Genomic DNA, 57,671 nt, shown 5'->3' with positions numbered 1-57,671 from the left:
CCCACCCCGGTTGATAAAAACAACCGCCCCGACCTTTCCCCATTAATTAGTGCCAGCCGCGTGGTAGGCAAGGTTTTAAAAAAGGATGATATTGTAGTTTACGAATCTACCGTATACCCCGGAGTAACAGAAGATGAGTGTATGCCTATACTGGAAAAAGTATCGGGCTTAACCTTTAATGTCGACTTTTTTGCTGGTTATTCGCCAGAAAGGATCAATCCTGGCGATAAGCTGCATACCGTGTCAAAAATCAGGAAGATCACTTCCGGTTCAACTCCCGAAGCTGCAGAAACAATTGACAAGCTTTATCAATCGGTTATTACAGCGGGCACCTTCAAGGCTCATTCTATTAAAGTAGCGGAAGCAGCCAAAGTAATTGAAAACGCGCAACGTGACATTAACATTGCCTTCGTTAACGAATTAGCTATGATTTTCAATAAGTTAGGCATCGATACCCATAAGGTATTGGAAGCAGCAGGTACCAAATGGAACTTCCTGAATTTCAGGCCGGGTCTGGTAGGCGGTCACTGCATTGGCGTTGACCCTTATTACCTGGCCCAAAAAGCCCAGGAAGCAGGTTACCATCCCGAAATTATTCTGGCCGGTCGTCGCATTAACGACTCGATGGGAGCTTACGTTGCCGATCAGTTTATTAAACAAATGATTTGCCGGGGCACTTCAGTAACTGATGCCGAAGTGCTGATACTTGGGTTCACCTTTAAAGAAAACTGCCCTGACGTAAGGAATACCCGCGTAATTGATATCGTCAAACGACTGAGAGAGTACAAAGTAAAAGTGCATATCCATGATCCGTGGGCCAACGCAGAGCATGCAAAAAAAGAGTATGGTATCATCTGCGAAAACGGCGAGTCAAAAACCCGTACCTATGATGGTGTTTTACTTGCAGTTGCCCACGATGAGTTTAAAGAACTGGATGTGAAAGCGCTTTGCAAACCAAATGCTGCACTATACGATTTGAAGGCATTTTTACCAGAAAATGTTGCTAACGCCCGGCTTTAAACATCATGGACTACAAACAAAGAGCCGTATCAGGCATAGTATGGGCCTTGTGGCAGCAACTAAGTTCAAAAGTAGTAAGCTTTGGAATATCCATATTCCTTGCCAGGATCCTGGAACCATCACAATTTGGTTTGCTGGCTATGCTGTCGCTTTTCATTTCAGTAGGCAACAGCCTTTTGGATGGTGGCTTAACAGCATCGCTGATCCGCACAACCGATGCCAATCAGCGCGATTATTCAACCGTTTTTTATTTTAACCTCATTGGCAGCAGCATCCTGTATTTATTGCTTTTTTTAACGGCACCGCTTATCGCCGCTTTTTACCATCAGCCGTTGTTAACTTCAGTAGTACGCGTATACACTTTAATTTTAATCATAAACGCGTTTTTTGGGGTACAAAGCACCCTGCTGGTCAAAGATTTGAAGTTTAAAAAACAAACCAACATTCAAATCCCTTCGGCAATTGGCGGCGGCATATTAGGCATTATACTGGCAGAATTAGGCTATGGCGTTTGGAGCTTGGTTTGGATGGGGTTGTGCACCTCCTTTTTATCAACAGCTTTACACTGGATCACTTCAGACTGGCGGCCGGCATTGATATTTGATAAAGCGTGCTTTAAGAAGCATATCCATTTTGGTTACAAAATGACGCTATCGGGTTTAATTGATACTATTTATCAAAACTTATACCTGATCATAATCGGTAAGTTCTTTTCGGCAACCCAGCTTGGCTACTATAGTCGGGCCGACTCGATAAGCCAACTGCCTATCAGCAATATATCGGCAGCTATAAATAAGGTTACTTACCCCATGTTCGCGGAGATATCAAACGATCCGGTACAGTTAAAAAACGTTTATAAACGGCTTATGCAGCAGGTGGTATTCTGGAATGCACCGATACTCATTATGCTGTGTATCATTGCTAAACCACTATTTCACATTTTATTAACAGACAAATGGTTGCCCGCTGTTCCGATTTTCCAGTTATTATGTATAGGAGGCATCATGTACCCGCTGCACTCATACAATTTAAATGTGCTAAAAGTAATGGGGCAAAGCGCGTTGTTTTTAAAATTAGAAGTTGTCAAAAAAGTTTTAAGTGTCATCGGTATCCTGTGCTTTATCCCCTTCGGCATTTATGGGCTGCTGTATTTCCAGCTATTTTTTAATGTGATTGCCTATTACATTAATTCCATTTACAGCGGGCGTTTAATTAATTACCCTGTAACCGAACAGATAAAGGATATTTTGCCTACAGTAGCATTAGCCGGCAGCATAGGCCTATGCTGTTATTTTCTTGATAAGCTCCTGATCAATGATTTTTTCATCCCTACTATGCAAATTGGCATATTACTCATAGTATTTACCGCGGTTTACTATGGAGCCAGTTTATTAATTAAGCTATCTGCTATTAAAGACTTTAACCAATTAATCCTAAAACGATGATTCCTGTAACCAAACCATTTCTCCCTTCAGAAAAGGAATTCAGAGCTTACGTAAAAAGTATCTGGGAAAGACAATGGCTCACCAACAATGGCCCGCTTGTAAACACACTCGAGTTAAAGCTAAAGCAATACCTGGGTGTAAGCCATATGCTGTTTGTTACAAATGGAACAATAGCATTACAGCTGGCTATTAAAGCACTTAACATAAGCGGGGAAATTATCACAACGCCATTTTCATTTGTTGCTACAACAAGCACTATTGTATGGCAAGGCTGCGAGCCGGTATTTGTAGATATTGATCCGGGCACGCTGAACATCGATCCGTCTAAGATCGAAGCGGCAATCACACCAAGAACTACAGCAATATTAGCAACACACGTTTTTGGGAACCCCTGCGATATTACAGCCATACAAGCTATTGCTGATAAGCATAACTTAAAAGTAATATACGATGCTGCACATTGCTTTGGTACATTTTATAAAAACCGCTCGGTGTTTGAATACGGCGATATCAGTGTAACCAGCTTTCACTCAACAAAATTATACCATACTATTGAGGGTGGCGCCGTGTTTACCCAGGATCCGGAATTATTAAGGACCATGGCCCTGATGCGTAACTTCGGTTATTCGGGAGTGGACACCTTCTCTGAGGAAGGGATCAACGCAAAAAACAGCGAATTTCATGCGGCAATGGGCCTGTGCAACCTACGTCATGTTGATGAAATACTTAAGAAAAGGAAATACCTGTATGAGCAATATCTGCAGCGTTTAAGCAACCTGAACGTCCAGTTCCAGAAACTTGAAAATGAGCAGGATTACAACTACGCTTACTTCCCTATTATTTTTGAAAGTGAAGCGCTGATGCACCAAAGCAAAGCAAAGCTTGAACTGGCCCAGATTTATTGCAGGCGGTATTTTTATCCTTCGCTGTCATCATTGCCATACGTAAAGAACCAGCCTATGCCTGTTTGCGATTCCATTGCATCAAGAATAGTTTGTTTGCCCTTATACCATACCCTTTCCCTTTCCGATCTTGATCTTATTTGCAGGTTATTGCTTCGCGCGCAGAATTTTGATAACAACGTTAAACCAAAACATTTTGGCTCCCTGGTTACCGATAAAATTGAATCTGAAATAAACGTGACAGCCGTGAACGTAAATGGATCTGTATGATTGATGAAGAGGTAATGGTGAGTATCTGTTGTATTACTTACAACCACGAGAAATTTATAGCCGAAGCCATCAGAAGCTTCTTGATGCAAAAAACCAACTTTAAGTTTGACATCATCATTGGCGACGATTGCTCATCGGATAAAACACAATCAATAATTAAATTTTATTCAGAAACCTATCCGGGCAGGATCAAGCTGATCTCCACCCCTACCAACTCGGGGCCCCATAAAAATTTAATTAATTGCATTGCACATTGTAAGGGTAAATACGTAGCACTTTGCGAAGGCGACGACTACTGGACAAATGAGTATAAGCTGCAAAAGCAGGTTGATTTTTTAGAGAACAATGCAGACTTTGTTATCTGCTGCCATTATCATAAGGTAATAAACATCAACAATGAAATACTTTATGTACACCCCAATCCCAAACCACTGGTACATACTTATACCGATCTATTGGCCGGGAAACAGGAAGAAACAAAAACAGCAACCGTAGTATACCGGAACACTGCCGAAACCATAAAGCTATTTTCTACACCTTGGTTTTTTGAATGTTACGCCGGCGACAAAATGTTTAAACTATGGGCCACTCAGCGTACCGGCGGCAAAATTTATGTAATACCCGAGGTGATGAGTTGTTATCGTAATCATAAAGGCGGTATTTGGAGCATGATCAATACCAGAGTGCGTATGGAAATGGTGATCAGCGATTTTAACCTGATCATCAAAAATTTCACCTACTCTGCCATCTCCAAAAAAAAACTGTTACTGCTTTATATTAAACGGTATCTGCTTTTTGAATTACAAAACAAACGGTTCCGTAAAGCTTACGATACATTAAAATACCTGTTATAACTGCAAGCGCATTTAACACAAACATGAACATACCAGCCGCCCCCTTATCAAAACCCGTTCTGTTTTTTATTATCCCCTCACTGAAAGGTGGCGGGGCAGAAAGAGTTATAATATCGCTCGCTAATTACTTTAATAGAAACAACTTTCAGTCGGTACTTATTTCGTTGAACAATGATGTTCCGGCATATGAAATCGACAATGATGTTAAGGTATATTATCTAACAGATAGGCAGAAAAGCAGATTTGTAGACCGGGTGTATCATATAACAGAAACTTTTTATAAACTTATAAAACTACTCCGAATCCTAAGACCTGTATGTACTTTATCGTTTATTACATCGGCTAATATCTGGAGCGGGATCACCTGTACATTAACTCGTGTACCTTACATTGTTTCTGAACGTACATCGCCAGACAGGAGTGTTAACAGTTTCACTTATTTGCATAAACATCTGGCTTTATTCCTTTATAAAAGGGCGGCAGCAGTTGTTGTAAGCGCTAAGGGTGTTGAAGAGTGTTTGCTGAAAGACAGGGATTTTAAAAGTCTTAGCAATATTGATCGTATCACAAATTCGGTTACCATTTTTCAACCTGCTTCAGACAAAAAAGTACACAACCGCAGGTTTATTTTAGGCGTTGGTCGTCTGGCTTATGTAAAAGGTTTTGATATCCTTATTGATGCTTATGCAAAAACAGGCCTTGAGGATATTGATCTGATAGTTGTTGGCGACGGCGAAGAACGCGCGACCCTGATAGAACAGATTGCCAAACTTGGTTTGAAGGACCGCGTACTGTTACCAGGCAGCCGGAACAACCTGCAGGACTATTACAGCCAGGCCGAAATATATGTACTGCCATCGCGCAATGAAGGTTACCCTAACGCATTGGTTGAAGCTATGAGTTTTGGTTGCCCCTCTGTTGCTTTTGACTGCAACTTTGGCCCTGCCGAAATTATTGCCAATAACGAAAATGGCATATTGGTGGCAAATGGCTCTATAAAAGGTTTGAGCGATTCTATGTTACGCCTTGCCGGCGATCAGGTTTTAAGGGACGAACTCGGCAGTAAAGCCCGCATTATATCACAAACCAATCATCCCGATAAAATATTGGGCGAATGGGAAGCCCTGATCAAAAAACATGCTGCTACATCGGCCATAACAGCTCAGATCACCAGCAGCCAACCAGCTTTGTAACCCCCTATTACTAAAATATGTTACAATATTTAATTCGTTTAGATGATTTGTGCCCAACAAACAATCTCGCCAAATGGGATCGTTTCTTTAACTTATTTGACAGACATGGCATAAAACCTATTATAGCAGTTATACCCGCCAACAGGGATCCTAAACTCCAGGCCTGCGGTAATTTCAACCCCTATTACTGGCAACTGGTACGCGAGCTTCAGGATAAAAACTATGTGATAGGAATGCACGGCTTTGATCATTACTACATCAATCATAACTCCGGCCTCCTTAAAATGAACAACCGGTCGGAGTTTGCCGGTGTACCTTTAGAAACCCAAAAAGAAAAGATAAGGAAGGCTGCGCAAATCTTCAGGCGCGAAAATGTTCATCCTTCTGTTTTTATAGCCCCGGCGCACACGTTCGATCGCAATACACTGTTGGCTTTACAGGAGTACACTAATATTAAAATAATAAGCGACGGATTGCTCAGATCGCCTTATGTAAGGTTCGGTTTTAATTGGGTGCCCGTTCAATTATCAGAAGTTGAGAAAAAAACAAAATACACCTGGACATTCAATTATCATCCCGAAACCTGTTCGGCCAGGACATTCAATGAGCTTGAAGCTTTTATTGAAAAAAACCATCAGCTTTTTGTATCACTGGATAATTTGGATTTTTCAAACTACACCCTGGCAAATGCCATTTTTGAAAAATACTGCATTTATAAAAGATTAGCACGCGATTATGCTCAAAAAGCACTTGCTTTTATGGAACGCATCCCTGCCGGAAACTAAACCTATTTAAACCCGATATGAAAATTTCATTTGCGCCACCCTACATTGACCAGGCTGTTATAAACGAGGTAATGGATACCCTTACTTCCGGTTGGATAACCACGGGACCGAAAGTAGCCGCTCTTGAACAGCAAATGAAGCAACTTACTGCTTCAGACGCGGCTGTTTGCGTAAACTCCTGGACATCAGGTGCTATACTAATGCTGAAATGGTTTGGAGTAAAAGCGGGCGACGAAGTTATTATTCCTGCTTATACCTATTGCGCTACCGCATTAAGCGTACTGCACTGCGGGGCCACACCCGTTATTGTTGATGTTGATAACGAATGCTGTATTTCGGCAACAGCCGTAGCCAAAGCCATAACCCCAAAAACCAAAGCAATTATCGCGGTTGATATAGCAGGCTGGCCTTGCGACTATGAACAATTACAAGCTATTATCAACACGCCGGAAACTAAAAAACTCTTTGCTCCTGAAAGCCCCAAACAACAACTTTTAGGCAGGATCCTCTTAATTTCGGACGCGGCACACTCTATAGGCGCAACCATAAATGAACTACCGGCTGCCAAGTATAGCGATGTTTCGATTTTTTCCTTTCACGCAGTAAAAAATGTTACTACTGCCGAAGGTGGTTGCATCTGCATTAACCTGCCAGCCAATTTTAATGCGGCTGACGAGTACAAATATTTAAAGCTTTATACGCTTAATGGTCAAACCAAAGATGCTTTTACCAAATCAAACGGCGGCGGCTGGAAATATGATATTCTGTTTATGGGCCTCAAGATCAATATGCCCGACATTTGCGCGGCAATAGGTCTCGGCCAACTCAAAAACTACGACGATAAGCTGCTCCCTATGCGCAAACGTGTAGCTGCAATATATTGCGAAAGCTTTAAAGCCATGGATTGGTTTATTGAACCGGCATTAAAAAATGAGCAAAGAGAATCATCTTATCACCTGTTCGCTCTCCGGATCAAAGGCATAACAGAAGCTCAGCGCGATCAGATCATGGATATGATCATGGCAGAAGGGATCATGGCCAACGTGCACTTTACCCCGCTGCCCATGCTAACACTATTTAAAGATCTGGGATATGAGATTTCTCAATACCCATCAGCATACGCGCTTTATGCCAACGAAATCTCCCTGCCTATTTATCCGCAACTTACCAATGAGCAGATAGATTTCATTATTGCAACCGTCATCAATTCGGTTAATGCTGTATTGGAAGTGTGTAAAGAACCCGTAAAAGTTGAATTATAAATACCATCATGCTTAAACGGCTTTTTGATATCAGCTTTTCATTTTTGGCGCTGATTTTTTTGTCGCCCCTGTTTCTACTGATAGCCATTGCTATTAAAATTAACTCAAGAGGGAGCGCGTTTTATAAACAAGCCAGGGTTGGTAAAGATGGCAATGAGTTTTACCTGTTCAAGTTCAGGACCATGTTTGTAAACTCGGACAGGGCCGGACTGCTAACCATAGGTAGTAAAGATTACCGGATTACCGGCGTAGGCTACTGGCTCAGGAAATATAAACTTGACGAGCTGCCGCAATTGCTAAATGTACTCGTAGGCGATATGAGCTTTGTTGGCCCCCGCCCCGAAGTACGCAAATATGTAAACCTGTATACCCCGGCCCAGTTGCGGGTGCTAAGTGTTAAACCGGGTGTAACGGATTGGGCATCGATCAAGTACTTCGACGAAAATGATATCCTGGCTGGCAGCGAAGATCCCGAAGATATGTATATCAGGGTGATAGTACCGTCAAAAATCAGCAAAAACCTCGAATACATTGACAACCAGGGCATTTTAATGGATGTCAAAATAATACTATCTACCATAAAACGAATTTTCCAATAGTATATCAGTATCATTTTATCATGCTGCTTAAAAAAACGCTCTTTTATAGTTTAATGTTCTTCTATCTGTACACACTTGCTTTTGGCATTTTCATGACAGATAGTTTGAGGATACCTGCGCCTGTAATTTTCTGCATGCTGTTATTCTTCGTGCAAAAGCCACTGTTGGACTTCGGCTATTACAATGAGCTGATACTTATATTGGTAGGAACCTTCCTGTATCAGGTAGTTGGCTTAAGCAATTATATCACCTTTTTTGCCATACAGCTTACCGTAATACCTTGTTCGCTGTACTTTAATTATTTTGTAGGTTCAAACAAAACACGCTACTACTCATCCATATTGATGTTTTTTATCCTGTTGGCAGGTTCTATGGGTATCATGATATTAGATCATAGCATGGCAAGCACCATTGATCCCATCAGGAGCATGTTATTAGGCGAACCAGTAAAACAAAGCCCTGCAGGTTTGGCTGTAACACAGTTTAACTTCGGTTACCAGGTGGTAGCAATCAGCACTTTTGCTTTTATTGCTTCATGCACTACTAACCAATATGTTATAGTAAGATTTTTAGTTTTAGCAGCCGGCATCATTTGCATTTACCTCGGCATGAACCGATCGGCATTTATAAGCTTTGGTGCAGCTGTAACCTTGTTCCTGTTTATTTATTATCGCTATAAAGCGGTTTTCCTGGTTGCAGCCACTGTAATTATATGTTTCGGGCTCTATACTTATGTATTAAAGGACAACATGGATGAGAAAAACAACATCTTATCCAAAAATCAGGCTAAGGAAGCCAATGATTTTAACAGGGCCGATATGGCAGCTGAAAATCTTAAAATATATGCCGACTATCCATTCGGCCTCATATTTTACGGCAAAACCTGGGATGAGGTAACTTATCGCAATCCCTTGTTTACATTCGGCCTGTCATCGCACAACGCTTACCTGATGTTCATTACTGTGCTCGGGCCGTTTTTGGGACTTGGCATACTGTGGGGAGTATATTATAAAACACTCCGGTTGTTTTGGCAAACCATTAAAAACATAAAAAAGAAAAGCAGCGCAATTTATGTGGCGATATTTTTCACTTTTATAGCGCTCTCGTTAAACGCTTTATCGCACAACGGGTGGTTGATGAGCGTGGACGGCCCTACCATATTCATTTATTTCGCTGTATTACATTTCAACAAATTAAAAGATCCGATAAAAAAGACAGAACTGGTGCAGGAGGAATTGGCAATCGCTTAAAACTTGATCCTAATTTTTAGCTTATAATGAGAAAGAAGATTTTCCTCGTCCTTAGTTCACTTGGCGCAGGTGGTTCCGAGCGCGTTTACTGGCTACTATCTCAATATTTCAACAAACCTGATTATGAAGTGGTGGTAGTGCTTCTGAATGGAGATATATGCAGTTTCTCGACAGAAATAGCAGGCATCAGGTTTTTGGACCTGAAAACAGTAAAAGCTTCACGTTCATTTTTTAAACTTCGTAAACTGCTGAAAGATGAAAAACCATACGCGGTTTTCTCTACTACCGATCATATCAATATCCTGGTAGCTTTTGTTTCGATATTTGTAAAAGTACCTCAATTAATAGCCAGGGCATCAAACAACCCACAGCAAATGAGACAGTATTACGGCTTTAAAGCCCGCTTTTACAATTACTTTTCAAGGTTTCTGTTTGTACGCTTTAACACTATAGTTTGCCAGTCGGAAGAGATGAAACAATCTGTCGCCCGGCTCTATAACATCAACCTAAACAGACTTATAGTTATCCATAACCCGGTTATTATAACGAACGTTCTGAAACCCCAAACTCAAATTTCTGATCAGAAAAGGCTTATTGCGGTTAATCGCCTGATCAAAGAAAAAGGGGTATTTCGTTTGCTGGAGGTTATGAAAGCGTTACCTCAAAATTATGTTTTAACTATAGCCGGCGATGGCCCGCTTATGAATACTTTAAAAGAAGAGGTAATAAATAACGGGCTCAACGAACGCGTAACATTTATCGGCGAGATCAAAAACGTTGCTGAAGTTATATCTAAACATGATTTACTGGTTTTAAGCTCCTTTACAGAAGGTTTCCCTAATGTGGTACTTGAAGCTTTATCTGTTGGAGTTCCGGTTGTTACTTTCAGGGTTGGCGGAGTTAATGAACTGATAAGAGAAGGCTTTAACGGATTTATAGCCGAACAAAACGACCTTCGCACATTACAACAACAAATTATCCGCGCGTGCAATCAAACATGGCAACATCCTAATATCAAGGCGGATATCACAGAACGCTTTGGGCTTAACAAAATAGGCCTGGCATACGAAACACTACTTGCTAATTAACAAACTTATTAACCTATTACCTTTTTGTATGTGCGGCATTTATGGATCAACTGCAAGGTATGACGATGGCGTCATATTTCAGAAATTAGCCCGGGCAGATTTCAGAGGGCCCGATTACTCCGGATTTGAGCACAGCGGACCAATTACTTTAGGCCATAACCGTTTGGCTATTGTAGATCTGGATCACCGTTCAGATCAACCATTTACCTACAATCATCTTAAAATTGTTTTTAATGGCGAAATCTACAATTACAAAACCTTAAGGGTAAAACTAACCGCATTAGGTTACAGGTTTACAACCGATTCGGACACCGAAGTAATTACCGCCGCCTTTCTTGAATATGGCGAAAACTGCGTTAATCATTTCAATGGCATGTTTGCCTTTGCAATTTATGATACCAACACCCGTCAGCTTTTTGGCGCGCGTGACAGGCTTGGCAAAAAACCATTTTACTATGCACATTGCGGCCTCGATTTTGAATTTGCCAGTCAGCCATCGCAAATATGTGTAGGCCGCGATGTCACACTTAACGAACAAGCTATTAATGAATACTTTATATGGGGCTATGTACCTGAGCCCAAATCGGCCTGGAACGAAATAAAAAAATTAGAGGCAGGACATTCCTTTTGTTTCGATTGCAATAACGGCACTTTCCGGGTTAAAAAATACTGGGAACTGGATTTAGTGCACGCTGAGCATTATGAAGGTTCATACCAGGAAGCCCAGGCTGATTTAACCCGGCTAATAACCAATGCGGTCGACATCCGCATGCACGCCGATGTACCACTGGGTGTTTATCTTTCGGGCGGTATCGACTCATCATTGGTTGCTTCGCTTGCCGCGAAAAGCTTTAAAAACGTAAAAACATTCTGCATAAAATTCAGGGAAAAAGGTTTCGATGAAAGTGTATTTGCACAAAAAATCGCGGCACACCTGCAAACAGATCATCACACTATAGAATGCAACAAAGAAGAAGGACTTGAACTAATTGAAAGCTTTGGCAGGTATTACGATGAACCTTTTGCCGATTCAAGTGCCATCCCTACTCTGCTGTTAAGCAAATACACCAAAAAACATGTTACTGTAGTTTTAAGCGGGGATGGTGGAGATGAAAGCTTTTTAGGCTACAGTCGTTACAAATGGTTTAGCATGGTTGACCAGCTATTTAAATGCCCGCTGCCAGTGCGTAAAAGACTGGCAGATATCATCAGTATTTCACCTAACTACCGGCATAAACTAATTGCCCTTGGTATTTGCAACCCGGAAATAAAATCACTTTACGGGCTTATGCTCGGCGGGCTTGAATACTCCTGGCTCGAAAACCCAGGCACCGGCCTGCAGGTACCATTCATGGATATCTGGTCGTCAAAATCAACAAGTGTTCTTCAGAAACTATCAGCGTTTGATACCAAGACCTATTTAAACGGCGACATAAACACTAAGGTTGACCGCGGTACGATGGCCTTTTCATTAGAAGCAAGGGCACCACTGATGGACCACCGTGTAGTTTCCTTTGCCCAAAACCTGCCCGATAGCTATAAATTTAAATATGGCGTACAAAAACGGATCCTGAAAGATATTTTATACCAGTACGCACCGGCACAACTATTTGACAGGCCAAAATCGGGTTTCACAATGCCGCTCAACCACTGGTTTAAAAACGAACTGAAAGATCATGTTATGGATAATCTTTCTATAAATGAGTTAAAGAATATCCCGGGCATTAACGTGCAAAAGTCATTTGACATGATAAATGACCACATGAGCGGTAAATGGAACAGGGCCACGCAGATCTGGAAATTGCTTGTGTTTACCCAATGGCTCAAAAATCAAAGTTTAAACCCAATATCAACTTACCAGGTAGCTTAAAATTTACTGACCCTATGATCCAGATTAACAACCGCGCTATGCGGATAGTCCCCTATACAGTTGTATGGTTTGCTGCTAAACCTAATTTATGGGGATGCCTTTTAAAGTATTATAAACAAAGTAAAAGCAATGAAGAAGTTCCGGGGTATCGCAGGGAAGATTTTTACACCAAAGTTATCGACATTAACGAACCTTTACCTGCCATCGAAGCCAACTTTGATAAAAACACTAATTATGAGATACGCCGGGCTGTAAAAGATGGCGTAGCTACCGTAATGGGTACCAGCGTTAAAAAGTTCATTGATTTTTACAACGCTTTCGCTGTTACCAAAGGATTGAAAAACCTTAACAAAAGTTTTTATAAATACAAACCTCACGTATTTATTACTAAGGCCGTTTACCAGGATCAGGACGTTGTTATGCATGCCTACATCCGTGATAATGGCTCTCAACGGGTAAGGCTTTTGCATTCAGCATCGTTGTTCAGAAATGAAAACGATAGCCAGTTGAGGGCGGTTATAGGCAGGGCAAACCGGTTGCTGCATTTTGAAGATATTCGTTTTTTTAAACAGCAGGGCTTTAAAATTTATGATCTGGGCGGTTATGCCTACAACACTTCAGATAATGAGCTTTTAAAAATAAACAAATTCAAAGATAGTTTTGGTGGAAGCCTGCTACAAGAAACCGACTATCTGCCTATATCACTCACACTCCTGTCATTTCTAAAAAAAGTATTCCGACTATGAAAGATCTTCTCTCTGCACTTAATTCTATTATTCATAAATTATTCAGCTATGATAAATGGAACATAGGTTACATCTTACAATCTCCTGAAAACCTAATCCTTACTAAACAGCTAAACGGCAAAATTAACTGGTTGTTAGAAGACAAGGCAGATTATGCCGCCGATCCTTTCACAGCAAATATAAACGGCCGTGTGCACCTCTACTATGAGGAGCTCAATTTCTGGAAAGGACGAGGCGAGATAATGATGACGGACGACATGCATTTTAAGAACAAGAAAAAAGTAAATGGTATCATGAAAGATGATATTCACCTCTCATACCCTTATATGTTCACAGACGCCGACCAGCTGTATTGCATCCCGGAAACAGCAACAGCCAAACAGGTCTCGTTGTATCAAATTGATATGAATAACCCATATAAATTTGAAAAAATAAGGGTGCTGTTAGAAGGCCAGGCATTTGTTGACAGCTCTATCATACGTTACAACGACAAATACTGGCTTTTTACCAGCGTGTCGGGGCAACACGGCGTACTGTACTTGTTTTATGCAGATAAGCTTGACGCGCCGTTTAAAGCTCACAAACAAAACCCTATAAGGGTAGCTTCAAATGTAAGTCGTTCTGCCGGCCGCCTGTTTATTGTGGGGCAAAAACTTTATATGCCAAGCCAAAACCCCAAAAGGTGCTATGGCGGGTCGGTAATGATCAATGAGATAACCACCATCACCGAATCTGATTTTCAATACCGCACTGCATTTGAATTGCTACCTCAGGCCCCTTATGATGAAGGCTTGCACACCATAAATTTTGAAGACGGTTTATTGGTTGTTGACGGAAAACGCAAAGTATTTAGCGCCATGGGGCCGTTTAAAAAAGTGTTCAGAAAAATCAAAAACCTTAGTAAGCATAACTAATGTCAGAGATGAAGCCAAAATTGCTTTTTGTTTCAATAACCGATCAGGCAAATGGGGCCGAAAATATACTATTACAAGCGGCCAGTGCCAGCAATGCCGGTTTGCTGTTTTTAAAAAAAGCAGATAGCGGAGGTTTAAGCATTCCTGATGACCTGCAAGCCGAATATGTAAGTACAGGCAGCATATTAAGCGGCTTTTCGGGGTTGATCAAAAGCTTAAGCCCCTACCGTACAGATCATATTGTTTTTAGTACTCACCCTTATTTAAACGCCTATCTTGGTTTTTTAAAGCGAATTGGGTATTTAAAATCAAAACTCATAGTAAGAGAATGTTCATCTGTTTTAACCCGGTACAGTGGCATAAAAAAATGGAGCTACAAAGTAGCATACTGGTTTGGCTATCCAGGTGTAAACCTGGTAGTATGCCAGACCACCAACATGCGGGATACATTTGTTGAGCATCTTCCATACATTGATAAAGACAGGGTAATCATTCAGAAAAACCCAATAGATATTGAGCAAAATTTAATAAAAGCCAAAGTAGCGCTCCCCGCAGCAGATGCAAAAGCCGAATTCATTTGCGCGGCCGGCCGGCTCATCCCCGAAAAGGGCTTTGATATATTGATTATGGCTTTTGATGAAATTAAGGCAGCCCGCCCAAATCTGAAACTATTCATATTTGGTGAAGGCCCGGAACAAAGCACTCTCGAAAACCTGATCGGTGAATTAAAATTAACAGACCGAGTTATATTGAAAGGCTGGGTAGCTAACCCGATGCCTTATTTTAAACAGGCCAAAGCCTGTGTGGTATCATCAATAAAAGAAGGTTTCCCGAATGTATTATTACAAATGATGATCCTGAACCCTGTAGTGATAAGCACCAACTGCGCAGGGGGCATTGATGAAATTCCTGGTATTTACCTTGCCGAAGCCGATAATGTTAACTCGTTAACTACAGCTATTAACACCGCCCTAAATACTAAAAAGCACAATAAAGACCTAATAATGCAATATGTAGAAGATCGTACCCCCGAAGTTTTTATCAAGTCAATACTTAATGCTCTGGTATAACCTCCCCCACCTATACAAGTAGCGCAACAACTTTAACTAACTAAATAAAATTAATATGAAAACAATTATCAAATCCATCCGAAATGTTGTGTTGCCTATAATAACAACTGTAGCCATCGCGGCTTTTACCACCAGCTGTAAAAAAGGAGCGCAGCCAATGCCAACGGTACCTACAACTACCAATGTTGCACCACAAGATGAATCTATTAAAACGATAAGTTTAATAGGATTAAGAGTAGACAGTGGTTTTTGCTACAAAATCGGTTACGACCTGACAGAAATTGGTGATTCCAATACCTCGCCAACAGTATCAAAACTCAGGCTTTTTGAAAATGGCGTTGAGCTTGGGCCGGCCCACTCCAACCATAACGACATTCGTAATTTTGGTTTGGGACAATTTAGCCACTGGGGCAACACATTGTATTTCTCGACTTCAGACAATAGCGATCCGCTAAAAAACGGAAGGAAATACACGTATTCTATGAAGTAAGATTTATCTGTTCACATTTAAAACTCTCGCAATTTGGTACATTTTTTACTCAGATAAATCTAATTGCATCTACCTATCATTTTCCTTATTCTTTTATGCAGGCATCTACCTGAAACCTGCTTAAGCGTTCGCGCTACTATTAACCAGTAATCAATCGCCTTTTCTCACAAGGCTTCATTTAAACCTAATTTCACTCATTTATGAAAATTTTAATCACCGGCACAGCGGGGTTTATTGGCTATCATTTAACCCAAAAATTGCTTAAGCGTGGCGATACCGTTGTTGGTATCGACAGCATTAACGATTATTATGATGTAAATCTAAAACACGCCCGCTTGCAGGATGCCGGTATCAAAGTATCTGATATTGTTTATAACAAACCGGTTGTAAGCACCAGCTATCCTAATTACACATTCGTAAAACTGGATATAACCGACAAGGAAAACCTTGAACAACAATTTCGGGATCATAAGTTTGACGCGGTTTGCAACCTGGCAGCCCAGGCAGGGGTACGCTACAGCCTTACCAATCCAGAGGTTTACATAGACTCGAATATCAAAGGCTTCCTGAACATACTGGAGTGCTGCAGGCATTTCAGCATTGATCACCTTGTTTACGCCAGTTCGTCAAGTGTGTACGGTTTAAACAAAAAAATGCCATTCAGCGAGCATGAAATTGCCGATCATCCGGTTTCACTATACGCGGCATCAAAAAAAGCCAATGAAATGATGGCGCATACTTACAGCCATTTGTTTAATCTGCGCACCACAGGATTACGCTTTTTTACAGTTTACGGGCCATGGGGCCGGCCGGATATGGCTTTGTTCATTTTTACCAAAGCAATTTTGGAAGGTAAACCTATCCAGGTATTTAACAACGGTAATATGCTGCGCGATTTCACCTATGTAGATGATATCGTTAACGGTATTATTCATACCATTGATCAACCGGCAGAACGCAATTACCTCTGGAATGCTCAAAAACCGGATCCGGCTACTTCATCTGCTCCGTTCCGGGTATTCAACATTGGCAGGGGTGCGCCCGTAAATCTGCTTGACTTTGTTACCGAAATTGAGAAACAGGTAAATAAAAAAGCAATCAAAACATTAATGCCAATGCAGGATGGCGATGTTGCCGAAACCTGTGCTGATGTTTCAAATTTAGATGAAATGCTTGGTTACAAACCTGAAGTTTCTGTACCTACCGGGGTAGAGCGATTTATAGCGTGGTATAAAACGTACTATAACATCCAGCCCGAACCCGTTCTTGTACACTAAGAATGCCGCTTTTGCTTAGTGCATGATCACTTGAGCAGCATTAACCTTATCTCAATTAAATCATTGCTTATTATACTGTTATGACAAGCAAAAAAGTGCTGATAGCCTGCGATTCAGCAAAGTCGCTTATTGATTTCAGGGGCAAATTAGTTGAACTGATGCGAAAAGAACATACAGTGTATGTTTTTACTCCTACCATACCGGCCGATCAACGTGCAAAACTTGAATTACTAAACATTATTGTATTTGAAAACAAGCTAAACGGCAGTAATGTATCTGTTTTATCCGATTTGCAATATGCATACAGGCTTTACAAGCTCATTAAAAAGCTAAAACCGGATGTTTTTTTCCCTTACACGCTTAAGCCCGTTATTTACGGAACGCTTGCGGCAAAACTGGCCGGCGTACAAAAAATAACCCCTATGCTTTCGGGCCTGGGTTACAACTTTGTAGCCGGAAACACAACTGCCATAAGCAAAATTACCCGTACGCTGCTTAAGCTAAGTCTCAGAAACAGACCCGGCTTGTCTGTCATATTTCAGAATAAAGATGATGTTCAAACCCTGCTTGATTCCAAAATAATAACTGCAAAGCATCAAACCAGTGTTGTTAACGGCTCGGGGGTTGATTTAAACCACTACACCCCTACTCAGCCGGATATTAATAACATAAGTTTTATCATGGTATCCAGGCTCATCAACGCTAAAGGGATCCAAGAGTATTTTGAAGCCGCACAAATCGTGTATTTAAAATACCCACAGGTAACCTTCAAGCTTATAGGCCCTTATGATGACAATGTTGATGCCATTCACCCCGATTTATTTGAAGAGATAAAGCACAGAAGTGTGATCGATTACCTGGGAGCCGTTGATGATGTAAGGCCGTATTTAAGTAGTTCATCGGTTGTTGTGTTGCCTTCATATTACCGCGAGGGCATTCCCCGCTGTTTGCTTGAAGCCATGGCTATGGCCCGCGCCATTATAACCTGCGATTCGGTTGGATGCCGGGAAACGGTAGAAACATCTGCTAATGCCAACGGCTTTTTAATCCCCGTTAAAAACACAACCGAGCTGGTACGCAAAATGGAGCACTTCATAACCAACAATCAGGATATTAGCAGTTTCGGACTTAACGGACTGGCATTGGCCAGGGAAAAGTTTGACGTGCATAAGGTAAACGCCAGGATGATGCAAATTATGGAGTTAAACTAATTTACTGGAAATCAATAATACGATACATGAGAAATAGAGTCAATTACGGAGACAGGCATTTCGAAGATTTCCGCGTCGCGATACGTGATTACGGATGGGTAATTTTTGAGAATGTGTTAGACAGCGATTTTGTTGCACAAATTAATGAGGATCTGAAAGAAGCATATGTTAAACGACGGGCCATACAGGAAAAAAACGGCATTGGTTCAAACATGGCAGGTACGCTTCATCACCTTGTTGAAAAAGACAATTTCAGCCTGCCTTTTATGGAAAAAATGTATTGCGCCGATGAGATAGCTCATTTTTTAGGCGGTAACTATATACTAAATGGCTTTAATGCTGTAATGCATGCACAGCAGCAGCATCCCTATGTAAGCAACATGCACCGCGATGTACGCACTTTTATGGGCGATACCAAACTACTGGTGCAGATGATAGTTACCCTTGATGATTTTACTGAAGAAAACGGGGCTACCTATTTTTTATCGGGATCCCATAAAACAGACATCAAGCCTAACGAAACATATTTTTACCAGGCTGCAGAGAGGGCAGTAACCCCCAAGGGGAGCATCATTCTCTTTGATTCTAACATATGGCATGCCGCGGGCGAAAATAAAACCATCAAACAGCGCCGGGCATTAACACTGGGCTTTACACGTCCGTTTATTAAACCGCAAATAGATTACCCAAGGATGTTAGGTTATGATTTTATTGATAAGCTTAGTGCCGATCAGCGGCAGGTATTGGGGTACAATTCACGAATTCCTGAAAACCTTGATGAATACTACCAGCCGGTCCATTTAAGGATGTATAAAAGCGACCAGGGATAACAACTTTATTTTTCAAAATCAATTTACCGTCATGCAAAAAAATAAGGCCGCTGTAAAACCCATAGGTGGGTATTTAGAGCTGGAATTGCCCAAAGGGAACGAATATTACCCCGATTTGGTTCATTTAAACACAGGGCGTAACGCGTTAGAGTACATACTGCTGCAAAAAAAATATCACAAAATTTATATTCCCTATTTTACATGCGACGTTATACTGGAGCCCATTGTAAAATTAGATATTCAATATCAGTTTTATCACGTTGACAAACAGTTAGATCCCATCATTGATTTTGAAATTGAACCGGATGCGAGCTTCCTTTACACCAACTACTTCGGGATAAAGCAGGAAAAAATAGTGGAGCTTAGCCATAAAATCAAAAATCTTATAATTGACAATTCGCAGGCTTTTTTTTCAGAACCACTTCCTGGTGTTGATACGTTTTATTCCTGTCGTAAGTTTTTTGGTGTTCCTGATGGCGCTTATTTGAGCATTAAAAGAAAGCTTGCCAAAAAACTTCCGGTTGATAATTCGGCACACAGGTTTTCGCACCTGATAAAAAGCATTGATTCGGGCATAGAATCAGGCTACTCCGACTACGTTAACAACAATAAGGACCTGGAGAATAACGAGATCCGATCAATGTCGTTATTGACCCGTAAAATGCTTTCAAGTATCAATTACAATGAGTGCGTATTTGTACGGCAACGAAATTTCAACTTTTTGCACAAGCACCTTGCCGAATACAACCTGCTTAAGTTTGATGCTACTGATGAACATACGGTACCAATGGTTTATCCCTTTTTAACAAACGATAAGCATCTGAAAGTTCACCTGATACAAAAAAGAATCTACGTTGCTACATATTGGCCTAATGTATTTAAATGGACTAAAAAAAACACTACCGAAAATTTTCTCGCGCAGTGTCTCGTGCCACTCCCAATTGACCAACGTTATGACCTCCAGGATATGTTCAATATGTTAAATATTCTAAGACTTTTTTTATGACCATTTCAGTTTACATACGCCCCCTTGTAATAGAAGATGCGTCCACATCTTACGCCTGGCGCAACGACCCGCTAATATGGGTTTATACAGGTTATAAACCAACTCATTACATCAGTTCAGAAATAGAGACAGCCTGGCTGCGCGAAAAACTGACCAGGCCTGATCAGCTCAGGTTTGCAATTTGTGTTAAAGAGCTTAATACCTATATAGGTAATATCCAGCTATTAGACATAGCCGATGGCCACGCAGAACTGCACCTGTTTATCGGCAATAAGCTTTACTGGGGTAAAGGAATCGGTTACCAGGCAACCGTACAAATGATTAAGTATGGTTTTTTAAATAAGGAGCTGGATGAGATTTATTTAAAGGTGCACCCGGCCAATATTGCAGCAATATCAGTTTACGAAAAAGCTGGGTTTGAAATTACAGGTAAAGTAAACGACCTGATTACCATGAATATCACTAAAAGCAAATTTGTACATCTTCAAAATCAAGAGGCCTAATATCACCATCCTAAACTTTAATTCAAATGATCAAGATGCTTACCCTCCTCAACAAAGAGGAATGGATTTATTACGTGGGCAATTCGGCCGAATACGATTTTTATCATACATGGCATTACCATTCGCTGGAAACTGCAGGTGATCCGGTTCTTTTTGTATATGAAGAGGCAGATACCTATATAGGCTTCCCGTTGCTGCAGCGAAGGATTCCCGGATCTGATTACAGTGACCTTACCTGCGTATATGGGTTTTCCGGCCCGTTCTCAAATCAAAAAATCGATGAGATTGATGAGGCACTGATGGAAAACTTTAAAACTGCTTTTAGCAATTTCCTTGTAAATGAAAAGTATGTATCTGTTTTTGTAAGGTTGCACCCTTTTTATAAGCAACAAAAACTGCTTGACAAATTTGGAGGCGTTCATGAAAACGGCAAAACCGTTGTATTTGACCTTTCACTCAGCCTTGAAGAGCAGCGTAAAAAGTATAGGCAATCAACCATGGATGCCATTAAACATGCGTGGAAAAGAGGTTTCAGAGTTGAGGATGAAACCAACGCCGCCGGAGTAAGCACCTTTGTTGAAATTTATACCGAAAACATGAAACGGGTAGGCGCCAGTAACTACTACCTGTTTAATGAAAAATACTTTTCGGAAATATTAAACACCTCCGAATATGAAGCCCGTTTATTAACGGTTTACTATAACGAGATCCCCATTGCAAGTACAATTATCGCATTTACCAATGGCATTATACAGGCTCACCTGGTAGGTACCCGCGCAGAATATCTGCACCATAGTCCAACCAAATTCCTGGCCGATTCGATAACCCAGATAGGAAGGGAAAAGGGTATGAAATATTACAACCTGGGTGGCGGTCTTGGTTTTAAAAACGACAAGCTTTTTGATTGGAAATGTGCTTTCTCCGATCTCCATTTTGACTTTCAAACCTGGAGATATATTGCCAACCCAGAAGTATACAAAAAGCTTTTACAGGATAAAGGTATCGAAGAAACCACCGAGGTGGATTTTTTCCCACTATACAGATACGCTTAAATGATAATACCTAAATAAACCAGTTATGATATACCTCAAAAATTTACTGTTCCAGGAAAAATTCCATTCAAGATGGCTGATCCTGGTAATTGACCTAATGGTGGTTTTGTTATCATTATGGACATCCTTATATTTTAAAAACCGGCTTCAGTTTGATCCCATCAGCCTTTATTACATGATGTTTTACTGCGCCACAGCGGTGATGGTTTTTATGATCATGAGAATTCATACATGTATTATCAGGTATTCCAATACCCGCGATATGATGAGGATTTTGATAACAGTGATGGCAAGCAATATTACATTCCTCGTTTTCTATCATGCGTTCTTCTCCTTCTACCTTAAAATAGATGTGAAAGGACTGATTGATGTATTGCTGATCAACTTTTTTATAACCTCATCCATGCTGATGTGCATGCGTATTATTATCAAGGATGTGTTTAAATTTATTGAAGCCACAAGCTACAAAGTTGAGAAAGAAAACGTGCTGATCTATGGTTCAAATGAACCGTCTATCCTGATCAAAAATACCCTTGAAGCTCAAAAAGGTTTTATGTTGAATGTTCAGGGATTTATTGACAATGGTGTTGACCGGGTATCAAAAATTATTGAACAAAAGCGGGTTTATCCAATCAAATCAATTGAAAGCCTAAAAAAACGCTTTGATATTAAATCGTTATTGATAACCTCCGAAGACATAAAAGTCGACGGAAAAAGAGTAGCAGTTGAAAAATGTATTGAATTAGGTATAAAGGTTATTGTTGTACCTTCATCAGATCAATGGATTAACGGAAAACCTAATTTAAACCAGTTTCAGGATCTAAAAATTGAAGACCTGCTTGAGCGAAAGCCAATAAAGATCTGTAACGAGCACATATTAGGCGAAATAAAGGGTAAGCGCATCCTGATTACCGGTGCTGCCGGTTCAATAGGATCAGAACTGGTAAGACAGGTTTTAATGTACAACCCGGAGTTTGTAGTATTATGCGATAGGGCCGAAACCCCGCTGCACGATATACAAATGGAAATTGAAGATGGTCTTTACGGTAACCGCACACGGATTTTTGTTGCCGATATTCAAAATACAGGGCGGATAAAAACACTGTTTACTACATACAGGCCTCAAATAGTTTTTCATGCGGCGGCTTATAAACATGTACCCATGATGGAAAACAATCCTACCGAGGCTATCTTAACCAACGTGTGGGGCACAAAAAACTTGGCCGACATCTCTATCGAATATCAGGTTGAAAAATTTGTAATGATATCAACTGATAAAGCGGTACGCCCAACCAATATCATGGGAGCTTCAAAACGTATTGCCGAAATGTATATCCAATCGTTAAACAACCTATTGTTTGAGGACCATTTTTTCAATACCGACCCTGCAAAAGGCAATCAAACCAGGTTTATAACAACCCGTTTTGGTAATGTTCTCGGCTCCAACGGTTCTGTTATCCCTCGTTTTAAAGCTCAAATTGAAAAGGGAGGGCCTGTTACCGTTACCCATCCCGATATCACAAGGTATTTTATGACAATACCCGAAGCTGTACAACTGGTACTTGAGGCAGAGGTAATGGGTAAAGGCGGCGAAATATTCTTGTTTGATATGGGCGAACCAGTGAAAATTGCCGATCTGGCGGCCAATATGATCAAGATGGCCGGCCTTGTACCGGGAAAAGACATACAAATTGTTTATACTGGTCTTCGCCCCGGTGAAAAGCTATATGAAGAACTATTGAATGCCGAGGAAGAGGTTATACCTACATATAATAAGGATATTAAGATCTCAAAAAATATCCCCGTTAGTTACACTAAAATCAACAATTTAATAAAAGACCTGTTGGAGCTTAACCTGCATAACGAGGTTGATCTGATGGTTTCGAAAATGAAAACGATACTGCCAGACTATATCAGCAATAATTCGCAGTACGAAAAGCTCGATATAAAACTGATCGATAAACACATGGTCAACTGATTTTTGTAATTTTTATATTACCAATATCTAATGTTATCAATAATAATTTGCAGATTTAAGCAAATTATAACCTAAAGACTCATCTGCCTAAAAGATGGGCAAAGCCGATGAGTAATATTTTTCAAGAGGGAATCTTATGTCCTTTGACCTGAATTCTGATTTTTTTGAGATTGCATTCAACGTGTCGGAGCACACAGAGGCTATGCTTGCCTATTGGGATAAAAACCTGATTTGCCGGTATGCCAATAAAGCTACGGCCGATTGGTTTGGCATTACACCAGACCATATGATCAATAAATCGCACCTTTCAGAAATTTTAGGGAGTTTATTTGATGCACAAACGCCATACATCAATGCGGCATTGGATGGTAAAATACAGGTTTTTGACCAGGTGATCCACCTCTATTCAGGTAAAGCCAAAAACGTGCGGGTAACTTACCACCCCGACTATGTGGATGGCAAAGTAAAAGGGTTTTACGCGCATATGGCTGATATCAGCCCGTTAAACAACCACCATGCCGATGAAGAAACAGCAATTGAGCTACCGGAATTTTTAACGCAAAATGATCAACTACTCGAAAATGTTGCTAAAACATTAAATGAAAACCTGTTTACCGGCTTTCCAAGCATATCAGCCCTCGCAAAAAAACATTTTGTATCCGAGTCAAAACTAAAACGGGATTTTAAGCAGAGTTTCGGAAGAACAATTTTTTCTTATTACCGGTACCTCCAAATGGAGATAGCCGATAGGTATATCCGGGAAAAGCGCTGCAATAAAAACCAGATGGCAGTAATGCTTAACTTCTCCAACCCGTCAAATTTTTCGGCATGCTATCATAAATATCAGGAAGAAAAATTAGCAGATCAGGAAATTCATGAGCCTAAAAAAGAAAACATTAACCATTATACAACGCTGATTGATGATGCTCCGATAACGATTGCTATGTTTGATACGGAGATGCAATTTATAGCTGCTTCAAAAAGCTGGGTTGCTGAATACAATCTTCAGGATATAAATTTCATAGGAAAAAGTATTTATGAAATATTACCCGACACAAAAAAGAAATGCGAAAAGCAACATCTTCATTGTTTAAAGGGTAATATTTATCAGTGCGATGGCTTGTTACTGAAAAAGAATAATGGTGTTCGCAGCTGGTTAAAGTGGAATATTTATCCGTGGTTCAATCAATCTGGGGCGGTTAGCGGTTTATGTGTACATACCGAAGATATTTCAAAAGTTAAGGCTATTGAAAAAGAAAATGAACGAGCCGCGAAACTTTTAAAAAGGGCTGATACCTTTTCGAAAATAGGCACCTGGACCAGGGACATGATTACGCATACCACCCAGTGGGATAAGGTCATACAAAACATTCTTGAACTACCCGATCATTTTGTACCCGATATAAAAGCAGCCTGGAGATTTGTAAAAAAAGGTAAAAGCCAAATTTTGATTAAAACAGCTTTAAAAAATTCATTAAGGTATGGAACTCCTTTCGACATTGAGGTTGAAATGATAACCGCCTGCGGTAATTCAAGACGAGTTAGGATTATAGGATATCCCGAGCTTCAAAATAACAAGTGCAAAAAGTTATCAGGGATACTTTTTGACGTTACTCCAGTTTGACTATAAAAACCAATCATTATTTAATACAATTCTTTGAGTACGAGTGCTTAATTATTCGCTATTCATTGCCCTATAAAAAACTTTTTAGCTATTTGGTGAATCTTACGAATTAATGGGCTTTTGCAATTGCACAATCAGTATTTTATCTTATTTTGAAATTACTTACACCTTAAAGAAATACGGATAAAGTATGAATATATTCGATCTGTAACAGTTTAATAACTTAACTATCACTCACAAAAAAAATGCACAAAATGGATAGACGAAAGACACTTTATAGCTGTTAGGTATTAAAAACCACCGATCAGCGCCTTTTACAGGTATAATTTGACCTTTTATAGGTTGAAATAAGAATGGAAGTATACATATTTTTATTACGTAAACATCAAATCAAAAGTTTCAAAAAAAATTACAATTTGTTTACCGGGGTAGAAAAGTAGGGAAAGAAATATTAAACCAATGGACAACCTAAACATATATCATGACTCGAAAAGACCAAACTGGATATTTATGGCCATAAATATCAGCAAGTAACCCTGCAATTTAATATAACCTAAATTACATATGCTAACCAACTAAAAATTGACAACCTAATCGAATCCAATCTTATGCACAGCAAAGTTTATTACCCAGTTAGCTCATATATCAATAATGATCAAAGATCTATTGGTATTAATGACACTCAAGATTTACATTTTGGTAAAATTGTAGAGCGAATTGTGAGGCGTGACCACATGGGAATAAGTGAAATCGCCCGGAAACTGAATGTTAGCCGCCGAACCCTGTATAATTGGTTTAACACCAAGAGGCTAAGCTTTGATATCATTTGCCAGATAGGCATTGTTATAGAGCATGATTTTTCAAAAGAATTTCCGAATGAATTTGCCATGAGGTTTAATTCACAAAGTGCCGAAAAAGATATTGAAACTCATGAGGCAAAAGATGCCCCTCTTGATGCAATATACTACTGGATGGACAAATATATCAAGCTACTTGAAAAATTCAACGAAGCTTTACGCAATGAAAACACAGTAAAACTTGATTGATAATCACCTGCTTTTAATCATTTAAATATTGATAAAAACATACTTTCTCTTTTAACGCAGCAATAAGTTAGCCGCTATAAAAAGCAGCCAGCTTATTGCTGCTTTCGTTAATACATCTACCCCCTCCTGCTCCCTACCTCTGTATCTGCAGACTTTTCTTAAACACCCCTTTTAGCTGATCCAATAACTTCATGTACCATGCTTTTCAATTCATTTGGGTTCGGAATATTTCTGATCGTAGTATTCGCGCTTTATTGGTTTGTATTTAACCGGAAATTGCAACAGCAAAACTTGTTGCTGATGGCGGCAAGCTATTTCTTTTACGCTTGCTGGGATTGGCGCTTTTTGTTTTTGCTCATATTTTCAACCCTGCTGGATTATTTTACAGGGCTAAAAATGTATCAGGCAAAAAGCCAGAAGCTCAAAACCTTTTGGCTTTGGTTAAGCATAACAATAAATCTGGGTTTTTTGGGCGTTTTTAAATATTATAACTTCTTCGCAGCTTCACTTGCCGCCTTGTGCGCGGATATCGGAATTCATTTAAACCCGCTTACGCTGAATGTTATCCTGCCCGTCGGAATCTCCTTTTATACCTTCCACGGCTTATCATATGTAATTGACGTTTATAAAGGCCGCATTAAAGCCGAGCGAAACTTTATCGACTATTCGTTATTTGTAAGCTTTTTCCCGCTTTTAGTAGCTGGCCCTATTGAACGCGCCACCCACCTATTGCCCCAGGTAAAAGCACCAAGAAAATTTGATTACCAGGAAGCCATTAACGGCCTGAGACAGATACTTTGGGGCCTGTTTAAAAAAGCAGTCATAGCCGATCAGTGCGCCGACTATGCCAACCTGATATTTGCAAACAGCGCCCACTACCCGGGGAGTACGCTGGTTTTAGGCGCTATATTTTTTGCGTTTCAGATCTATTGCGATTTTTCGGGCTATTCGGATATGGCACTGGGTATTGCCAAGCTTTTTGGTTTCGAACTGCTAAGAAACTTTGCATTCCCTTATTTTTCGCGCGATATGGCCGAGTTTTGGCGCCGGTGGCATATCTCGTTATCATCATGGTTCAGAGATTATCTTTACATCCCCCTCGGAGGCAGCAAAACCGGAACCTGGCTCAAGGTGCGCAATACCTTAATAATTTTCCTGGTGAGCGGCTTTTGGCACGGTGCCAATTGGACGTTTATTATCTGGGGGCTTTTAAACGCCTTATTTATCCTCCCTTCTATTCTGTTAAGAACCAACCGCAATCACCTCGAAATTGTGGCCAAGGGCAAGGCTCTGCCAACACCACGCGAGTTTATGCAAATGGTGCTTACGTTTATACAGGTCATTTTTGCATGGATCTTTTTCAGGGCAGACAGTGTTACGCAAGCGTTTAAATACATTGGCGGCATCTTTTCAAAATCACTTTTTTCGGTTCCTCAATTGGATGTTAACAAAGAGCAATTGCTTGAAGTAGTTCTCCTTATTATCACTTTTATAATTGTAGAGTGGCAAGGCCGGGAAAACCAATACGCCATAGAAAAATTAACCTGGTTAAGGAAACGAGGCTACAGATTAGCATTTTATTACACCCTGATCATCGTGATATTTTTATTTACAGGTAAAGAGCAGCAGTTTATTTATTTTCAGTTTTAAGCCATGCACCGCTTTTTAATTAAAACCGTAACATTTGCCTTTGCAGGCTGCTTGCTCGTATTGGCTATTGCCTTAATTCCGGGCTTCATGGTAAGTAAGTTCTCAAAATTCAGTATAAAAAAAGACAACACCATTGTAATCTTCGGCCATTCGCATTCTGAGTGTGCTTACGATGATACGCTTATACCCAAGCTTACCAATCTTTCGCATTCGGCCGAATCTTATTTTTACACCTTTCAAAAGGTAAAAAAGTATCTGTCGCAAAACCCGCAGATCACAACCGTTTTAGTTGAGTTTTCAAATAACCAGATTGCTCCTAAAATGGATGAGTGGACATGGGGATATACCTATATGTCAAATATGTTTCCGCAATACGCCTCGTTTATGGGAGTATCGGATTTTAAATTGCTGGCCCAACATAATTCAAAATACTTTATGAATTGTATAGGCATAGCCGCCCGTAACAACCTCATTAAGGCTGTTTCATTTAACTATAATTATACCGGAAAAACGGGAGGCTATTTCAAAATAGAAGGTACCAAACCCTTACCCTCAACTAATCCTGCAGGCCTACATGTTAAAGCCTCACCAAACGAAAGCACCATTTCAACAACTAATATTCAATACCTGAGGAAAATAGTAGATTATTGCAATAGCATGCACAAAAACGTTTTCCTGATCAGAAGCCCCCAGCACCCATTGTATGAATACAGAAGTAATGAGGCTGAATTTTCATTGATTCGCCAACGCTATTTCGGCGATATAAAGTTTCTTGACTTCAATAATTTCCCACTAAAAAATGATGAATTTGCCGATTTTGGGCATCTGAATTATAAAGGAGCTATCAAATATTCGACATACATAAAGCAACAGATCATGGACGGAATGCTTGCCCCTCCCCCAACGCATTCCCAAAAATCATTTGAAAGTAAGCAGTTGGTAACCTTTAATCACTAATAATCAACAACAAACAACTAAACTATATTGACGAGCCCGGTACAATTTGCATCGGGCTTTTTTGTACTCCCATCCATCATTACTATAACATCTATTATCAAATACAGCTTTTGTGGCCTTTACAAAAAGTAAATCCGTAGGCTAATTAGTAATAATCGGTTGTAAATTTTAATTTTAAACCAACCCTAAATAATCACCCTTTCATAAATTAAACCAAAATGAGGCTAATTAAAATATACAATCGCCCCTTGGTATTGGGTATATTATTTTGCACGATATGGAGTGTAAACCCAACCATAGCCCAAATACCAATCCGTGACCCGCATACCCGGGGATATGTTACAGCTACGGAATTACCCGATGGAACCAATCCCTCACCAAATGCAAACGGGAATTTTATTATCGGGCCCACACATCCCTCGGCAACAGAATCAATGGTACAACCCAACGTGCCGCAGGGCACGATATACCGGTTTACCATGAATTCGAAGGAAAGTAAAATTTATCCGGGTATAGCAAGAGAGCCTAATACATTTGGTACGCCAGATCCGGTTAATCCGGTCAAACTTATTGTTACCACAAGCCACCCCGCCCCTTATACCCGCCAGGTAGCAGTATATGTTCCAAAACAATATGTCGCCGGTACTGAGGCTCCATTCATCATTAGTACCGACGGGCCGGACGATTTGCTCTTTACCGTCCTGAACAATCTCATTGCCGAAGGAAAGTTGCCGCCTATGATTGCCATATCAATCGGCAACGGTGGCGGTGACGCTCAAGGAAGCCAACGGGGCCTTGAATATGATACTATGAACGGCAGGTATGCAGAATTTGTTGAAAGCGAAGTACTGCCGCTTGTGGAAAATAAATGCCAGGTAAAATTAACCAAAGACCCGGATGGCCGTGCTACAACGGGCGGCAGCTCCGGCGGATCATGCGCCCTCATAATGGCTTGGTTCCATCAGGAATGGTATCACCGGGTACTTACCTATTCGGGAACTTATATTAATCAGCAATGGCCCTATAATCCCGAAACGCCACATGGCGCCTGGGAATTTCATCAGCACCTGATTGCCAGAAGCCGGCCAAAACCATTAAGGATCTGGCTGGAAGTGGGCGATCAGGACCTTCTTAATCCAAATGTAATGCGAGATGGCATGCATGATTGGGTGCTTGCAAACGAAAATATGGCCAAAGAACTCGCGGCTAAAAACTACCAATACCAATTTGTTTTTGCGCGCAACGCCCACCACGTAGATAATAACGTCAGAAAACAAACACTTCCGGAAGCATTGGAATGGCTTTGGAGAGATTATCACTCGGTAAACGCGGCTAAATTATAACTGAACTGATTCGTTTATAAAGTCTTATAAAACAAAAAAGCTCTGACTTTCGTCAAAGCTTTTTTGTTTACCGGTAGTCGGGATGGCAGGATTCGAACCTGCGGCCTCCACATCCCAAATGTGGCGCGATACCGGGCTACGCTACATCCCGTTTGGCTTTCGCCGGGTATTATGATTCTTCCAATCAGAAAATAAAACCCTCTAAACTTTCAATTTAGAGGGTTTTTGACACTTGGTATCGCTTTTGTCGGGATGGCAGGATTCGAACCTGCGGCCTCCACATCCCAAATGTGGCGCGATACCGGGCTACGCTACATCCCGTTTGGCTTTCGCCGGGTATTATGATTCTTCCAATCAGAAAATAAAACCCTCTAAACTTTCAATTTAGAGGGTTTTTGACACTTGGTATCGCTTTTGTCGGGATGGCAGGATTCGAACCTGCGGCCTCCACATCCCAAATGTGGCGCGATACCGGGCTACGCTACATCCCGTCTCCCTGATTGGGTGTGCAAAAGTAGGATTTTAAATCAAGTTGCAAAATTTTTTTTGAAAGATTTTTCAAGTATTCATATAATCTACTCATTAACAAAATATTGCCCTAAAATAAATTTTGTGTGATTTTTCAGGCGCAATGAAAGCCCTCCTTCTATCATATAATTATTCATGAATTTTGGTTGATTTTCATTATTGCAATGAAAGGGCCATTGCGCGCAATAACCAAATAAAAGCCGATATTTATATTCAGATGATTGAACAACTACCCAAAATATATCTTTACCGCAGACTTGTGCAGGCCAAGTTGTTCATCGATAAAAATTATCATGAAGCCATCGATCTCAACGACATTGCCGATGAGGCATATTTTTCCAAATTTCATTTCATCAGGCAGTTTAAAAACATCTACGGCAAAACGCCGCATCAGTATCTCATTAAAGTAAGGATTGAAAATGCCCGCTTACTTTTAAAAAAGAATATCCCGGTTGCTGATGTTTGTTACGCAGTGGGTTTTGACAGTATTACCTCCTTTTCAGCCTTGTTTAAAAAGCTTACCTCCCGTTCACCGGCAAATTATCAGCAGGCTGAGTTAAAAAGGCAAAATGAAATGCAGCAAAGTCCTCTCAAATTCATACCGGCCTGTTTTGCCGGTGAAAAAGAATGGCTGCAAAAACGCAATTTTCAATAAGCCTCATTCTTTTACTATATCGATTTTTGGTTATCAAAACAAGACACAAATGATAACCAAAATGAACCACGTGAGCGTATTTGTACTTAACCAGGACAGCGCTTATGACTTTTACGTAAACAAACTGGGCTTTAAAGTAAACACAGACGCAGCCATGGGCCCCGGAATGCGCTGGCTTACTGTTTGCCCTCCGGAGCAACCCGAGCTTGAAATATCGCTCATGGCAATTAGTGAAGGTATGATGTTCGATTCATTGGCAACACAGCAAATGCGTGAATTAGTACAACGCGGCACCTTCGGATTTGGCGTTTTTGAATGCGATGACCTGATAGCTACTTATGAAGAGTTAAAAGCTAAAGGTGTTGAATTTACAAAAGCTCCCACCAAAGAGTTTTATGGTTTTGAAGCTTTGTTTAAAGACGACTCGGGCAACTGGTTTTCATTGGGCGAAAAGAAAAGTTAGACATCCACTTTCGTCATGGCGCAAAACCACCCCAATTATGGCACAAACGCCAAGGTTCAAACTTTGATTTTGGGCAGAGATTTGTATCAACCAATCTTTAAAACGTCATGGAAAATCAAACCACCAACCGTCAAACCGATGCCCGTATTAATTTGCTGGCAGTATTTGAAGATACTGCCAGTAACCTGTTATCAACTATTGCATTATTCAATGAGCAGCAAATAAACATAGCGCTTTCGTCGGATAGCTGGACAGCCGGACAAATAGCGGAGCACGTTTTTAAGTCTGCCTCGCAACTTATTCCTGTACTTGATGGCGCTGGTAAGCCAGCAGACAGAGACCCTGCCGAAAAGGTAAAAATGATTAAAGACCTGTTTCTTGATTTTGAAGCTAAATTCAAATCTGCTCCAGGCATATGGCCATCGGACGGGCCCCATCAAAAATCCGCGGTGATAGATTTATTACAAACAGCTATCACCCAGATTAGAGAAGTAATTAACACCAAAGATCTTTATGCGATCAGCACAGAACTGGTGGTTCCTTTCTTCGGTGAACTTACCCGGTTGGAGTGGCTGTACCTGATTTGTTATCATACGCAAAAACATATCCACCAGTTAAAAAACATCAGGCAGGCTTTGTGATTTTGGCAAAGTTACAGGCATGCTCCTAACTTTTACCTTCATAAGGTATATAGCAAGCCACAGCAAACCTATCAGCGCGTATACGCAAAGAATAATAAGCGATAAACCACTTACTGAAGCGCTTTCGTTGCCTTGTTGCATAAACAGCGTAAGTATTGACAAGCCAACGCCTGCACCTAAAAAGTAAGTAGTAGTACCCAGACTTGAGGCCAAACCATAATGTTGCTTCGGGATATTTTTTACAGCGAGCACAGATAAACTTGTAAAACAGATAGTCATGCCCAAACCAGATATAAAAGCGGCAGACAACAGCAGCAAAGGGAGCGAATAACCTGCCAATACCGCGCAAACTAAAACCAGTCCGCCGGTTAGCATGCAGCACATCCCCAATAAGGCGGTTTGTTCGGTTGTGAGGCGTTTCATAATGCCCGGCAGCATAAATTTAGCTACAAATGCCGACAATAAGCTAAAGGGAACCAGCAGCAAGCCAGACTTTGCCGCGTTATAATGCATATCCTTTTGCAATAACTGGGATATGATAAACAGGTACCCGGTAAAAAAGGCACCTAGTAAAATAAATACGCCATTGGCTGTTATAACCGATGGTGCCTTAAAAACAGAAAGATCAATAAGCGGATTCGCACGACGGGTTAAACGGACGTAAAGCAACCTTGTACTAACTATTACACCCAAAGCGCAAAGCAAGATCATGCTAAGTTCTTGTTTAATATCGCCCAGCTGATGTACGCCATAGCTTAGCATCAACAAGCTAATTACCAATAAAACGCCCGAAAACAAATCGGGAGAAGGTTGTTTTTGTTCAGGAGTATCATTGGCCAGGTAAAACCAACCTACAATGATAATAACGGCCAGCACAGGCACATTGATCAGGAACACCCAATGCCATCCCATGTAGGTACTGATAATTCCGCCTACCGAGAGGCCAATACCCGAGCCAACTGCCGCGAACGAGCTAAAGATTCCAATTGCTTTGCTCCGTTCACGCTCTTCGGTAAAAGTGTGCGTTATGATAGAAAAGGCTGACGGCATGATCAGTGCTGCCGCCAGGCCCTGCATCGCCCTTGATAAACTAAGAAACACAAAGGTACCGGCTAAGCCTGCGCCCAGGGATGTTAACAGAAACAGGGCGGCACCTGTTATGAAGATCTTTTTGGGCCCTACTACATCAGATAGTTTGCCACCAATGATCAGGAAGCCGCCATACAGCAAAACATAAAGCGTTTGCAGCCATTGAACCTGGTCATTAGTTACCAAAAACTGCTTTTGAATAGCCGGAATGGTGAGGTTGATAATAGCGATATCAAGCGCTTCAACAAATATGGCCAAAGAGGCGATGATGAGGATCTTGTTCTTTTGCACCGACATAATATTATATTTTGTCCTTTCAAAATTATATTAATGGGAATTAATAACATTATTTATTATAATTTTGGAACACAACAGAAAATACGAGCACATCAAAAGAACAAACATACCATTAACCCTTCCATATGGCCTATCAAACAGAACAAGAAAAAGCCGGTATCCAACTCGATGAAAAGGATTATGAAATATTACGATTGGTTGAACGGAATGCCAAACTTACTGTACGGGAGATTGCAGTAAAAATTAACCTTAGCCCCACTCCCACCCATGAACGCATTAAGCGCCTTGAAAAAGCCGGAGTAATTAAAAACTACACCGCCATTTTAGATAAACGACTTTTAAATAAGCGTATTATGGTAATTTGCATGGTAACCCTGCGCGAGCACAGCCGAAAAGCAGGCGCAGATTTCATTAACGCCGTACTTGAATTTGACGAAGTGATAGAGTGTTACAATATCTCCGGCGATTTTGATTTTATGCTCAAGATCGTATCCGAAAGCATGGATAGCTATCACTCTTTTTTTGTAAATAAACTAAGCGAGGTAAAAGGAATTGGCCATTCAAAAAGCACTTTTGTAATGGATATCATCAAAGAAACCAACCATTTACTTTAGTTGCAAACAATAGCGATACGCTCTAATCCGTTTATATGTCCGGATAATTAATCGGTTCAGGATTATGTTTTATCGATTCATTGGCGGGCTTCTCAGATCATTATCATAATTTTAAGCCAACTAAAATTGCTATTTTATCGTATTTATTACCAACCGGGTTTATAACGGATATATATGACTACAAAACATTTACTGCTTACATCCAAAATTATAGGTTGCATATTAATAACTACTGCTTTTTTCTCATGTAAAAAAGACAAAACAGTAGTTCAGCCACAAATAACGCCTGTTACTTTGGGTTTATATGAATATGCCAGCGGGATAAACAAACGGATATTTTTACCTATTACACTGGTTGGAACCAAGGCTGTAACCTACTATACAGTATTTGATACCGGTTCATCTGGCATGACACTTGATGCAACCGACATCATACCAGCTACTATGATCACTTCATCGGGCTTCCAATTTACCGGAGACTCTACTGTAGTAAACGGAATTACAATAACCAGTACCAAAGGCACAATTAGCTTTGGCGATCAGTTAAGTTCAACTAAAGAATATGGCAACTTAGCCTACGCCAACATTACCATAGGTGATGCGCAGGGCAATCTTGCGCTAAAAAGGGTACCGTTCTTTTTATATTATAAAATAGTTGATGAAACAGGAGCTAAACTACCTGCTCACGCCAGCGATGTTTTTGGCGTTGGCCCTGGTAACAGCTATATAACCAGCGAAATTCAAAGCCCCTTAAGATATTTCAATACCGGCACCAGTCTTACCAGTGGATTTAAACTGGCAACATTAAACAAAAGTTTATTTTCAACCAGTGGCACTTATGTAAGCAACCTGTTAACAATCGGATTAAGTAACAGCGATCTTTCTTCTTCTGGATTTATTATGCACACGCTCAATTTGTCAAACGGTGGCGGATACTCCCCTAATATCCCTGCTACTATAGCATACAATGGCAAAACCATCTCAGGACAAATTCTCTTTGATACCGGTACGCCATCAACTACCGTTATCGAAGATAGTGACGCTAAACTGGCAAGCAACGCAATTGGAAGTCTGCCTGCAAATTCTACAGTAACTATAACTACAAATAAAGGTTTTGTTTATACCTATACAACATCAAGTACAGGCAACCTTACAGAAGTACAAAACCCTAATAATACCGGTGATTACCGCACAATTTTCAGTCTCGACTTTTTCATTAGCAATGAATATTTAACTGATTACAGCAATCACCAAATCGGGTTAAAAAACAACTAAGCATTAATTATTAAACGGCAGGCGATATTATCTTTTAAAAAGCCTGCCTTTTAAAACCTTATCCATCACCTCTTCATAAAAACTTTGCCCAACAGTAATTTTAGTGCCATTAAGATTAAGCATATTGCCTTCAATGTTACTGATCATGGTTGCATTAACTATATAACTTTTGTGCACCTGGATGAACTTATCAGCCGGAAGCTTTTCCTGCAAACCTTTAATGGTGAGGTATGCTATCAACTTTTTATGAAGGGTGTAAAGTAACACGTAATTAGCCATGGCTTCAATGTAAACCAGTTCATCATATAGCACCCGCTCAATTTTGCCATCGCACTTAACATAAAAGTAATCGGCTTCACCTTTTTCGGGCGATGATTTCTGCTTTAATATATGTAGTTCGAGCGCCTTTTGAGCCCCCTTCAGAAAACGTTCGAGCGAGAATGGCTTCACAAGATAATCAACCACAGCCATTTCAAATCCCTCAAGCGCATATTCCCCGTAAGCCGTTGTCATGATCACCATGGGCAATTTCACCGCCGACCTAAGAAATTGAAAACCATTCATCTTAGGCATGTTCACATCAAGAAAAATCAGATCGATATCCAATTTATTAATTAGGCCAGTTGCTTTAAGCGGATTTTCGGCCGTGCCCGACAACACTAAAAAGTCGGTTTCTTCAATATACTCCTGCAGCAACTTACGTGCTATTGGCTCGTCATCTATAATCAGGCATTTAAGTATCATATATTCAGCAGTACTAAATTTATTTCAAAACTATCGCCACTATCGGTTATATCAAGCTTGTGTTTTTCAGGGTACAAGATCTCGAGCCGCCGTTTTGTATTGGCTATCCCGAGGCCCGATGGATGTTTATCCCTGCCCGCAAAACTATCTTTAGTATTATACACGTTAAAAATCAGCTTTCCTCCTTCCTGCTTCAGGCTTATATCCACCTTATTTATTCTCCCTTCATTAAACCCCACGTATTTAAAGGCATTCTCCACAAACGTTATAAATAACAAAGGCGCTACGTAAGCCTGTCCGTTAATATTATCTGCGTAAAAATTCACCTTTACCTCTTCATCAATCCTCCCTTTTTGAATAGCTATATAATTACGGATATAGTTGATTTCACGACTCAGGTCTATTTGCTCTACATTACATTCGTACAATTGGTAGCGTAACATTTCTGAAAACACCAGCAACATATCCCGCGCATCTTTATTTGATTTATCTATATGGGCGTAAATGGAGTTAATAGAGTTAAAAAGAAAATGAGGATTAAACTGCGCCCTTAAAAAATTAAGTTCATTAGTGGCTTTCTCCTTTTCAATCTGCTCAATATAAACCTGCGACCGCATTCTTTCAATCACCATCTGAGCTCCCAGGATACAAAGCACCCAAAAAAGGATATTAATAAATGAATCGGCAAAAACAGAAACAGCATTGAACCGGGTGTTTGCATTAAATAAGTGTATCGTAACCCATGCTGATACCGGGACCCTCAGGAGCGCTGTGATCAATATCCCCGTTAAAAAAACAAGACAGAACTTTATGTATTGTTTTTTATTGAGCAAATACGGAATTGCATAAAGTGTGTTGAGGTAATAATTGGCCGAAATAAATACCAGATAACAAAACTGAATGGTTATAGCATGAGTTAACACCAGCGTACCGTTCCTGAAAATAAAGATCCAGAAAAGGTACGCCAGCAGCCAAAATGCGATGTGATATACTACTTTGTTGAATTTCAATTTTTCAAGGTGATTTAATCCGTTTATTACACATTGCTTTACAAAGCAATTTACAATTAATTATTGCCCGCGGCGCCATCAGGAAATGGCTGCCCTTTATGACAAGTGATACATGAAACTACCAGTGCTTGGTTGCCTATCTTTGGGTGTTTTAGCTTAAAATATTTTTTGTTGATACCGATGGTCATGCGCATCATTTGCCGGGCAATTTCCTTTTCGGGCTTCGCGTCGCTTACAAAGTCCAAACCATGGCCATCTTTAGCGTTGGCATGACAAAAACCACAGGTAACACCAAGCCCATCCTCAAAATCATCGGCCATGATGCTTTGCAAATCGTGCGAGCTGATATCCTTTGGCAATACTTTCAGATTTTCATATTGTACCGGCTCGGGTTTGTTAGCTATTGCCGCGGTACAGGTCACCGAAGCACTTAATACCATAATAACGCAAAGCTTTCTATTTATTTTTACGTTCATAACTTCTTTAACCTTTCTTTGCAATTACACTGATATCCACCTCAAGTTCATCGGCAATGGTACTTACTCCGCCTATCCTAAAATCTTTCCTGTTTATTTTAAATCCTCCTTTAAAAACATAACCATCGGCAGCAGGTGTGGCCGAAAAAGGGAATGATACCTGCTTTGCCTTACCTTTTATAGTTAGTACTCCCGTTAGCTGGTACATTCCACTTTTATTTAATACGGCCACTTTTCCCGAAACCAACCTGATTTTGGGAAAATTCTTCACATCGAAATAACTTTCACCGCGCAGGTGCTCATCGCGCAAGCTGTTATCGGTATTTACTGATGAGGCATTGATACTTACATCAAAACTGCTGTTAGCTATGTTTTGAGGATCAAAATTAATATTACCATCAAACCCGCTAAAAGCGCCATCAACATCAAATCCCAGGTTTTTAATGGTAAATTTCAAACCTGAACCCTGCTCAATAGGCTTATACTGAGCTTTACTCTCTGTTGCTAAGCCGATCATCAGTAACAGCAACAACAAATTCCTTTTCATCCTATACTTTTTCGTTATTTCTGTTCAGTCGTTTTTTCAGCATCAATCAATGGGATATCAGTGATCGCAAGCGAATGATCATGCTCTACGTAGTTTACACTGGTCAATCCTAAAAAGCTACGAAGCTTCTCGGCCGGTACCTTCATAGGGCCGGGTGATGGCGCACTGCCCGGAGCAGGCTGGGGAAATGCCGTTGAATTGGCCGTATGGAAAGTAATATTACCTTCAACCTTCTGAATAGTTTGGTGGATATGACCATTCAATACTGATACCGATCCAAAGCGTTTAAGTAAGCCCAGCGCCTGCGCACTATCATCGGTGCCCCATCCCCATTGCGGGTAAACAGCCCAGAGCGGGATATGTGCAAATACCACTATTGGCGTACTGTTGGATAAAGGTTTCAGATCATTCTCCAGCCATTTTAATTGAGCTGGGCCAATGTAACCCAAGCCTCCGTCAACATGATTGGTTACGTTTACCAGGCCAATAAAATGCACACCATGCGAATCAAAACTATACCAGCCATCACCTAAAGTACCTTTACCATAGCGTTCAAGATATAGCTTCCCGTTATCGGTCACATCATGTTCGCCTGGTACGTAAAATATTTTTTCGGCTTTAACGCTCTTCAATGATTGTTCAAGGGTATCAAATTCATCTGCCTGTGCCAGGTGCGACAGATCTCCGGTGTGCAATACGAATGAAGGGGAGCTTGGCATACTGTTGATCTTAGCTATCGTGGCATTCAGCGTACTTACCACATCAGGATTGGCAGCCTTATTAAACCCGATATGACTATCGCTGATCTGCACAAAACTAAAATCAGATTTGGGCACTATTAACCCTTTTTTGAGCCCGCCAGTAGCCCTGTCAATCATCTGGCTCATGCCGTATGATTTTAGCACGCCACCGGTCATCATCCATAATACGCCAGTACCGGCCCAGGCCATACATTCAAGAAAACCACGGCGGTCTATACCATCATTACCGGTATCGTGGTTTGAGTTTTCGTCAGCATGAAAGTGATTTTTCATATAGTTATTTTTGTGTCTTTAATGAATTACAGCACTAAAGAACACAAACAACTCCCCCTGGCACAGTATTTTACATGAACCCGCGCAATTACTTGATGAACAGGATATCATGGCAATATGCGGAAGCTCTACTGCTGCCAATCAATACGTAGGCTGAAGCATTGGGTATTAACAAACAAAAGGCCGCTGCAATGAATGCAGCGGCCTTTTGTTATTTGGTTCAATTTGGAATCAATACTTATTTTTTATTGCAAATTTCGGTAACAGCGGTACGGCGTGTAGCGGTGTAAACTACGCCGTTTACCATTTCGTACCCTGTAGAAACGCTTTGTGAGTAGCGCTTTAAAATAATGCCCGTGTTGTTATCAATAAGTATTGACCCATTGATGCGGCTGTTTAAGCTGCCACCCAAAACTGATGTTTTATACGTAACTACCGTGGTTTGCCCGTTAATGGCATAAACAATATAATTGGTTTCGGCCGATGATGTGGTAGCTTTCCATGAATAGCCTTTTTTTAGTGTAACATTAACCGGAAAATCAACCATAAATTGCAATGTGCTACCTGGCGATAAATGCTCCGGCTGAATCCCCGCAAATGATAAAAGTGTATCATTTGCCGCTACAGGCCTTTTTAAATTAACGATCTCGCCTTTATTATTTACTGAAACTACAGCAGCGCTATTTACAATTTTCTGCAGGCCAACCTGGATGATAGAATTTGGATCGGCTGGCTTACCTGAATGGTATACCAGGTTTTGGTTCATGGCATTAATGGTATCAACAAGCTTATCCGTTGTAATAGTAAAAGACGCACCCTTTTCAGAAGCATCCGTTACCTTATAAGTTTTAGCAACTATCGAAACCGAGCCAACATGAAGGTTTTGGCTACCACGTTGCAAAACACAATTTGATTTTGTAATTACCTGCCTCTGAAACTCATCTCCCTGCTTAAACCTCACCTGAGCAAAGGTAAAACCACTCGCAAAGGTCAGTATAGCAGCTAATATATATTTTAACACAATTGGGGTACTTTTCATTTTAGCGTTTTGTTATAATGCCCTTAAATACCTGGCATTACGTCATAACTGTTATTTTTTCCTGTTCGAATGGGATTTGCCTCTTGCTTTATCCTCCTTTGTTCCGGTTGGTAAAGCCAATTTAAAACCGGTATTTTCTGGAATTTGCGGGATAGACCAGGGATTAATATCGCCCGTTGGCTGTAAAACAGGCATTACATCGGTTATCTCCGGCATCACCGGAACCGGACCTTTTATCATATTGATTTTCCCGGATACGGTAGGTTCAACTGAAGCCGGTGGCAATTCAGGCGATTCAGGTACAGGCAGATCTATCACCGACGAAAACTGAAGATCCTGCATAGTCTGCTTCGGCAGATGTGGCGTTTCGGGAGCACCAGGCGAAGGTATTTCCGGCAATCCTATAGCAGCTCCATCAATATTGGGTTGACCCGGAGCGTCAACAACAGGCGGAGTTGTACCAATTGCCGCCAGTACAGGCGCCTGAGTTGTGGAAACAAACGGCTGCGAAACCATAGGAATATCTGTAAGTGTAAGCACAACAGGTTTACCGGTTGAACTACTACCAGGTGTATTTCCCTTAGTTATTGTTCCCGGTGTTAATGGCGGCGGCACATTCCAGTCCGACTGGTTATATCTGCTTTGGGCAGTGGCATGATCCATACTACCCAATACAGCTATAAGTCCAACCCAAACCGATAACAATCTATTTCGCCGCCTATTTTTTTTCTTTTTTTGGACGATGTATAACATTCGCATTTTTTATGTCTTCCTGCAGAAAGCGATCGTTTAAAAACAATCAGTGAGTTTTAATTTTATGAATATTCTTGTTAACTAAATTAAATGTATCTCGATAGCTGATCGGTAAAACCGCAGCAGGCTACCGAGCAGTTTATACGAACAAAGCCACCAATAAAGTTAATCGTTTTTATTAATTCGCGGCATTAAGCGTTCAATATAAGCCTGTCGCATTCCTATTGTAATATCAACAGTAAAACTAAGCTTTATCCTGCTATACCAAAATACCAACTGCTTTGTATTGTGCAAGGTTTGGCAACTCGATAAAATTGTATCATCAAACGCCACAGTAAATTCAGTATCCCCCTAATGGTTTTGATATTAACAATTTTGTATCACCTAAATTAAAAAGATCATGGAAAGCAACTTAAACTACCTTGTGGGCTTTATTTCCTTAACTTTCATGGGACTATCAACCATGTACAAGCTTAAATTAAACAAACTGCAGGGAACAGGCCGAATCCCGAGCATTATCAGCGCCAGGCATCGGCAAATTTTATTTTTTGTATTGTCTGTTGTGTCGGCCCTGATAATCCTTATAGCCTGATTGCTGATCAACATCAAATCGTTATCTTTAACCGGGACCAGCAACCGGTTATGAAATACTTTTTATTCCTTCTGCTTATTTTAACTGTAATTCCGTGTTCCGGTCAAAATATTGATAGTTTAAAAAAGATTGTTTTCAGCAACGCGCCGCAGCAAAAGCGTTTAGCGGCAGCTACTCGATTGGCCTCCTACCCGATTGAGGAAAATCCGGATGAAATTATCGCGGTTGCCAAAGCTGGTTTAAATCTGGCCAATAAGCTGACCAATAAAAAAGCGATTGCCTTACTATCCCAAAGTTTGGGAAAAGCCTATTACCAAACCAGATCGTACGATTCGGCCGCTTATTATTACAATACTGCTGCAATTATGCTCAGTAAAACAAATGAGCAGTATATTTTAACAAATGACTACAGCAGGTTAGCTAAAGCTTATGTTACACTAAAAAACTACGATAAGGCGATTGAATTTTACACGATGACTGTTTCGTACGCGCCCCAAACCGGCAACCGTAACGAGCTAATGCAAGCACTAAACCAGCTTGGAGAGGTATATGAGGCTAAAAATAACTACCGTGAAGCTTTAAACTACTTTAGGCAGTCTTTTGACATTAAAGACTCATTAAATCTTGTAAAACAAACAAACCAAAATACCTCCGAAGCATACAGCCATCAATTTATGGGGGATGTTATGGGGAGTATAAAGCAAAGTCAATCGGTGCATGAGATTCTGAAAACCATCGATATCAAAAAATCATTAAATGATACCCTGGCACTTTCAATAAACTATTTTAACCTGGGTGTGCTTTATAAAAACAAGCAACAATATGAGCAATCTCTTGATGCTTTAAAAAACTGTCTGCTGTTTGCCACCCAAATAAATTATGCCGACATGCAGAAAAGTGCCACGAATGAGCTGGCCGATCTGTACGAACGAATGGGAAATTATGAACAGTCGCTTATTTATTTAAAAAAGCATGCAGCAATTAAACCAATGGGCGGCAGTACTGTTGATGAACTACAGGCAAAATACGAAATAAAGCAAAGGGAAGACCAGGTATTACAACAGCAGTTTGAAATTACAAAACGAAATTACTGGATGACGGGTACAGGAATTTTCATACTGTTGATGCTCTTCTCGGCCTTTTTCTACTACAAACAAAACCAGTTAAAACAACGCAATATCGCGATGCAAGCCATCATTGCAACCGAAGAAAGCGAAAGAAGAAGGATTGCCCAGGATTTACACGATAGCGTGAGCCAAACTATTTCGGCAGCCAAAATTAACCTCGAGGTTATTGGCAGCGAATTGCCTTTTATAAATAACGAACAAAAAATCCGTTTTGAAAAGGTGATCACTCTTGTTGACTACGGATTTAAAGAGGTAAGAACAATATCGCACAATATGATGCCCTGGGCGCTTCATAAAACGGGGCTTGCGCAGGTTATTAAACAATTCATAGAAAACGTCAGGAATGATAATATCGCGATAAACTTTTTCAGCAGCGGTTTTGACTTACCTTATGATGATACCACCGAAATCATCTTATACCGGGTGCTGCAGGAAAGCGTAAACAATGTAATGAAACACGCCCAGGCCGACAGGCTTGACATTTCGTTAATAAGAAACGACGAAAGTATCAGCCTCACCATTGAAGATAATGGCAAAGGCTTTGATACAACCAATCCGGATATTTTTAAGGGAATGGGGTTAAACAATCTGCGGTCGCGGATTAATTTTTTAAATGGCAAGGTTGAATTTGATTCGCAGGTTAACAAGGGAACACTTGTGTCTGTCTATATCCCACTCAATAAAAAAACTTCATAAATTATATTGCATTATAAAGCGGTTAAGCTCAACCGGGTTTTTCAGGTTAAGCTTCTGCATGATATTTTTCCGATGCGTTTCGACGGTATATATACTCAGATGAAGGTGATCTGCCATTTGCTGATTGGTAAAATTTTGTTTTATAAATTGCAAAAGCTCCGTCTCCCTCTTGGTTAGCTGAAATTGTTTCAAAAAAGGGTCCACTTCGTTAAGCGATGAACTAACTACAGGTTGTTTATACGGAAAGCAGAACTGCCCGTTAGCTACTGAACGCATCACGCTTAACAACTCGGCCTTTTCGGCATTTTTAAATAAGTAACCATTAGCCCCCTCTGTTTTCGCTTTTTCAATCAAATGTTCTTCATTATAAGTAGAAAGCATGATTACCTTAATTTTAGGATAATAATCCTTTATCCGCTTAAGTACTTCAAAGCCGTTTATACCGGGCATATTGATATCGAGCAATACAAGGTTGGGCGTATGGGTATGTAACAAGTGTAGCATTTCCTTACCATTAGCCGCAACGTTAATAACTTCAATGTCCGGCTCGCCTTGCAATAACATACATAAACCATTTATGAATAAGGTATGATCATCGGCAATAATTACTGATAGTTTTTCCAAGGTGTTTTCCATCTTTAAATTCAGCATAAATCTATACTTTATCCTGATCCAAAAAAATACCAACTGCTTTGTATTGTGCACAGGTACAGCCATTCTTAAAATTGCTTATATAAAACAAGCCGGAATACATATAGAAACAAGGGCTTGCCAATAGCCAATTACCTTAAACTATTAACCTAAAAAGTAATGCAGTTTTTTATTAGCACATTTATCATAATGCTGATTTGTATAATCGCATTACTAAAGGAAGAATCTTATGACAACGGCACAAGCTTACCAAGATCTTCAAATAAACTTCCAAATCCGGGAAGGCAACGGTTAGCAAAATGCAATAATGCCTCAAATACCGCTTTGAAAATAGCGCCTCAATTAATTATTGACAAAAACGAATCGCAAACCGACGTATTTGCTACACTATTAACAGAAAGGCTCAATAATCCTTTAACCTTGAACAAAACAGCATCAACACCAACAAAAACCAATGCTTATGCCCATTTAAATGGCCAAAAAGATTCCAATCCGGCAAATATCTTCTGCTTTCCATGCGGGTTAAGCCTTTTTGAGCCTACCGATAGTTATTTTAACCAGTATCTTAAGGAGTTTCAACATTAGCCAATGAGAATTTCAGAGCAGCAAGTACCTCATGTTATCAATCACCTGGCTTCTTTCTAAATCCAAATGAATAAAAATTCATTATTTTTTTGATTAAAAACATCCTGATAACAATAATTTAATTATTATTTATCATTTCAAAAATAAAAAATAACAAATAAATAGAGTTTAAACAATATAAAAAATACTAATTAAATAAAACCAAAATACTACAAGTCAATAACTTATTGAAAGATATAATTCATTTAACTATTATAAGATAAAAGGTTTTACCAATAAATTTACAACAAGGGGCCAAGTGTCACATTTTTTTTACCAAAAAATATTATTATTTTTAAAAATCAGAAACACACAATTTTAGCTAACCATTTATTTTATCTTAAATCGTAAAAAAAGGACACATTTTACAACTTATCACCTTAATATTTTTCATAACAAGGCATTTATAAGCAATTTTCTTCTTATTTTTATTTACAACCCCACGCAATAGCTTCAAAAATTAAAATTCACACAAAATTTATATGAATTTTATATGAAGAATTTAAAAAACCACTCATTTTAGTGGTTTTGAAACAACGTTTTATCAAAATTTTTATAAATATTTTAATATACAGGAAGAATATTAAACTTTTTTCAACTTTTTTTTCATTTTATTACAAAAATTGTAGTTTTGGGTATTAACTAAAACTGATTTTTTAACAATGAAAAAACTCCTACTCGCAAGCTGGTGTTTGTTCATGCTATTTATTAGTGTGGTACATGCACAAAACAAAACGGTTACCGGCCGGGTAACTTCAAAAGACGATGGACTACCGCTACCAGGCGTGTCCGTAAGAGTTGTAGGTACCACACTTGGTACACAAACAAATGCAGATGGTAAATTCTCTTTAACTGCTCCCGCATCTGCAAAATCATTAAGCTTCAGCTTTATCGGTTTTACATCAACAACAGTCGAAATTACTTCGGCTCCCTTGGATGTTAAATTATTAAGCAGTGCTAACAAATTATCCGAAGTGGTAATTACCGGTGCGTATGGTACTAAACAATCATCACGTTCGGCTTCATATGCTGCACAGGTTGTAAAGTCAGACGCACTGAACACTATCCGTCAGCCTAACGTTAACAACGCGTTAGCTGGTAAGGTTGCCGGTGTTCAGGTACGCAGCCAATCGGCCGCGGCACTGGGCCGTAACACCAATATCAGGCTACGTGGTGCTACTGGCTTTGGTAGCGGTAACAACCCTTTATACGTTGTTGACGGTACAATTATGCCAAACGCAGACGATTTGAGCAATGACGACATCGACAACATCAGTATCCTGAATGGCCCTGCCGCTTCTGCGCAGTTTGGCTCACAAGGTGCTTATGGTGCTATCGTTATCAGCACTAAAAAAGGTAAAAAATCAAAAGGTGTTGGTGTTGAGCTGAACCTTGGCGCTAACTTCGACAAGGCCTACATCCTTCCAAACTACCAAAACACTTATGGTGGTGGTGCTTCTGCCGATTTCATCCAGTATCACTGGAAAGATGGCGATCCTGAAGGATGGAAAGCATTAGATGGTAAATTCTATCCGGATTACACCGACGACAGCAGCTGGGGCCCTAAAATGGTTGGCCAGGAGTATATTCCATGGTATGCATGGGCTGCAGGCACCAAATACTCTTTCAAAACAGCAAAATGGACGCCTCAACCAGATAACGCTAAAGATTTCTTCCGTACCGGTGTAGCTTTGAACAACAGTGTTGCATTCACTAAAGCCGCAGATGATTATAACATCAGGATGTCATACAATAACCAACACACTACAGGTATAGTACCTGAAACCTGGTTAAATAAAAACAACTTCACCCTGAACGCAAACTTCGATCTTAACAAACACCTTACTGCAGGTGCAAGCATCAACTATTCTGGCACACAACTTCACGGCCAGATCAGCGACGCTTATGCGAGTGCATCAAGTGGTTCATTCAACTCATGGTTCCACCGTGATCTGGATATGGGCATCATGAAAGAGTTACAGGACCTGAAATCTCCTGACGGAACTTATGTGAGCTGGAACCACCAGAACCCTAACTCATACGATCCATCTAACCCAGCCGCGTTTTATGGTGGTAACTACTGGTATAACCCATATTTATGGCAAAAACAGTGGCAAAACCTAAACACCCGCGATCGTTTGTACGGAAACATCTATTTACAGTACAAGATCAACAACGATTTGAGCTTTAAGGTTACCTATCGCCGTAACCAAACCAACACATGGAACGAAAACAAAATTTCGTCAGAAATTCAGGCAAGCGGTACACAAACAGGTCAGAAAGCCACCTACGGTACTTCAAATACTTATTCAAACCGCGAAAACTATGAAACCTTGCTTAACTACGACAAGCAGATCAAAGATTTTCATGTGAATGTTAACGCTGGTAGTGATTTCTATAACTGGAGCTACAAAGACAACAGTGCTAACACTAACAACGGTTTAAGTGTTCCGGATTTATACACTTTAGCAAACTCTGTTGACCCTATCAGCGCAAGCAATGGCAGAACACAGGAGCAATATCGTGCAGTATTTGCAAAAGCTTCTGCCAACTACAAAAGAATTGTTTATGTAGACGCGACTTTACGTAACGATTGGTTCTCAACTATTTCTACTGTAAACGATGCAAACTCGGTATTATCAAAATCATTCGGTGGTTCATTCGTATTCAGCGAAGTATTGCCTGAGTTTAAAGACTGGTTGAGCTATGGTAAAGTAAGGGGATCATGGGGCCAGGTACCATTAGCTTTAGGTACATCAACCGAAACATTTGGTGCTTACAGAAACAATACTCTTTATGGTATTGCCGCAAACAAATGGAATGGCTCTTTATTACAAGGTGGCCCAACTCAATTTGTTGACCCAGCATTACACGGTACTACCACTACTTCAAAAGAGATTGGTTTGGATTTAGGTTTCTTTAACGACCGTTTAACTTTTGGTGCTACTTACTGGGCTGCTGATGATAAAGATATTCCACTGGGCTTAGCAGTTAACGCGGCCAGCGGTGTGTCATCAATTCTTACCAACGTAGGTTTGATCAAAAGAAGAGGTTTAGAGATCACCGCAAGCGGCACACCTATCAGGTTGCCAAACTTTAGCTGGACTATCAACACAAACTTTGCCCAGTTGCTTGACAACACCGTAGTTGAAATCAGCAACAAATACGGTGTTGATCGTGTTCAGGTTGCAGGTGTTTGGGGTACAGATATGCCATACCTGATCAATCAAAAAGGTAAATGGTGGGGCCAGATCTACGGTAACGGTATTAAACGTAACTCAGCCGGTATCCCTATCCTGACTTCATCTGGTGCTTACATCAATGATCCTAACGTATATTTCGGAAGCGCATTACCTAAATACACAGGTGGTTTACAAAACACATTCACTTTGTTTAAAGACTTTGTGTTAAGCGCAAACATCGATTACCAGTTTGGTGGTAAATTCGTTTCATTATCAAACCGTTGGGGTCAGTATAGCGGCTTAACTGCTAACACTGCTGCACTTAACGATAAAGGTATGTCGGTACGTGACCCTGTTGCTGATGGCGGTGGTGTTAAAGTTACCGGTGTTGATGCAGATAACAAACCAGTTACCTATTACGTTGACGCAAAATCATACTACCAGGGCTTAACAAACAATAAAACTTACGACCCTTATGTTTACGACCTTACTTTCATCAAACTTCGTGAGGTTGCTGTAGGCTACAACCTGCCAATCAAAAAATGGGGTTTAGGAAATGTATTCCAATCAGCAAGGATTGATTTAACCGGCCGTAACTTATTGCTGATATACGCTAAATCAAAAGATTTCGACCCATCAGAAATCAGTGCGACAGAAGGTGAAACTGCTCAGTACCCAGGTACAAGAGGTATCGGTTTCAACTTAAAAGTAACATTCTAAGCGATTAAGGATTATTAGATCAACAACAAAATGAAAAAGATATATCTATATACATTAGCAGGCGCGTTTACCTTTTTAGGCGCGGGTTGCAACAAGCTAAAGGATTTTGGCGACGTGAACAACAATCCGGCAGCAACAGTAACGCCAATCCCTTCGGCCTTGTTATCAAATGTTGAAGCAAGCTTAGGTGGCTATGGCTCAACCGGTACCGAAGCAATAAGCGGCGGTCAGTATGCTCAATATTTTACCGAAACACAGTACTCAGGAACATCATTATATAACCTGCCTCAAAACGGCTTTACAGGCAACTATGCTGGTAACCTGAACAACCTGCAACTGGTTATTAACCAAAACCCTAACAAAAACATGGTTAATGTTGCCAAAATATTGCAGCAATACATTTTCTGGATAGTAACCGATTCATGGGGTGATGTTCCTTACAGCGAGGCTTTAAAAGGCTCATCTAACATTTTGCCTAAATACGATACCCAGGAAACTATTTACAAAGGCATACTTACCACTTTAACAGATGCTATCAACTCGTTTGATTCATCGCCAATAAGCGGCGACATCATTTACGGAGGCGATGTAGCATCATGGAAAAGAATGGCAAACTCGCTTAAGTTGCTTGTTGCAGTTCAAATGTCAAATGTAACCGCTTCTTCTTCTGTTGCATCTGCAGCAGCAAGCGAAGCTATTACCTCAGGGGTAATAACCACTAACGCTCAAAACTTCAAGCTTCAGTATCCTGGTGGCAACTATAAAAGTGCATGGTGGAGCCTTTACAATGGCCGTAAGGACTTTGCTGAAGCAAAAACCCTTACTGATGTTACCGCTTCAACTAATGACGCTCGTCAGGCTGCTTTCGGTGGTGAAAGCGAAGTAGCAGGCAATGTTACTACATCAAGCATTGGTGTACCCTACGGTTTAGCACGTTTAACAGTAACCGCCTTTACTGATGCTAACCCTAAATGGGCCCGTGTTTTACGTGGTGATTTCAGGTTAGAGAACGGCTATGTAATGTTGATCAGTGCAGCTGAAACCTGGCTGGCCCGTGCAGAAGCTGCTAACTTAGGCTGGACTTCAGAATCAATTTCTACTAACTACAAATCAGGCGTAACTGCTTCATTTGAACAGTGGGGAGCCGGTACACCGTCAACTGCTTATCTAAACCAGTTCCCGGTTACCGATACAAAAGATGCCGATATTACCCATGCCCAGGTTAAAAACATATCAACCCAAAGGTGGATTTCAAGCTACCCTGACGGACATATGGGATGGAATATCTGGAGAAAAACAGGCTGGCCATCTCTTACCCCTGCTCCCGATGCTACGAACTCATCTAAAAAGATTGTTCGCAGGTTTGTATACGCTACCAGCGAATACAATACAAACGGCGCTAATGTGAACGCTGCAGTTGCAAGACTTAGCGGTGGCGATAGCCAGGATTCACGCGTGTGGTGGGATACAAGGAAAGACAAGGACAACAATTAAAAAATTGAAACAACATGAAAAAGAATATATATATCAAATATTTGCTTGTTGCCGGTATCGCGTCTGTAGCCCTCTTTTCAGGCTGCCGTAAAGAAACCGTAGCCGATAAAGTAAGCGGACAAGCGGCTAATAATGGCAAAACGCTTGTTGGCTTTCCTACAGGAATGGAAAACACAACGTTTTTTGATCCATTCACTAACATTAAAACCATTGATGTTTTTAGCATAAAAAAAGATGCAAAGGATAATGCAGATCTAATGAAGTCTAACAACTTTGTAGTTTCGTTGCTTCCTGACGCAGTTAACGCTTATAACGATCACAACGAAACTGACTACGTGCTGCTGCCTGCCTCTTTTTATACAGTAGTTTCAGCACCTGACCTTGCTATTGCAGGTAACAATTACACTTTTAAGTTTACCAACGGAGATTTTCAAAAAACAATGTCTATTAAATTAGATGGAAGTAAAATGGATCTTTCAAAAACTTACGTATTACCTTATAAGCTTACCAACTCTGATGGTATCGGCATACATGATGCAAGCAAAGACACCTTGTACGCAATTTATGCCATTAAGAATGCCTATGACGGCAAATACACCATAAGCGGGTCAATTTTGAGATATACAGGACCAGGAGGAACAACAGATAATACGTTAGGTGGTACTTACCCCGACGGCGTTACGATACCGTTGGCTACGATAGGCAAATATGCAAACAGTATTTCACTACTGTGGGCTGATGGTAAAACCGGCGTAGGCGGCGTTGATGGATTAAACTTAGTAGTTGACCCAGCAACAAATAAGGTTACTGTTTCGGCCACTGGCAACCCCGCTGTAAAAAATGACCCGGGTTCTGATAATTATTATGACCCAGATGCCAAAACATTCCACCTTAAATTTTCATGGGGTGCCGATGCTGACCACCAACGAAAAGTTGATGCAACTTTAAAATACGCCGGTTCCCGTTAACAAAATACACAAAAAGAGCCGCTTGCATTACACAATGCGGCTCTTTTTATACCCTGTAACATCACAACTACTTAGTAATGATGTACCAACCTTATCTGTAATTAAACAAATCCGTATTGAAACGGGTGTTTTAATAAATTATTTAATTAGACGCCTATACTTTTAACTGCAGCTTCGTTCTTTTAGTTAATAGTTACAATAAAAAACCGTACACAGTAAGCTCGTGTACGGTTTTCTTTTTTTAAAAGATTATTAAAAATTGGGGTCGAAGTTAAAACAGATCGGATTTGATAATCCAACCATATTTCCGCTCAAGGCTGCCGATTGAGGCACCTGTGGGTAAGGTGTAGCCGGCCCTTCAACCGTAACCCTGTAATAGGTACGGCCTTTTATTGCAGGTGTATCAGTAAATTCAACAACAGCAGCTTTTCCATCTATTTTAAGTGTGCTGAACGGGTTGCCGTTTTTTACAACATTAACAGTATAGGTGGTATCCTTAATGCTGTTCCCGGTTAGTTGGACTTTAAATTTTACTGGCTTACCGGTTGCTTTTACATTATCCCCCATCATCATATCCATTTTATCGTCGCCATTTAAATCGGCATAAAACTCAACACGTGGCGCGTACGGGTTTGAACTGATAGACACCCGACCGTTGGTTAAAGCGTCGATAACGGCTTGCTTGGTACGCGCTGTCGCGAATACCCAGGTAGTAGGTGTACCTGCATAATTGGCTTTAGCCTGGTAGGTATTAGGGCCTGGTTTTTCATCACCTACGGGTACGCCATGATGGGCATCGCTCCCTCCCCTTCCGGTCAGTTTTCGACCCGATGAAAGCATATCGTCCCAGATCATAATGGCGTTGGCGTTTTTTGACCAGATGGCAGAATTCCATACTTCGATAGAGTTGACCATATCGTACGAGTATCCAAAATGATCTTTACCGCTGGGGTGATTGGCCGACAAGTGGATCCCCAGGCTATTTTTTATCCGTCCAACTACTGTATCACGCTGATCACGTACATCGTATAGTTTTTGATGATCGTAAGGCTTGGCCGAAAAAGCATTGCCATGGCCCCGGGTAGTTGTCCACTCGGCAGCGTACAACAATAACACCGAATCTGATTTAAATTCCGGATCAACCCAGGTATTGTGTGCTACGTCGCCTTCTACATGGTTATCATGATCGGTAATAGCCAGGAAATCGATACCTACCAGCTTACAAAATGCGATGATCTTGCTGATTGAATTATTTGATGATTCTTTGCTGTGCCTGGAGTGCATATGCAACTCGCCTTTAAGCCAGACCCCATTGCTCAAACTGGCCGGCGGAGGCAATGTACCCAACGGCTTAGCGGCCCAGGGATTTACGTGAGTCGATTGTGCCAATGCTGAGCCGTTGATGAAGCCCGCCGCCATAATCATTAAACCGGTTTTAATTAACAGCCTGAATTTTCTGTTAGTCTTTAGTACCATAAGTAGTTTATTGTCGAATAGTTATTTTGAATTTCGGCGGCGAACTTAGTCCGCTAATGTTAGCTGACCGTTAAGGTGTACAAATGATATAAGAATGTGACAGTGAAAGCAAAAACTGAAACACCGGTTTTATTTTTTGATTGAAAATCATCGACTACATCAGCAAAAACATTAGTAAATTAGAGTTAAACGATTTAACTCAACAAACCACCCATGAGCAATCCAATAATGACACGCTGGCCAAAACTTGACTATCACGACCTGAAAAACACGCTTGCAAGTGTTCATATGTGGACCCAGATTATTGGTAAGGTGAGGCTAAAGCAAATGCCCTGGATCAACCACTCATGGCAGGTAACCTTGTATGTGAGTTCCACCGGTCTTACCACAGGGAGCATGCCTTTTAAAGGCGGCGTATTCCAAATAGATCTTGATTTTATAAGCCATACGCTTAACATATCCACCAGTACCGGCGAAAAACGGTCATTCGGGCTTGGAACAGGTAGCGTAGCCACCTTTTACAAAACGTTGATGGAAAATATCAGCTCGGTTAACGCCGAGGTGGAAATATACGCTGTGCCTAACGAAGTTGATCCGGCTATTCCTTTTGCTGAAAACCACACACCTTGTAGCTATGATGCAGCCATTATGCATGATTACTGGCAGGCGCTGGTCAGGATCCACAATGTTTTTACCGAATTCAGAGCTGGGTTTCAGGGTAAAAACAGCCCGGTACATTTCTTTTGGGGAGGGTTTGATTTGGCTGTCACCCGTTTTTCGGGCAGGCCGGCACCAAAACATCAGGGTAACATGCCTAATATGCCTGCTATAATAATGCAGGAGGCTTATTCGCAGGAAGTAAGCTCATGTGGTTTTTGGCCCGGTTCTGATGCATTCCCTCATCCCGTATTTTATTCTTACTGTTACCCTACTCCGGAGGATTTTGGCACACAACAGGTATCGCCTCCTGAAGCTTTCTACAGTGGCGATATGGGCGAATTTTTATTGACCTATGAAGTTGTTTCCGGCTCCGACAATCCCGAAAAAACACTGCTTCAGTTTTTGCAATCTACCTATGACGCTGCAGCTAAAACAGGCAATTGGGACAAAGACCTGCAATGCGATCTTTCGGCATTAAAAAACGCTTGAAGTAAAAGATAACTTTTGGGTGTTCATGAGCAACACAAATACATATCAGCATTTGCTTTTACGCCAATAATGATTTAACTTTAATTAGCAATAATTATTTGATTATGAGCCAATTTCCAGACCCCGACGAAACACCTACCCCCGACGAGGACGGACAAAATATACCCGATATCTGGGATATTAAAACATCGGGAAAAGGTCGTGTAGGTAGATTAGATACCAACTTTGAAGAGAGTATCGAAGAGAGTTTGCCATGTGCCGATGATAGCGAACCTTATGTAGAAGGAGATTTTGGAACGCCCGATTTATGGGACGGAAATGACCTCTCATCGTCCGATCAGGCAGATTACGCTGAAGCAGAATAATCAGGAAGCTATATTAGCGATACCAAAAGCAATCCCCATAACTATGGGCGAGAAAAATATTGCCCTAAGACAAAGTACGTACATCTTCCAGCGCCTATCATTCTTTTTGGTGTTTTCCTCAATCCGCTCCTTAAAATTGATGATCTCCACCTTATAAAAAGCTAAAAGCCGGTCATCATCCTTCAATTTATCGTTGAAAAACCCAATATTAAAATATGCTTCAGGGTTTGTACCGGGTAAAAAGTATTCGCTTGGTGTCACACTTTCTAAAATAAATATCAGGCCCAGTATCAAAAAGTAAAATATACCTACTATTGCCGTAAACAACAAAGTATCTAAATGAGGGGTATCCTTCCATTTTCCGATAGCATACGCTACCAGACCAATCAAAACACCGGAGACCAGCGTTAACAAACCGTTTGACCGTTCGTAAATTCCCCTTGCCGTTTCCATAGTGTAGTTATATGATTTTTCGGCCTGGTCAAATATGAATTTTGCATCTTCAAGGGTTAATTTGTTGAGCCAGTCTTTCTTTTCCTTCCAGAAGTTTTCCATAAGGGTACTTTTACCCTAATTTAAATTTATTTTGTCGTAATTCATACAATATCAATCAAATACAATCAAGCCTAAATAAAAAAGCCCGGCGCTTTAAGCAACCGGGCCTGCATTTATTTACAAACTGAGATTTTACTTAGTTAGGCATTAATACGGTATTAACCACGTGAATGACACCATTTTTTTGAAATACATCGGCAATGGTGATCCACGATTTACCGCCTTTTTCATCAACAAGGTATAGTTTTTTGCCTTTCGCCATAACGGTAAGTGTACCACCTGCTACTGTTTTTAATTCGGCTTTACCCATACCGGCTTTAACTTTAGCCCACAACTCTGCCGAACTTAAACGCCCTGCTACCACATGGTAAGTAAGGATCTTGGTTAGCATTGCTTTATTTTCCGGTTTCAACAAGGTTGGCACGGTTTCCTTTGGTAGTTTATCAAATGCCTCATTAGTTGGTGCAAAAACGGTAAAGGGGCCGTCGCCTTTCAGTGTTTCTACTAAACCGGCGGCTTTAACAGCAGCAACAAGCGTAGTATGGTCTTTTGAATTTACCGCGTTGTCAATAATATCTTTAGTTGGGTACATAGCAGCGCCACCTACCATTTTGGTTTGAGCGTTGGCTTTAGGGGCTACTGCAAAAGCTACTAATGCAAAGGCCGCGATGATCAGTTTTTTCATAATTTATGTTTTAATTAATTTGGTAAGAACTACGAGGCACTTCGCCAGGCAGATTCGAATTCATTAACAAACAAACACAAATCACTGATTATCAAACAATTAACCACATCCTATTTTAGAGTACGATTAAAGTACAAAACCTGACTGTTTATTACCCTTTTCCCAATCCGAAGCATTTATAATTACGTTTATCAATTAAACCATCCACCCACAAAAAAGAAATGCTTACCGAAAAACTTATAGCCAACAGGATCCGTGCAGTCAGGGAAGAAAAAAATTACACCCAGTTTTACGTTGCTTACAAACTCAACGTATCCCAAAACACATTCAGCAAAATTGAATTGGGCAACGTTAAGCTAACACTCGCCAGGCTTATTGAAATAGCAAAGGTGTTAGAAGTTGACCTGATAGAATTTTTAAGAGAAGAGTCGCTATATATTATTGCAAGATAAGTTATTGATCTGTCCCAGCGGCTTTCAGTTTATTTATAACCGATATTTTTAAATATAAATTTGATCATTAATTTTCGATAAATTCAGCCCGGGTTATAAATCATTCATGAAAACTACAACGCTGATTTGCCGGGTATTGCTCGGTTCGCTTTATCTGATCTTCGGACTCGACTACTTTTTACACTTCATACCTTATCAGCCGTTGCATACCGGTAAAGCGGGCGCTTTTATAGCCGGCTTAAAAGGCACAGGCTACTTTTACCCCATGCAAAAAGTAATACAGATTATAGGTGGCCTATCGCTTATGTTTAACCGCTATGCGCCGTTTTCGGCTGTGGTATTGTTTCCCATCAGTTTAAATGTATTACTGTTTCATACTTTTTTAGTACCATCCGGATGGTTAATGGGCGTTACGCTTGTTGTACCAAACTTGCTGCTGGGCTATGCTTACCGAAAATATTATAGCGGCATGTTTACCATGAAAGCAGTTGGTGAATAGTAGATGTGTAAATACAAGCTTAAATCTTTACTCTCCTTTTAAAATCTGTCCAATCCAAACCGGGATCAGTTTTTTCCTTTCCCTCATCATTGCCTCAAATTCAGCAGCCTCGAAATAACCTGCTTCCAGTTGTTTTGGGCGCGATAGGAACGGAAAAACAATCATACCTGTAATATTCCACATCAGGTTAACCGGGTGAAATTTGATAACACCATCGGCCTGCATTGCGTAAAGCTGTTTAGCAAATACGGAATTAGTTAGCGTTTTAAACTTTTCAACCATGGGCAAATTGGTTTGCCCGGCGAGGACCTCGTTTATCATAAAAAAGGGGAAATCTGGGTTTTCCAGAAGCTGATCAATATAGTAGCCTACGCAAATTTCTATCTTTTGAATAGCCGTGGTTGCTTCGTCATTTAAAACCGGCTCTATTTTATCAAAAAGCTTTTTAATGGTTTCATCCATGATGAACGCGAAAAGGTTTTCCTTACTGCGGAAGTAGTAATTAACCGACGCCACGTTGGTATTAGCCTCTGTAGCTATGTCCCTTACGGTTGTAGCGAGGAATCCTTTTTTGGTAAAGATTGACCTGGCTGCATTCAGTATTTTCTCTTCGGTTGTTGTCTCGGCGGTTATTGTCATGGATGATATATGTTTTCAAATTTAGTCATTCAAAAACATATATCATCCGGAGGATTTAATGTGTATCGGCAACAGCCTTTTGACCTTTCACAATCGGCGCTAAAAATATCAGCGGAATAGCCGCCAGCATCACCCAGCCAACTACGATGTAGGCGTCATTATAACTCAACAATGTACTTTGCCTGTTAACCGTACCGTCGATGGCTGCATAGGCCATTTTTGAAGCGTCAAAGAATGATTTTCCTTTAGCCATAAATCCATGCAACAACGCGTTATACCTATCAGTGAAATAGTTGTTATATGGATTAATATTGGACAACAGGTTATTGCGGTGCGTAGCTACGCGGATATGGATCAGCGTATTTAAACCGGCTATCCCAAACGAGCCACCCAATTG

55 protein-coding genes and 3 tRNA genes (2 of these 58 running past the window's edge) are annotated in these 57,671 nt (G+C 40.5%); 41 read left to right on the top strand and 17 right to left on the bottom strand.

The genetic code is table 11. The annotated features are described in order from the left end of the window. The 27 genes from tviB to DUL71_RS06735 form a co-directional block, all read left to right on the top strand. Positions 1–1,020: the 3' portion of a Vi polysaccharide biosynthesis UDP-N-acetylglucosamine C-6 dehydrogenase TviB gene (gene tviB / locus DUL71_RS06865; protein ID WP_279629786.1), read on the top strand. Its footprint begins 279 nt before the window's first position; only the last 1,020 of its 1,299 coding nucleotides appear in the window; the start codon falls outside the window, past its left edge; the stop codon is at positions 1,018–1,020. Positions 1,021–1,025: 5 nt separating this feature from the next. Beyond that, on the top strand, positions 1,026–2,465 hold the full coding sequence (locus tag DUL71_RS06860) for a lipopolysaccharide biosynthesis protein (RefSeq protein WP_114937319.1): 1,440 nt from the start codon (positions 1,026–1,028) through the stop codon (positions 2,463–2,465). After that, on the top strand, positions 2,462–3,637 hold the full coding sequence (locus tag DUL71_RS06855; RefSeq protein ID WP_114937318.1) for a DegT/DnrJ/EryC1/StrS family aminotransferase: 1,176 nt from the start codon (positions 2,462–2,464) through the stop codon (positions 3,635–3,637). Before DUL71_RS06860 ends, DUL71_RS06855 begins: the two co-directional genes overlap by 4 nt. After that, on the top strand, positions 3,634–4,491 hold the full coding sequence (locus tag DUL71_RS06850; RefSeq protein ID WP_244228708.1) for a glycosyltransferase family 2 protein: 858 nt from the start codon (positions 3,634–3,636) through the stop codon (positions 4,489–4,491). Before DUL71_RS06855 ends, DUL71_RS06850 begins: the two co-directional genes overlap by 4 nt. Positions 4,492–4,514: 23 nt before the next feature. After that, positions 4,515–5,684: a glycosyltransferase family 4 protein gene (locus tag DUL71_RS06845; RefSeq protein WP_114937317.1), complete on the top strand. Its 1,170-nt coding sequence runs from the start codon at positions 4,515–4,517 to the stop codon at positions 5,682–5,684. A gap of 17 nt (positions 5,685–5,701) precedes the next feature. Continuing rightward, positions 5,702–6,469, top strand: coding sequence for a DUF2334 domain-containing protein (locus tag DUL71_RS06840; protein WP_114937316.1), 768 nt, complete (start codon positions 5,702–5,704; stop codon positions 6,467–6,469). A gap of 17 nt (positions 6,470–6,486) precedes the next feature. Then, entirely contained in the window at positions 6,487–7,731 is a 1,245-nt protein-coding gene (locus tag DUL71_RS06835; RefSeq protein WP_114937315.1) for a DegT/DnrJ/EryC1/StrS family aminotransferase, read from the top strand. 8 nt (positions 7,732–7,739) lie between these two features. Further along, the gene (locus DUL71_RS06830; protein WP_114937314.1) at positions 7,740–8,330 is read left to right on the top strand and encodes a sugar transferase; all 591 of its coding nucleotides are present in this window, start codon (positions 7,740–7,742) and stop codon (positions 8,328–8,330) included. 20 nt (positions 8,331–8,350) lie between these two features. Next, positions 8,351–9,580 (top strand): O-antigen ligase family protein, encoded by a 1,230-nt coding sequence (locus tag DUL71_RS06825; RefSeq protein WP_114937313.1) that lies wholly within the window; start codon positions 8,351–8,353, stop codon positions 9,578–9,580. A gap of 26 nt (positions 9,581–9,606) precedes the next feature. Then, entirely contained in the window at positions 9,607–10,668 is a 1,062-nt protein-coding gene (locus tag DUL71_RS06820; protein WP_114937312.1) for a glycosyltransferase, read from the top strand. A gap of 28 nt (positions 10,669–10,696) precedes the next feature. After that, on the top strand, positions 10,697–12,538 hold the full coding sequence (asnB, locus tag DUL71_RS06815) for an asparagine synthase (glutamine-hydrolyzing) (protein WP_114937311.1): 1,842 nt from the start codon (positions 10,697–10,699) through the stop codon (positions 12,536–12,538). 14 nt (positions 12,539–12,552) lie between these two features. Beyond that, the gene (locus tag DUL71_RS06810; RefSeq protein ID WP_154402333.1) at positions 12,553–13,284 is read left to right on the top strand and encodes a hypothetical protein; all 732 of its coding nucleotides are present in this window, start codon (positions 12,553–12,555) and stop codon (positions 13,282–13,284) included. Next, positions 13,281–14,198: a glucosamine inositolphosphorylceramide transferase family protein gene (locus DUL71_RS06805; RefSeq protein ID WP_114937309.1), complete on the top strand. Its 918-nt coding sequence runs from the start codon at positions 13,281–13,283 to the stop codon at positions 14,196–14,198. The genes DUL71_RS06810 and DUL71_RS06805 overlap by 4 nt, the downstream gene beginning before the upstream one ends. 8 nt (positions 14,199–14,206) lie before the next feature. Continuing rightward, positions 14,207–15,268 carry a glycosyltransferase gene (locus DUL71_RS06800; RefSeq protein ID WP_161964387.1) on the top strand — a complete coding sequence of 354 codons (1,062 nt, stop codon included), beginning with the start codon at positions 14,207–14,209 and terminating at the stop codon, positions 15,266–15,268. 55 nt (positions 15,269–15,323) lie between these two features. Continuing rightward, positions 15,324–15,758, top strand: coding sequence for a hypothetical protein (locus tag DUL71_RS06795; protein ID WP_114937307.1), 435 nt, complete (start codon positions 15,324–15,326; stop codon positions 15,756–15,758). A 200-nt stretch (positions 15,759–15,958) separates the two neighbouring features. Further along, positions 15,959–17,035 carry an NAD-dependent epimerase gene (locus tag DUL71_RS06790; RefSeq protein WP_114937306.1) on the top strand — a complete coding sequence of 359 codons (1,077 nt, stop codon included), beginning with the start codon at positions 15,959–15,961 and terminating at the stop codon, positions 17,033–17,035. A gap of 80 nt (positions 17,036–17,115) precedes the next feature. Then, positions 17,116–18,246, top strand: coding sequence for a glycosyltransferase family 4 protein (locus DUL71_RS06785; RefSeq protein WP_114937305.1), 1,131 nt, complete (start codon positions 17,116–17,118; stop codon positions 18,244–18,246). Positions 18,247–18,272: 26 nt separating this feature from the next. After that, positions 18,273–19,076, top strand: a complete 804-nt coding sequence (locus tag DUL71_RS06780) for a phytanoyl-CoA dioxygenase family protein (RefSeq protein ID WP_114937304.1) — start codon at positions 18,273–18,275, stop codon at positions 19,074–19,076. A 31-nt stretch (positions 19,077–19,107) separates the two neighbouring features. Beyond that, on the top strand, positions 19,108–20,082 hold the full coding sequence (locus DUL71_RS06775; protein ID WP_114937303.1) for a hypothetical protein: 975 nt from the start codon (positions 19,108–19,110) through the stop codon (positions 20,080–20,082). Then, positions 20,079–20,585, top strand: coding sequence for a GNAT family N-acetyltransferase (locus DUL71_RS06770; RefSeq protein ID WP_114937302.1), 507 nt, complete (start codon positions 20,079–20,081; stop codon positions 20,583–20,585). The genes DUL71_RS06775 and DUL71_RS06770 overlap by 4 nt, the downstream gene beginning before the upstream one ends. A 26-nt stretch (positions 20,586–20,611) precedes the next feature. Continuing rightward, the gene (locus DUL71_RS06765) at positions 20,612–21,637 is read left to right on the top strand and encodes a GNAT family N-acetyltransferase (RefSeq protein WP_114937301.1); all 1,026 of its coding nucleotides are present in this window, start codon (positions 20,612–20,614) and stop codon (positions 21,635–21,637) included. A gap of 25 nt (positions 21,638–21,662) precedes the next feature. After that, a complete protein-coding gene (locus DUL71_RS06760) occupies positions 21,663–23,615 on the top strand; it encodes a polysaccharide biosynthesis protein (RefSeq protein WP_114937300.1) in 1,953 nt (650 codons plus the stop codon). 181 nt (positions 23,616–23,796) lie between these two features. Then, positions 23,797–25,239, top strand: a complete 1,443-nt coding sequence (locus DUL71_RS06755; protein ID WP_161964386.1) for a PAS domain-containing protein — start codon at positions 23,797–23,799, stop codon at positions 25,237–25,239. Between the two features lie 608 nt (positions 25,240–25,847). Beyond that, positions 25,848–26,285: a helix-turn-helix domain-containing protein gene (locus DUL71_RS06750; protein ID WP_112574304.1), complete on the top strand. Its 438-nt coding sequence runs from the start codon at positions 25,848–25,850 to the stop codon at positions 26,283–26,285. Between the two features lie 198 nt (positions 26,286–26,483). Further along, positions 26,484–27,935, top strand: a complete 1,452-nt coding sequence (locus tag DUL71_RS06745) for an MBOAT family O-acyltransferase (RefSeq protein ID WP_114937298.1) — start codon at positions 26,484–26,486, stop codon at positions 27,933–27,935. A 3-nt stretch (positions 27,936–27,938) separates the two neighbouring features. Then, a complete protein-coding gene (locus DUL71_RS06740; RefSeq protein ID WP_114937297.1) occupies positions 27,939–28,892 on the top strand; it encodes a hypothetical protein in 954 nt (317 codons plus the stop codon). A gap of 218 nt (positions 28,893–29,110) precedes the next feature. After that, entirely contained in the window at positions 29,111–30,235 is a 1,125-nt protein-coding gene (locus tag DUL71_RS06735) for an alpha/beta hydrolase (RefSeq protein WP_114937296.1), read from the top strand. A 77-nt stretch (positions 30,236–30,312) separates the two neighbouring features. Here the strand turns inward: DUL71_RS06735 and DUL71_RS06730 are convergent. The 3 genes from DUL71_RS06730 to DUL71_RS06720 form a co-directional block, all read right to left on the bottom strand. Beyond that, a tRNA-Pro gene (locus DUL71_RS06730) sits at positions 30,313–30,386 on the bottom strand. Positions 30,387–30,482: 96 nt separating this feature from the next. After that, a tRNA-Pro gene (locus DUL71_RS06725) sits at positions 30,483–30,556 on the bottom strand. A 96-nt stretch (positions 30,557–30,652) separates the two neighbouring features. Further along, positions 30,653–30,726, bottom strand: a tRNA-Pro gene (locus tag DUL71_RS06720). A gap of 254 nt (positions 30,727–30,980) precedes the next feature. Here DUL71_RS06720 and DUL71_RS06715 point away from each other — a divergent pair. The 3 genes from DUL71_RS06715 (at position 30,981) to DUL71_RS06705 (ending at position 32,522) form a co-directional block, all read left to right on the top strand. Further along, the gene (locus DUL71_RS06715; RefSeq protein WP_114937496.1) at positions 30,981–31,418 is read left to right on the top strand and encodes a helix-turn-helix domain-containing protein; all 438 of its coding nucleotides are present in this window, start codon (positions 30,981–30,983) and stop codon (positions 31,416–31,418) included. A gap of 49 nt (positions 31,419–31,467) precedes the next feature. Then, positions 31,468–31,881, top strand: coding sequence for a VOC family protein (locus DUL71_RS06710; RefSeq protein WP_114937295.1), 414 nt, complete (start codon positions 31,468–31,470; stop codon positions 31,879–31,881). Positions 31,882–31,988: 107 nt separating this feature from the next. Beyond that, the gene (locus DUL71_RS06705) at positions 31,989–32,522 is read left to right on the top strand and encodes a DinB family protein (protein ID WP_114937294.1); all 534 of its coding nucleotides are present in this window, start codon (positions 31,989–31,991) and stop codon (positions 32,520–32,522) included. Here DUL71_RS06705 and DUL71_RS06700 read toward each other — a convergent pair. Beyond that, complete coding sequence (locus tag DUL71_RS06700) at positions 32,496–33,908, bottom strand: MFS transporter (RefSeq protein ID WP_114937293.1); 1,413 nt, start codon at positions 33,906–33,908, stop codon at positions 32,496–32,498. The two genes, DUL71_RS06705 and DUL71_RS06700, sit on opposite strands and share 27 nt — an antisense overlap. Positions 33,909–34,033: 125 nt before the next feature. Between DUL71_RS06700 and DUL71_RS06695 the strand changes: the two genes are divergently transcribed. Continuing rightward, positions 34,034–34,522 carry an Lrp/AsnC family transcriptional regulator gene (locus tag DUL71_RS06695; RefSeq protein WP_114937292.1) on the top strand — a complete coding sequence of 163 codons (489 nt, stop codon included), beginning with the start codon at positions 34,034–34,036 and terminating at the stop codon, positions 34,520–34,522. Between the two features lie 174 nt (positions 34,523–34,696). Continuing rightward, complete coding sequence (locus tag DUL71_RS06690) at positions 34,697–35,797, top strand: pepsin/retropepsin-like aspartic protease family protein (protein ID WP_114937291.1); 1,101 nt, start codon at positions 34,697–34,699, stop codon at positions 35,795–35,797. Positions 35,798–35,824: 27 nt separating this feature from the next. Here DUL71_RS06690 and DUL71_RS06685 read toward each other — a convergent pair whose 3' ends face one another. The 7 genes from DUL71_RS06685 to DUL71_RS06655 form a co-directional block, all read right to left on the bottom strand. Further along, positions 35,825–36,541, bottom strand: a complete 717-nt coding sequence (locus DUL71_RS06685) for a LytR/AlgR family response regulator transcription factor (RefSeq protein WP_114937290.1) — start codon at positions 36,539–36,541, stop codon at positions 35,825–35,827. Next, positions 36,538–37,551, bottom strand: a complete 1,014-nt coding sequence (locus tag DUL71_RS06680; protein WP_114937289.1) for a sensor histidine kinase — start codon at positions 37,549–37,551, stop codon at positions 36,538–36,540. Before DUL71_RS06680 ends, DUL71_RS06685 begins: the two co-directional genes overlap by 4 nt. 56 nt (positions 37,552–37,607) lie before the next feature. Next, complete coding sequence (locus tag DUL71_RS06675) at positions 37,608–38,027, bottom strand: c-type cytochrome (RefSeq protein WP_114937288.1); 420 nt, start codon at positions 38,025–38,027, stop codon at positions 37,608–37,610. 7 nt (positions 38,028–38,034) lie between these two features. Further along, positions 38,035–38,574 (bottom strand): YceI family protein, encoded by a 540-nt coding sequence (locus DUL71_RS06670; protein ID WP_114937287.1) that lies wholly within the window; start codon positions 38,572–38,574, stop codon positions 38,035–38,037. Positions 38,575–38,588: 14 nt separating this feature from the next. Then, positions 38,589–39,608, bottom strand: a complete 1,020-nt coding sequence (locus DUL71_RS06665; protein ID WP_114937286.1) for a metallophosphoesterase family protein — start codon at positions 39,606–39,608, stop codon at positions 38,589–38,591. A gap of 238 nt (positions 39,609–39,846) precedes the next feature. Then, complete coding sequence (locus DUL71_RS06660) at positions 39,847–40,647, bottom strand: hypothetical protein (RefSeq protein ID WP_114937285.1); 801 nt, start codon at positions 40,645–40,647, stop codon at positions 39,847–39,849. A 51-nt stretch (positions 40,648–40,698) separates the two neighbouring features. Then, positions 40,699–41,310, bottom strand: coding sequence for a hypothetical protein (locus tag DUL71_RS06655; protein WP_114937284.1), 612 nt, complete (start codon positions 41,308–41,310; stop codon positions 40,699–40,701). A gap of 732 nt (positions 41,311–42,042) precedes the next feature. On the opposite strand from DUL71_RS06655, the gene DUL71_RS06645 reads away from it, so the two are divergent. Next, positions 42,043–43,815 (top strand): tetratricopeptide repeat-containing sensor histidine kinase, encoded by a 1,773-nt coding sequence (locus tag DUL71_RS06645; protein ID WP_114937282.1) that lies wholly within the window; start codon positions 42,043–42,045, stop codon positions 43,813–43,815. On the opposite strand, the gene DUL71_RS06640 is transcribed toward DUL71_RS06645, so the two are convergent. After that, positions 43,810–44,451, bottom strand: a complete 642-nt coding sequence (locus DUL71_RS06640) for a response regulator (protein WP_161964385.1) — start codon at positions 44,449–44,451, stop codon at positions 43,810–43,812. The two genes, DUL71_RS06645 and DUL71_RS06640, sit on opposite strands and share 6 nt — an antisense overlap. A gap of 339 nt (positions 44,452–44,790) precedes the next feature. Between DUL71_RS06640 and DUL71_RS06635 the strand changes: the two genes are divergently transcribed. The 4 genes from DUL71_RS06635 (at position 44,791) to DUL71_RS06620 (ending at position 51,454) form a co-directional block, all read left to right on the top strand. After that, the gene (locus DUL71_RS06635) at positions 44,791–45,051 is read left to right on the top strand and encodes a hypothetical protein (RefSeq protein ID WP_161964384.1); all 261 of its coding nucleotides are present in this window, start codon (positions 44,791–44,793) and stop codon (positions 45,049–45,051) included. A 701-nt stretch (positions 45,052–45,752) separates the two neighbouring features. Continuing rightward, the gene (locus DUL71_RS06630; RefSeq protein WP_114937279.1) at positions 45,753–48,992 is read left to right on the top strand and encodes a SusC/RagA family TonB-linked outer membrane protein; all 3,240 of its coding nucleotides are present in this window, start codon (positions 45,753–45,755) and stop codon (positions 48,990–48,992) included. Between the two features lie 30 nt (positions 48,993–49,022). Further along, positions 49,023–50,486 (top strand): SusD/RagB family nutrient-binding outer membrane lipoprotein, encoded by a 1,464-nt coding sequence (locus tag DUL71_RS06625; protein ID WP_114937278.1) that lies wholly within the window; start codon positions 49,023–49,025, stop codon positions 50,484–50,486. Between the two features lie 14 nt (positions 50,487–50,500). After that, positions 50,501–51,454 carry a DUF1735 domain-containing protein gene (locus tag DUL71_RS06620; RefSeq protein ID WP_114937277.1) on the top strand — a complete coding sequence of 318 codons (954 nt, stop codon included), beginning with the start codon at positions 50,501–50,503 and terminating at the stop codon, positions 51,452–51,454. 252 nt (positions 51,455–51,706) lie between these two features. Here DUL71_RS06620 and DUL71_RS06615 read toward each other — a convergent pair whose 3' ends face one another. After that, complete coding sequence (locus DUL71_RS06615; RefSeq protein ID WP_114937276.1) at positions 51,707–52,930, bottom strand: CehA/McbA family metallohydrolase; 1,224 nt, start codon at positions 52,928–52,930, stop codon at positions 51,707–51,709. A 213-nt stretch (positions 52,931–53,143) separates the two neighbouring features. Between DUL71_RS06615 and DUL71_RS06610 the strand changes: the two genes are divergently transcribed. Together DUL71_RS06610 and DUL71_RS06605 are read left to right on the top strand one after the other, a co-directional pair. Further along, a complete protein-coding gene (locus tag DUL71_RS06610) occupies positions 53,144–54,079 on the top strand; it encodes a DUF5996 family protein (protein ID WP_114937275.1) in 936 nt (311 codons plus the stop codon). A 104-nt stretch (positions 54,080–54,183) separates the two neighbouring features. Then, positions 54,184–54,444, top strand: coding sequence for a hypothetical protein (locus DUL71_RS06605; protein WP_114937274.1), 261 nt, complete (start codon positions 54,184–54,186; stop codon positions 54,442–54,444). Here the strand turns inward: DUL71_RS06605 and DUL71_RS06600 are convergent, their stop codons facing one another. Then, positions 54,445–54,999, bottom strand: coding sequence for a hypothetical protein (locus tag DUL71_RS06600; protein WP_114937273.1), 555 nt, complete (start codon positions 54,997–54,999; stop codon positions 54,445–54,447). Positions 55,000–55,135: 136 nt separating this feature from the next. Next, positions 55,136–55,684 carry a fasciclin domain-containing protein gene (locus tag DUL71_RS06595; protein ID WP_112574380.1) on the bottom strand — a complete coding sequence of 183 codons (549 nt, stop codon included), beginning with the start codon at positions 55,682–55,684 and terminating at the stop codon, positions 55,136–55,138. Between the two features lie 221 nt (positions 55,685–55,905). On the opposite strand from DUL71_RS06595, the gene DUL71_RS06590 reads away from it, so the two are divergent. Next, a complete protein-coding gene (locus DUL71_RS06590) occupies positions 55,906–56,136 on the top strand; it encodes a helix-turn-helix domain-containing protein (RefSeq protein WP_112574379.1) in 231 nt (76 codons plus the stop codon). 106 nt (positions 56,137–56,242) lie between these two features. After that, complete coding sequence (locus DUL71_RS06585) at positions 56,243–56,635, top strand: DoxX family membrane protein (RefSeq protein ID WP_114937272.1); 393 nt, start codon at positions 56,243–56,245, stop codon at positions 56,633–56,635. Between the two features lie 27 nt (positions 56,636–56,662). Here the strand turns inward: DUL71_RS06585 and DUL71_RS06580 are convergent, their stop codons facing one another. Both DUL71_RS06580 and DUL71_RS06575 read right to left on the bottom strand, forming a co-directional pair. Next, the gene (locus DUL71_RS06580) at positions 56,663–57,274 is read right to left on the bottom strand and encodes a TetR/AcrR family transcriptional regulator (protein ID WP_114937271.1); all 612 of its coding nucleotides are present in this window, start codon (positions 57,272–57,274) and stop codon (positions 56,663–56,665) included. A gap of 55 nt (positions 57,275–57,329) precedes the next feature. Beyond that, a protein-coding gene (locus DUL71_RS06575; RefSeq protein WP_114937270.1) for a DHA2 family efflux MFS transporter permease subunit crosses the window boundary here: on the bottom strand, positions 57,330–57,671 show its end. 1,206 nt of this gene lie beyond the right edge of the window; 342 of the gene's 1,548 nt are visible here — the last part of the coding sequence; its start codon lies beyond the right edge, outside the window; the stop codon is at positions 57,330–57,332.

Source organism: Mucilaginibacter endophyticus, assembly GCF_003351025.1.
Classification (GTDB): domain Bacteria; phylum Bacteroidota; class Bacteroidia; order Sphingobacteriales; family Sphingobacteriaceae; genus Mucilaginibacter; species Mucilaginibacter endophyticus.
This window is presented reverse-complemented; position numbering and strand designations above follow the sequence as displayed.

Coding starts and splice junctions, on each gene's coding strand:
- DUL71_RS06860 (WP_114937319.1), top strand. CDS start 1,026: ATGGACTACAAACAAAGAGCCGTATCAGGCATAGTATGGGCCTTGTGG.
- DUL71_RS06855 (WP_114937318.1), top strand. CDS start 2,462: ATGATTCCTGTAACCAAACCATTTCTCCCTTCAGAAAAGGAATTCAGA.
- DUL71_RS06850 (WP_244228708.1), top strand. CDS start 3,634: ATGATTGATGAAGAGGTAATGGTGAGTATCTGTTGTATTACTTACAAC.
- DUL71_RS06845 (WP_114937317.1), top strand. CDS start 4,515: ATGAACATACCAGCCGCCCCCTTATCAAAACCCGTTCTGTTTTTTATT.
- DUL71_RS06840 (WP_114937316.1), top strand. CDS start 5,702: ATGTTACAATATTTAATTCGTTTAGATGATTTGTGCCCAACAAACAAT.
- DUL71_RS06835 (WP_114937315.1), top strand. CDS start 6,487: ATGAAAATTTCATTTGCGCCACCCTACATTGACCAGGCTGTTATAAAC.
- DUL71_RS06830 (WP_114937314.1), top strand. CDS start 7,740: ATGCTTAAACGGCTTTTTGATATCAGCTTTTCATTTTTGGCGCTGATT.
- DUL71_RS06825 (WP_114937313.1), top strand. CDS start 8,351: ATGCTGCTTAAAAAAACGCTCTTTTATAGTTTAATGTTCTTCTATCTG.
- DUL71_RS06820 (WP_114937312.1), top strand. CDS start 9,607: ATGAGAAAGAAGATTTTCCTCGTCCTTAGTTCACTTGGCGCAGGTGGT.
- asnB (WP_114937311.1), top strand. CDS start 10,697: ATGTGCGGCATTTATGGATCAACTGCAAGGTATGACGATGGCGTCATA.
- DUL71_RS06810 (WP_154402333.1), top strand. CDS start 12,553: ATGATCCAGATTAACAACCGCGCTATGCGGATAGTCCCCTATACAGTT.
- DUL71_RS06805 (WP_114937309.1), top strand. CDS start 13,281: ATGAAAGATCTTCTCTCTGCACTTAATTCTATTATTCATAAATTATTC.
- DUL71_RS06800 (WP_161964387.1), top strand. CDS start 14,207: ATGAAGCCAAAATTGCTTTTTGTTTCAATAACCGATCAGGCAAATGGG.
- DUL71_RS06795 (WP_114937307.1), top strand. CDS start 15,324: ATGAAAACAATTATCAAATCCATCCGAAATGTTGTGTTGCCTATAATA.
- DUL71_RS06790 (WP_114937306.1), top strand. CDS start 15,959: ATGAAAATTTTAATCACCGGCACAGCGGGGTTTATTGGCTATCATTTA.
- DUL71_RS06785 (WP_114937305.1), top strand. CDS start 17,116: ATGACAAGCAAAAAAGTGCTGATAGCCTGCGATTCAGCAAAGTCGCTT.
- DUL71_RS06780 (WP_114937304.1), top strand. CDS start 18,273: ATGAGAAATAGAGTCAATTACGGAGACAGGCATTTCGAAGATTTCCGC.
- DUL71_RS06775 (WP_114937303.1), top strand. CDS start 19,108: ATGCAAAAAAATAAGGCCGCTGTAAAACCCATAGGTGGGTATTTAGAG.
- DUL71_RS06770 (WP_114937302.1), top strand. CDS start 20,079: ATGACCATTTCAGTTTACATACGCCCCCTTGTAATAGAAGATGCGTCC.
- DUL71_RS06765 (WP_114937301.1), top strand. CDS start 20,612: ATGATCAAGATGCTTACCCTCCTCAACAAAGAGGAATGGATTTATTAC.
- DUL71_RS06760 (WP_114937300.1), top strand. CDS start 21,663: ATGATATACCTCAAAAATTTACTGTTCCAGGAAAAATTCCATTCAAGA.
- DUL71_RS06750 (WP_112574304.1), top strand. CDS start 25,848: ATGCACAGCAAAGTTTATTACCCAGTTAGCTCATATATCAATAATGAT.
- DUL71_RS06745 (WP_114937298.1), top strand. CDS start 26,484: ATGCTTTTCAATTCATTTGGGTTCGGAATATTTCTGATCGTAGTATTC.
- DUL71_RS06740 (WP_114937297.1), top strand. CDS start 27,939: ATGCACCGCTTTTTAATTAAAACCGTAACATTTGCCTTTGCAGGCTGC.
- DUL71_RS06735 (WP_114937296.1), top strand. CDS start 29,111: ATGAGGCTAATTAAAATATACAATCGCCCCTTGGTATTGGGTATATTA.
- DUL71_RS06715 (WP_114937496.1), top strand. CDS start 30,981: ATGATTGAACAACTACCCAAAATATATCTTTACCGCAGACTTGTGCAG.
- DUL71_RS06710 (WP_114937295.1), top strand. CDS start 31,468: ATGATAACCAAAATGAACCACGTGAGCGTATTTGTACTTAACCAGGAC.
- DUL71_RS06705 (WP_114937294.1), top strand. CDS start 31,989: ATGGAAAATCAAACCACCAACCGTCAAACCGATGCCCGTATTAATTTG.
- DUL71_RS06700 (WP_114937293.1), bottom strand. CDS start 33,908: ATGTCGGTGCAAAAGAACAAGATCCTCATCATCGCCTCTTTGGCCATA.
- DUL71_RS06695 (WP_114937292.1), top strand. CDS start 34,034: ATGGCCTATCAAACAGAACAAGAAAAAGCCGGTATCCAACTCGATGAA.
- DUL71_RS06690 (WP_114937291.1), top strand. CDS start 34,697: ATGACTACAAAACATTTACTGCTTACATCCAAAATTATAGGTTGCATA.
- DUL71_RS06685 (WP_114937290.1), bottom strand. CDS start 36,541: ATGATACTTAAATGCCTGATTATAGATGACGAGCCAATAGCACGTAAG.
- DUL71_RS06675 (WP_114937288.1), bottom strand. CDS start 38,027: ATGAACGTAAAAATAAATAGAAAGCTTTGCGTTATTATGGTATTAAGT.
- DUL71_RS06670 (WP_114937287.1), bottom strand. CDS start 38,574: ATGAAAAGGAATTTGTTGTTGCTGTTACTGATGATCGGCTTAGCAACA.
- DUL71_RS06665 (WP_114937286.1), bottom strand. CDS start 39,608: ATGAAAAATCACTTTCATGCTGACGAAAACTCAAACCACGATACCGGT.
- DUL71_RS06660 (WP_114937285.1), bottom strand. CDS start 40,647: ATGAAAAGTACCCCAATTGTGTTAAAATATATATTAGCTGCTATACTG.
- DUL71_RS06655 (WP_114937284.1), bottom strand. CDS start 41,310: ATGGATCATGCCACTGCCCAAAGCAGATATAACCAGTCGGACTGGAAT.
- DUL71_RS06645 (WP_114937282.1), top strand. CDS start 42,043: ATGAAATACTTTTTATTCCTTCTGCTTATTTTAACTGTAATTCCGTGT.
- DUL71_RS06640 (WP_161964385.1), bottom strand. CDS start 44,451: ATGGAAAACACCTTGGAAAAACTATCAGTAATTATTGCCGATGATCAT.
- DUL71_RS06630 (WP_114937279.1), top strand. CDS start 45,753: ATGAAAAAACTCCTACTCGCAAGCTGGTGTTTGTTCATGCTATTTATT.
- DUL71_RS06625 (WP_114937278.1), top strand. CDS start 49,023: ATGAAAAAGATATATCTATATACATTAGCAGGCGCGTTTACCTTTTTA.
- DUL71_RS06620 (WP_114937277.1), top strand. CDS start 50,501: ATGAAAAAGAATATATATATCAAATATTTGCTTGTTGCCGGTATCGCG.
- DUL71_RS06615 (WP_114937276.1), bottom strand. CDS start 52,930: ATGGTACTAAAGACTAACAGAAAATTCAGGCTGTTAATTAAAACCGGT.
- DUL71_RS06610 (WP_114937275.1), top strand. CDS start 53,144: ATGAGCAATCCAATAATGACACGCTGGCCAAAACTTGACTATCACGAC.
- DUL71_RS06605 (WP_114937274.1), top strand. CDS start 54,184: ATGAGCCAATTTCCAGACCCCGACGAAACACCTACCCCCGACGAGGAC.
- DUL71_RS06600 (WP_114937273.1), bottom strand. CDS start 54,999: ATGGAAAACTTCTGGAAGGAAAAGAAAGACTGGCTCAACAAATTAACC.
- DUL71_RS06595 (WP_112574380.1), bottom strand. CDS start 55,684: ATGAAAAAACTGATCATCGCGGCCTTTGCATTAGTAGCTTTTGCAGTA.
- DUL71_RS06590 (WP_112574379.1), top strand. CDS start 55,906: ATGCTTACCGAAAAACTTATAGCCAACAGGATCCGTGCAGTCAGGGAA.
- DUL71_RS06585 (WP_114937272.1), top strand. CDS start 56,243: ATGAAAACTACAACGCTGATTTGCCGGGTATTGCTCGGTTCGCTTTAT.
- DUL71_RS06580 (WP_114937271.1), bottom strand. CDS start 57,274: ATGACAATAACCGCCGAGACAACAACCGAAGAGAAAATACTGAATGCA.